This window comes from Nonomuraea sp. NPDC003727 (assembly GCF_053586935.1).
In genome coordinates, this window is record NZ_JBSFNE010000007.1 from 170,864 (window position 1) to 226,088 (window position 55,225).

Below are 55,225 nucleotides of genomic sequence, written 5' to 3' on the forward strand. Positions count from 1 at the left end.
GATGGTGTCGAACTGGTTGTCCGGTCAGCGCCAGCTCACCAAGGGCACCAGGCTGCCGGGTGTCGAGGACATGCGCGACATCGTCACCGCCCTCGAGGTGTCCGGCGATCGTGCCGAGCGGCTGCTGGCCATCGGCGAACGGATCGACGACCTTCGCGGCGCCCTGGAGAAGACCGGACGTGGATGGCGCCAGAACGCTGCCGGCCGTATCGCCTCCGCCGCAACGGGGTCTCCTGACGCGCCGCCGCCGTCCGCTGACGCGCCGCCGCCGTCCGTCGTCTCGCCGGACCCCCTGACCGCCACGGTGCGACCGGCGGTCGACGCCACGACCGCCGCGGTGGGATCGACGGTCGACGCCATGACAGCTCCGGCGGGAGCGGCGGTCTACGCCACGGCAGCCCCGGTGGGGTCGACGATCGACTTCACGACAGCCGCCATGGGATCGGCGGTCGACGCCACGGCAGCCGCGGTGGGACCCGTGGTCGGCTCCACGGCGGCCACCGTGGGCTCGATGGCCGGCTCCCCCACGTCGCCGCCCGTTGCGGGGGCGCTCTCCGCGGCGCCGCCATCCGTTGCTGCTTCGTCCGGCGGCGCCCCGGTGTCCGTGACGGCATCCATCGCCGCCGCACCGCCGCGCGCTGCCGGGACGCCGCAGCCAGACGTCAGGGATGCGCGTGCCGTACCCGTGGACACGCGAGACGTCGGGGTCCGGACCGACCCGGAGCGCAGCCACGGCGGCGGAACCGGGGGCCGGGGCAGGACCCCACGGACGGTCCCGGTGACACACGCCGCGCTGGCCGCAGTCGTCCTGGCGGGGCTGGCGTTCTACGGCGGCACCCTCGTCGGCGGCACCGACCGCCGCGCGGGCGAGGGCACCGAACGCTGCGGCGCGTGGACGCACGCCGGCCAGGGCGTGCAGCTACAGCCCTGCATCAAGGTCAGCGACGAGACCCTCATGGTACGGACGCGGCTGCGGGGCCCCGTCGGGATCAAGACCGACATGGCCGTCCAGCTGTACGACCCGATGACCGAGTTGCCGGTCTCCCAGCAGCTCAAGTGCCACCAGATGTACATCACGGTAGAGGGTCAGGTGCAGTCGTGCGGGTACTTCGCGGTCCGGACCCTCTCCGGGCGCGACTACGCCGCGAGAAGTTCCTGGAAGATCGAGAACGGCCCGGCGTTCATCGGCGAAGTCCTCAGCCCCACGCTGCGCTGGTGACGGAGGCCGGCTACGGGCACGGGCCGCCTGGTTAGAGACCCGGCCGGCGCTCACGGCCCCGGGTCAGAGCCCGTAGGCGCCGTCGGGCTCGATCATCCGCCGGTGGACGAACTGTCGGCCGCCGCTGCCATGATCACCGCGATACGCCCCCTAGGGAAGGCGCACGGATGAGCGGCGCGACAGCGGAGACGTACGAATGGCTCTACCAGGAGTTCACCGACGACGCCGACGACACGTGCCACACCACCTTCGTCCGAAACCTTTCGCCCCAAGACGCCCTGCGACGACTCGGTGTCGTCCCCGGCCCGCTGGGCGACTCCGGATTCGGCATCGCGGCCTACTTGGCGGCCGGCGGAACCGTACTGATCGAATGCGGCTGGGCGGGAATCAGCTACGACAGAGCCGACCTGCTGTCCGCAGGCACGGCCGCGGCCGCCGTGTTCGTCACCGTCGAGAGCGACGGTTTCGCCTACTGTCTCGACGGCCGGCTGGTCACCACGTTCGGCCTGTACTCCTACCCCCGCCGAACGGGCACCGACCCCGACCGGCTCCAAGCGGATGTCGAAGCCCTCGGCCTGGACGCCGACGGTGAGCTGCCTGAGTTCCCTCACGATCCCGTCCCCCGGGCCCTCGCCCTCGCCGAACGCGTCACAGGCGTCCATCTGTCGCCCGCCCGCTACGCCGGCCCCGCCTTGGTCGGGCCCACCGACCAGCTCGACCCCTATCGGTGACGCCCCTCGCTGGTCAGCACTGACCTGGGATCATCCTTGAGGGTCGCGTCCGGCTTGCAGCGGTTACTCGCGGGTGTCGACGGGATCAATGACGAGGTCCTGAACGCGGGGAAGCGGAGCCGGATCATCGTCGAGAGAGTAGACCTCAAGGCACGACAGGTAGCCGTCCTTGACGAACAGCAGTACACCGTCACCACGACCCGTCACACTGGCGGAGACCAGCACGCCGTCCCGCACCGGGGACGCGTCCGAACGGCGAGCAGTTCCTGGACCGAGGTCCCGCGTCGCGCAGCCACAGCCGCATCGACGCAGGACGACCACCTCAGGAACCTGCGCTCGCAGCTCGTCCACGCCAGGAAAGTCCTGAGCGAGAAGGGCCAGGATGACGGCTTGCTCCTCCTCGGACAGCGTGCGCTCGTGATCGGCCATATCGCCAAGGTAACCGTTCTTCAACGCCAAGGGCGTGCCGACGCGCGTCCGAGGGATGAGCATCGGGCATGCCCATGCCGTTCCAGACCGACCGGTGGCCGCGACTGGTCGCTCGTCGGCTAGTCCATCCAGTGGAACCAGGCGTCGAACAGCCTGTACGGCGGATCGCCGAGGACCGTTTCCACCCGAAGCCGAGCGTCCAGCGGTAAGGCGAGTACCTGCGAGCTCAGCAGTGCGACGCCGTGGCGGGCAAGGACCTGGCGCAGTTGCCGAGACGCCTCCTCCCATCCCGGAAGGTCGATATCCATCACCTGGGAGAGTTCGGGCAAGTCATAAGCGCTGGAACCATCGGGTCCGGAGGATCGGGTACTGGGCTTGAGCAGCACCGCCAAAGGGGCGAGCCGGCACAGCGCCAGGGACAGCCCCTCAACGTGTGTCCAACCATCCATGGATCGACACATCGAACCGTCGCGTTTGGTCACGAAGACGTCGACGTAGGAGGCATATCCAGAGCCGTAATGCCGGAACTCGGCGTGGTGGACGGTCACCTGCGGGAGCCGGTCAATATCGGCCACGAGCCACCGGAGGAATCCCTCAACAGCCGTGGCTTCACCAGCCCAAGCCCCCATTGTGCTTGCCGGCTCGTCTTTCACGGCGCGGTGAAGGGCCGCCGGATCGGTCGCCAGTTCCGTGCCCGCTGACTCGCTCCGTGGGCCGCCGGGCAGGGTCATCGACGCGTCGAGGTCGGCGTGCTTCATGCGTCGGTCACGTCCGGGAGCGTACGGGGGCTCGAGTGCCCTGTCGCCCGGTTTCTCGATCTTTGAGTGCTTTGGATCGGGTAGGGCGGACCAACAGGACGGGTGGACCGAACTTTCTGCGCACCGGCCGATCGTTTTCCCCACGCGTGCGCCCTCGCCCGAAGGAGGATGACGGCGTGGCCGAGAGCGTGATCCCGCAGCAGGGCATGTGGTTCGAACATGCCTTGGAGTACGAGATGGACCCCCAGAACGGCATCCGCCCCGCGCGTTGCGTGGTCACGTGCATCGCCGAACCGGGTGTCACAGTCCTGCCCCAGGTGCTCTGGCGGCGGCTTGACGACTCAGACGAGGACAGTCTGAGCAGCATCGACACCGACCTGTTCGACGACGTCGTGCTGCGCTGGCTGACTCCTGAGGAATGCGCTCTCGCGGTCATGGAGGCGCGATTCCACGAACATTGAGACCACCGGCGCAGCAGGCGCTTCGATCCCACTGCCGGAGCGGGTGTCAGTCGAGCAGGCGGAGAACTCGTTCGGCCTGACGTTCCAAGGTGCCTGCGGGGTTGTGGGGTGTGGCCGGCCCATCGGGGCCGAGCATGAGGAACCACCCCAGCGCGAACAGGCGGCGAAACCCGCGTACGCGTTGGGCTTCCCGCTGGGTCAGGTCGACGCAGGCCAGCAGCCGCTCCGCGTCCAGGGTGCCGTCGACGCGGGAGATGTGCTCGGCCACCTCGCCGAGTTCGAAGGCGCGATCGCTGCGTCCGGAGTCTTCCCAGTCGATGAGCCGCACCCGATGCTCATCCCACAGGTAGTTGGCGTGGTTCCCGTCAGCCAGGCCGAGGACGGGCGGCAGCGGGTTCGTGGCGAGTTCGTCCGGGACGGAGGAGGCAAGCCATGCGGCGCCCGCTCGGAACGCCTGCCGTACCGCAGGGTCCTCGCCGAGGTCGGGTTGCTTGTCGGCCCAGGCGCGGACTTTGCGCACGGCGGCGGCAGGCCCCCACGCGGCCGGCTCGACCGCCTCGACCACGCGAATGGGGATCTCCTGGTGCAACCGGTTCAGAGCAGCGGCCATCGCGCGGATCTGTTCATCGGTGGCGTGCTGACCGCGAAGGACGCGTCCGGGCAGTCTGGTCATCACGATCGCGGGAGGACAGCCGTCGAACTCGGCGCGGACGGGGCTGGGCGCGAGGCCGGGCGCGTGTTCGGCGAGGAGCGTGAGCGCCGCCCATTCCCGGTGAGGTTCTCCTCGTCCCCAGGATGTGTATCGCTTGGTCACGACGTCGTCGCCGAGTTCGAGGTCGTGCGTGCTGAATCGGTCAGCCGTCATGCGCCTGCTCCGCCCCTTCTGCCGCCGTGCGGGAGGAAGGTTCGCCGCCGCCACCGAGGCCGCGCGCGACGCTTCCACGTCCCGTGCGGCGCACTGCTCACCGCCGCTCGTTTCCACCGTCCAACAGGCACGAAACCCGAGCGGTCCCAGCGCAGGTCGGGTCGGCGCTGGGAATTCTCGCGCTCGTCTGGATCGCAGGGAGCCTACTGGTCCAGATTCTCGCGTTCACGGGGATCAGCGCGGGGCGGTGGCGGGTGTGCGGGCGGCGGCTCGGGTGACGATGCGCGTGCGGGTCCACCGGGCCATGACGCCGCGGCGTTCCAGTTCCAGGACGACGAGGAGGCCCAGGGCCGGTACGGCGCTGCCGACGACCGCACCCGCGAGGAGGGCGAGGTACGGCGCGCCGGAGCGGGCGAGGCGCCGGAGCGCCGGGGCGGGCCGTCCGGTCTGCGCGTCGCGGAACGTGACGTGTACGGACGCCCGGCCTGGTGTGGCGCCGTCCTCTCGCGCCGCCGGGATGAGGATGAAGATGACCAGCCCGGTCACCGCGTACGACAGGCCGGGCAGGAGGTCTCGCAGGAGGGCGTCGGCGGGCATCGGGCCGCCGGTGAGAAGCCGGTGGGCCTGGACGGCGAGCAGCCCGAACAGCGGGGAGGCGAAGAACCACACCACGCCGTCGAGCAGCATGGCGAGTGTCAGCCGTCCGATGGTGGGCGGCGCGAGGTCCGGGACGGGCGCCGGCCACGGATCTGGCAGCAGCCGGGCGGCCGGGACCCCCAGTGCCCAGCCGAGTCCGGCGCCGGCCGTGTTGATGATCAGATCGTCCAGGTCGAACAGCCGATACGCGCAGGGGTAGAGGCCCCACAGGCCGGTGAGCTGGGTCAGCTCGATCGCCAGCGAACCGGCGAAGGAGATCAGCAGGGTGCGCGGCAGGCCGAGCCGCTGCCGGTAGCGCAGCAGGAAGCCCAGTGGCACGAACAGGGCGACGTTGAACACGATCTGCAGCATCGACCTGCTGTACAGCGCGGCGAACAGGCCCTGTCCGGCGTTCTCCCTGATCACGTCCTGGACGCTCGACAGCGGCTGCCAGCGCGGCGTCGCGAGGCTCTGCCGGATCGCGCAGAAGTCCGGCGTCACCTCGGGCAGCGGGAACAGGGTGAAGGCCACCACGCCGCAGGCGTACAGGACGAGCAGCGCCGTGACGAACCCCGACCATCGCCCGATGCGCCCGAAACGGCCGTACTGCCGGGACACGAAGGGCAGCAGCAGCAACGCGATGGCCAGCGGGGCGAGCAGCAAGGCGATTTTCGCCTGGGTCAGGTAGATCTCCACAAGGGGCGGAGTCTAGCCAGAAAGGACATATCACCCTAAATTCCGCATAGACCGCATCCGCCCCACATGTCCTCTGCCGCCGTGCTCGCCCGTTCGTCGACGCGACCGCGCCGAAGACGCACGCCGTGCACGGGGAAGCGGGGCGCCCGAGAGCCCTCGCCGCCGCACCCGGCCGGGGCGGCGGCGAGGAGACGGGGTCAGGTCACCGGCTCCGCCTGTGAGCGGCGGAAGACGCGCGTGTCCCAGACGGCGACGCCCGCCAGCACCAGCAGCCCGGCGACGGTCAGCGCGAGCGGCGGGACGGCGGGCACCAGCAGCCCCACGACGACCATCGCGCACAGCACGCCGATCGCGACGATCCGGCCGGTCGACAGGGCGCCGAACACGGCCCGCTTGAACATCGTGTGCCCGGCCAGGTAGAGCACGGGCCCGCCGAGCGCCATCAGCACGGTCCAGGGGCTGGAGTGCCCGCCGGGGTGCGCGATCACCAGTTCGTCGCCGACCGCCGAGACGATGATGCCGGCCACCATCGGGATGTGCATGTAGGTGTAGGCGGAGCGTCCGAGGCGTCCGGGGTCGTCGGAGCTCTCGATGCGTTCCGCGGCGAGGTCGGCGGTGACGTCGAAGTACACCCACCACATGGCGATGCTGCCGAGCAGGCAGACGGCGAAGGCGACGAATGTCAGCGCGTCGGTCTTGGCGTCGGCCAGCGTGGTGCCGGTGACCAGGATCGACTCGCCGAGCGCGATGATGACGAACAGCTGGCAGCGCTCCGCCATGTGCCCGCCGTCGATCGTCCACTCGGTGGTGGTGGAACGTCCGAGCCCGGGGGTGCGGAAGCCGGTCGCCGGCGCGCCGTAGTCGATCAGCAGCGCGACCACCCAGAGGGCCGCCTGCGCGGTGCCGCCGAGGATCGCGCCCACGATCCAGAACACCGCGGAGAGGGCGAACCAGAACCCGACCCCCAGGAACACCCGTTGCAGCGCGTGTCCGCGGGTGAGCAGGGCGACCACGATGGTACGGCCGATCTGGATCGCCACGTAGGCGCACGCGAACCAGATCGCCCGGTCGCCGAACGCCTCGGGCACCGCGGCCGCCATGACCAGGCTGGCCAGCATGAGCCCGGCCAGCGTGAGTCTGATCACCGGGTGGTTGGGGTCGCAGAAGTTGGTGGTCCACGCGGTGTACATCCACGCCCACCACACGGCCAGCATCAGGAACAGCGTCTGCAGCGCGCCCCCGGCTGTCGGGTGTTCGAGCAGGAGGTGGGACAGCTGGGTGACGGCGAAGACGAAGACCAGGTCGAAGAAGAGCTCGAAGGGGGCGACCCTGGGGCCCTCCGCGTGGAGGCGCAGCACGCTCATCGGGGCGTGACGCCTTCCTGGCGGGCGCCGCGGGCCCCGGCGGCGGGCTCGGGCGCAGGCGTCTGCGATAAGGAGTCAGGCCCGGCGCTGCGCCGGACATCGATCAGGAGCGACATGCGGCACACCTTAGTGACACCGGCCCCCTGATGTTCGCGTCAGGCCTGTCCGGAAGCCCGCTGGCGCTGGTTGTAGCGGCCGACCTTGGCCCGGTTGCCGCACACGTCCATCCGGCACCAGCGACGGCTGCGGTTCTTGCTCACGTCGAGGAACCACAGCACGCACCGCGGGTTGCCGCAGGGCCGTACCCGTTCGGGGCGCTCGCCCAGCTCGCGCACCAGGTCGGCGGCCGCCGTCCACGCGGAGTGCCAGGACGGGTCGTCAAGCACCAGCTTCTCGTACGGCCCGCCGTCGCCGATCTGGGGCCGCCGGCCGCCGTGGGAGAGCACGGCGTTGAGCGGCGCGGAGCCGCGTCCTTCGAGCTGGTCGCGCATGGCGGCCCTGGCCTGTGTCAGGCGGTCTCGGACCCGATCGAGGTCGTCGCCGCCGGGCAGGTCGTGGTCGGCCAGCCAGGCCAGCACCCCTTCGGGCGTGTCGAACTGGTCGACGAGCGCCCCGTTCTCCACCCAGACGGTGTCGACCAGGTCCAGCCCCAGGGGCTCGTCGCGGAGCGGCCGGATCCTCAAAACTAACCCCTCAAGATGAGTTGACCGGTTAACGTCGGCCATGCTATCACTTAACCATCAAACCTCGTTTAGGGAGTTAATGATGACGATCGCGTACCGCACCGCGGTGATCGACGGGCTTGACGTCTTCTACCGTGAGGCCGGCGACCCCTCGGCGCCCACGCTTGTCCTGTTGCACGGCTTCCCGACCTCGTCGATCGCCTACCAGGAGCTGATCGCCGAGCTGGCCGACGAGTTCCATCTGATCGCGCCCGACTACCCCGGCTACGGGCACAGCTCGGCGCCCTCCGCGCAGGACTGGGAGTACACCTTCGACCACCTCGCCGACGTGGTCGACCGGCTGCTCGACTCGATCGGCGTGACCCGCTACGCCGTCTACGTGCACGACTACGGCGCCCCCGTGGGCTTCCGTCTCGCGGTGCGCCACCCCGAGCGGATCACCGGCATCGTCACCCAGAACGGCAACGCCTACGAGGAGGGCCTGACCCCCTTCTGGGAGCCGATCAGGGCCTACTGGGCCGAGCCGTCCAAGGAGAACGGCGACGCCCTGCGCGGCCTGCTCACCCGGGACGCCACGCACTGGCAGTACACCCACGGCGTGCCCGACACCTCGCTGGTCAACCCCGACAAGGAGGCCTTCGACCAGGCGCTCCTCGACCGGCCCGGCAACCAGGAGATCCAGCTCGCCCTGTTCCTGGACTACGGCACCAACCCGCCCCGCTACCAGGAATGGCAGGACTACCTGCGCACCCACCAGCCGCCGCTGCTGGCCGTCTGGGGACGCAACGACGAGATCTTCGGTCCTGACGGCGCGCGCGCCTTCGCCCGCGATCTCAAGCAGGCGCGCATCCACCTGCTGGACGCCGGCCACTTCCCGCTCACGACCGAACTGGAGCAGAGCGCCGCCCTGATCCGCGACTTCCTCCGCTCGCTGCGAACCTCGCTATGAACGGGGTCCAGCTGAAGAGCGTGCTGACGGCGACCTTGGCCGCCCTGGCCGGGTTACTGCTGCTGGCCGCCGTCACCAGCTTCACCGGGCTGGCGCTGTTCGCGCTGCCGTTCGCGGCCACCGCCGGGATCGTGGCGCTGGCGCCGAGCGCGCCGTTCGCGCAGCCGCGCAGCATCGTGCTCGGGCACGTCAGCGCGACGGTCGTCGCGCTCGTGCTCACCGCGCTGGCCGGCCCGTCGGTGTGGACGGCCGCGGTCGCGGCGGCGCTGTCCACGGCGCCGATGATGCTGCTGCGCGCTCCGCACCCGCCGGCCGGCGCCACCGCGGCGCTCGTCGGTCTCACCGCCCCCGCGCCGCTGTTCCTGCTGAGCCCGGTGGTCACGGCCAGCGCCGTCGTGATCGCGGGCGGCGTGGTGCTCGGCCGGATCCTGCCGGGCCACCGCTACCCGGCCTCCTGGCGGTGACGGCCGGTCACAGTCGCGGCTCGTCGGTGCCCAGCTCCGCCGTCCTCTTGAGGTCGGTGCCCAGCTCCGCCGTCCTCTTGAGGTCGGCCAGCCAGGCACGGATCGAGGCGTCGAGCGCCGCGCGCATGCCCTCGGGGTCGGCCTCGACGGGGGCGCCCGCCCAGGACTCGCGGGTGCGCACCAGCACCCCGCCGTCCACCGGCTCGAACGTCCAGACGTGGACCCCGTCGATGCCGTGGGCCGGGCCGCCCCAGACGATGCGGCGCCGCGGGACGAGTTCGGCGACGGTGGAGCTGATGCCCAGGCCGTGGGTCTCCCAGTCGAAGACCGCGCCGACCGCGAGTTCCTGTCGCAGGGCCGCGGTGTCGATGCCGGTGTTCCAGGTGGGCCAGGCGTCGATGTCGGTGTGCAGCCGCCAGACGTGGTCGAGCGGGGCGCGCACGAGGGTCTGGTGCTCGACGATGACGGGGGCGTGGAGGTCGATGTCCATGGGGGATCCTTCGCTGTCGGTGATGGCGGGGTGTCAGTTGTCGGCGATCCAGGAGCCGTGGATGCCCGCCACGACCCGGCGGGGCAGGTGCACGGTCGCCACCGGCGCCCCGCTCAGGTCGGTGGCGTCCAGCACCAGCAGTTGGGAGGCGTCGGCGTGCAGGTCGCTGACGACGGTCAGCAGGTAGCCGTCGTCCTCGCGGGCCGCGCCCTGGGCGGGCACGAAGACCGCCTCGCTGGGCAGGCGCCCGTCGCCGACCGGCAGGATCTGGCGGCCACCGGTGACCCGGTCGTACTTGACCACCCCGTAGCCGCCCACACCGCGCTCGTCAGGGAAGGAGACGGCGTAGTGGTAGCGGTGCTCGCGGCCGAGCAGGTCGTCGTTGATCGTCGGGAACTCCACCACCAGGTCGTCGACGACCTCCTCGGCGACCGCGCCGGCACGCAGGTCCACGGTCCACCGCCGGGTCAGCGACCGCGAGTTCGGCACGACGCCACGTCCGGGCAGGCCCGCCCACCACTTCCATGACTGCTCGAAACCCGCGCGGTCCATCGCCGGGCCCTCGACCACGATCCGCCCCTGGGCGTCCTCGTAGGCGTTGGCGGTGTGCAGCAGGTTGCCCGGCTCGACGTCGAACCACCGCACCTTCGCGGCTCCACCCTTGCCACGCGGCATCACGCCGATGCGCGTGGCCTGGGCGTCGCTCCACGCGTACGGGATGCCGGAAGTCTCGGTGTGGTCGAAGGTCACCGACCCCTCGACGAACACCACGAAGTGCTCGGTGATGGCGAAGTCGTGCTTGAGGGAGGCCGTCGCCCCCGGCACCTCCTCGCTGAGCACGATCTCGCCCGCCGCCGAGGCCACGTGGTAGGTCAGGTAGGGCGGGAACGGCGAGGAGCCGAAGAAGTGCAGCTCACCGGTGACCGGGTCGCTCTTGGGGTGCGCGGTCATCACCGTGGTCAGCTTGCCGGCGAAGTCGTAGGCGCCGACGGTCTCCAGCTCGGCGGTCAGCTCGAACGGGTAGTTCGCCTCGCACAGCGCCAGCAGCTTGCCCGCGTGCTCGATCACGTGCGTGCCGGCCGTGCTGGCGGTCAGGTCCGGGCCGCTCTCGGTCATGTACGGCGCGCCGTCCAGGGCGGGGGTCCGCACCCAGCGGTTGCGGTACCACTCCGCCCTGCCGTCGCGCAGCCGGATGCCGTGGACCATGCCGCTGCCCTTCCACCAGTGGGTCGGGGTCACGCCGGGCTTGGGGTTGTGGCTGTTGCGGACCAGCCGGCCGTTCAGCTCGACCGGCAGGCTGCCCTCGACCACCAGGTCACGGGCGGTGATCTCGTCGACGTGGGGGGCGTAGTGACCGGTCAGGTAGGGCGTGTTCACCAGGTGCGTCCTTTCAGCGGGCGACGGTCGCCGCCAGGAGGTGGGGGCCGCCGCCCGGCGCCGAAGGCACCATGGCGACAGCTCCTTTCGCTAGTTAGAAGTTATAACTAAAGTATGCAAGCATCACCGAAGGGCGTCAACCGGTGCCGAACACGCTTGTGCCCCGGCACAACGGGCTCGCGCGCCTCCCGACCGCTTCATCCGACGTGACCTGCGAAAACCCCCGTCGAACGCCTGCCTTCGTCCCAGCCACCCGCGACCGCGGTCGCTCCCAGCACGGCATGAAGTCGCCATCTCGATGCCTTGATGGCCGTCAGGAGACCGTGATGAGGTCATGTTCCGTCGGGTTGATCGCAGACGTCCCTTCCGATGACGGGGAGACGGAACCATGCACAGGAAACGCGTACGGGTTGCGCCCTCGGCCCCTGTCCCGGGAGCCCGCGATGGCGGTACGTGAGCGGCCGACGCGGCCGCCGGTGCCGCTCGACCAGGTGCCCGAGGTCACGGCGTTCCTCCGGAGGCTCGGTCTGGGAACGCTGCGGCAGGACGCGGTCACCGCGTTCCTCGGCCGCAACGACAGCTGGGCGGGCGTGACCGACGCCGGTGTCCCGGTCTTCGTGAAGAAGACCCTCGGCCAGGCGGACCTGGTCCGCCGGAAGGTGACGCGGTCCAGCGCGATGAGCACGCTGCTCGACGGGCATGCGGCGATCAACGCGCCCAGGCTCCTGGGCGGCGACGCCGCGTCCGGCCTGATGGCCTTCACCCTGCTGGAGGACGCCCGCAGCGGAGCCGACCTCGCCGCCGAGGACGCCTTCACCTGGGAGCTCGCCCGCGCGGCCGGCGTCCAGATCGGAACGCTCCACACCCTCCAGGCCCCGCCGGCGGTGGCCGAGGACACCTCGGAGCCGCCGCTGCCGCCGCTCGGCCGCCTGTCGGCGCTCCCGCTGAGCGTCTACGCGGCCGCGAGCGGGGCGGAGCTGGAGGCGTGGGCGATCCTGCACAACGACCCCGCGGTCGTCGACGCGATCAACGAGCTGTCCCGGTGGGAGAAGCGCGCCCCCCGCGTCCTGATGCACTGCGACATCCGGCTCGACCAGTTCCTCCACCACGACGGCACCCTTCACCTGACCGACTGGGAGGAGACCAGGCTGGCCGACGCCGCGCGCGACGTGGGCGCCTTCGCCGGCGAGTGGCTCCACCGGGGCGTGCTCGGCATGGCCGGCAGTGACGACTTCGTGAGCGACCGCGAGGTCGTCGCCAACGGCGCCCGCCGCTTCGAGGCGCTGCGGCCGTCCGTCGAGTCCTTCTGGTCGGGCTACCTCCAGGCCAGGCCGGAGGCGCGGGCCGACCACGAGCTGGCGGCCAGGGCGGCGGGCTTCGCCGGCTGGCACCTGATCGACCGCGTCATCGCCGCCGGCCACCAGCGCGGACGGCTGTCGCCGCTGGAGCGCGCCGCGGCCGGGGTCGGGCGCGGGCTCCTGCTCGACCCCGCCGGGTTCGTCACCACCCTGGGCCTGGGAGGCGGATGATGCGGGCACTCGACCGGGTGCGCGTCGGCGCGGACCTGACCTCGGCCACCGTGGACGACCGCGAGATCACCGCCGGCAGCCCCAAGGCGCTGCGCACGGCCCTGGCCGACGCGCTGTACGAGGCCTTCCACACCGGAGGCGCGCCCAGGGAGGGCCGGCCGCGCCGGCTGTCCCGCGACCCCGGCTTCGAGCACGCGCTCCGCGCGATGGTCCCGCACAGCGGCACCCGCGTCCTGGCCCCCGTGGAGCCCGGATCACCCGGGGTGGTCCGCCTGAACGGCGTGCGCGTGCTGGTCCCGGAGGCGCGGTTCGACGCCTCGGCCGACGGCGGGCTGTCGCGCTGGGTCACCCTGCCGGCCGTCATGCCGGCGCTGTCGCCCGGCTTCCTGCTGGTCAACGGATCGCTGGGGCACGGCATGGAGGAGGGCGTGTGCGTGCGGGTGTACGCCGGAGCCGACTCGCCCGACGCGGCACCCGGGCTGTGGGGCGCGATGCTCACCCGGCTGGAGGAGCTCCGGCTGCCCTACCGGGCCAAGGTTCTCTCGGCCCGCGCCCACTACCCGCGCCGCGACAGCATCGTCGTCTACCTGGGGCGGCGTTCGTGGCATGCCGTACCGGACGTCGCGCGGGCCGCGGCCACGGCCGGAGGGCTGCGCCGGGACCTGTCCGTCTACGTCGCCGAGCTCGGCCCCGGCGTCGGCTGGGCATGGGAGCCGCGCGATCCCCGGCCGGGGATGCGCGGGCTGAGCTTCGGCGAGCACCGCTCCCACGCCGTCGCCGCCGGGCTGCTGGCCCACGCCGAGCGGGCCGGCGACCGGGAGCACGCGGTGATCGAGGCGCTGCGGGACGCGGGGGTCGTGCCCGGCGCGGTCCACCGCAACCTCGGCTCGCCGGTGCTCCCCTTCGAGACCTCCGGGCCCGAACCCGGGCCCGGATCCCACGCGATCCAGGAAAGGAGGTGAACGACATGTCGATCGAGACCCTCATGAGGGGTGCCGACGCCTACACCTCGCTGTCCGAGGTCGCGAAGGCCTCGGATGGTGGCGACTACATAGACATCATCATCACCAGTTTGTGCACGCTGACCCTCGACGGTGGTTGCTGACGTGATCGCCGTGGCGGTGTCGTGGGCCCGCGACACCGCCTCGGATCGGGAGTGACATTCACCGAGGAGGTTTCATGGCTCCCGCGCTGCTGTTCCCGTTCCAGCCCGCGCATCCCGACGTGGTCGTGCCCTTCGGGGAGCTGGTGGCCGGCGGCCTGGCGAGCCGGCTCTGGATGGGACAGTCCGTGATGGCCGAGTCCCACCAGACGATCGCCTACCTGGCGGGCCGGGGGATCAAGGTGGCGTCCGGGCTGAGCGTGACGCTGATGCCGTTGCGCCACCCGATGGAGGCGGCGGCGCAGGCGCGCAGCCTCGCGGTGCTCACCGGCCGGCCGGTGGTCGCCGGGTACGGCGCCGCCACCCCCGAGCTGGTCAAGGCGCTGCGCGGCGCGCCGTACGAGAGGCCCGCGACGGCCGCGGCCGGGTACGCCGAGGCGATGCGCGGCGTCCTCGACGGCGGGGTCTCCCGGCACGCCTGCGAGGCGTGCGTGGCCGGCGGGGCGCTTCCCCCGATGAAGCACGCGCCCGTCGAGGTGGGCCTGGGCGTGCTGCGCCCCGGCATGGCGCGCAAGGCCGGCGCCGTCGCGGACGTCGCCATCACCTGGATGACGCCGCCCTGCTACGTGCGGGACACGCTGATCCCCGCCCTGTCGGAGGGCGCGGCGGGGCGCGGCTCGGTGCCCCGCGTCGCGGCCGTCGTGCACGTGGCGCTGGCCGACGCCGGCCGCGACCCGCGCAGGCTCGCGCTGGCGGGCGCGGGGCCCCACCTGCGGGCCCCCCACTACACCGACATGCTGAGGCGGGCCGGGGTGCCCGCCGACCCCGCCGACCCGGACGCCGGCGCCGCGGCCCTGGTGGAGTCTGGGGTCTACGTGTACGGCACGCCGGAGGAGGTCGCCGAGCGCCTGCGGGACTACCGCGAGGCGGGCGTCGACGAGATCGTGCTCAACCCGGCGGGCGTCATGCGGACCGAGGGGTACAAGGCCGCGCTGGCCGACGCCGAGCAGATCCTCGGCGCGATGGTGGACGCCGATGAATAGCGTGCCGCCCTTCCGCGCCGAACGCCTGCTCGTGCTCGCCACCGGGTCGCTCGGCGCCGCCTTCCTGCCGTACTGGCTGAACTGGCTGAGGCACGGCTACCAGCAGTTGGACGTCCGGGTGGTGCTGACCCGAAGCGCGGAGCGCTTCGTGACCCGGCAGGCGGTCGCCGCCATCACCGGCAAGGAGGTGCCGCTCGACGTCTGGCCGGACACCGCGGAGCCGACCTCGCCGCACGTGGAGTACGCGACCTGGCCGGACACCGTGCTGGTCCACCCGGCGACCTACCACTTCCTGAGCCGGTTCGCCAACGGCCTCGGCGACACGCCCGTGCTGCTGGCGCTCCAGTGCACCTCCGCGCTGATCGGGATCGCGCCGGCCCTGCCGCCCGGCGCCACCGGCTCGTACGCCTACCGGCAGAACCTCGCGGCGCTCGAGGCCCGGCCCAACGTCGTGGTCGCCGACCCCGTCCCGACGCTGAGCACCCACACCAGGAACCGGGACGGCCTGGGCGCCGCCCCGCTCTCCACCCTGATCGAGCAGGTGGAACGGCTACGCGAGGAGAAGGGTTCATGAGCGAGACGGTCGAGTCCTTCGGCTCGGGCTTCCTTCGCACCACGATCGTCAGGAACGGCGAGGACGGCTACGTGTGGACCCGGCGGCCAGGACCCGATCGGCGTGACGCGATGCGGATGCCCGATCCCGCCGTGCTGGCGGCCGTCCGGGGGGTGCCGCCAGGACGGGTCAGACTCACTCTCCCCGTGCGCGGCGACGGCGCCGGGATGGCCTACCGGACCGATCAGGCCACCACCCTCGCGGGTGTCTTCCGCAAGGGACACCCGGACGTGGCGCGGATCGCCGCCGACACCCTCGCGGAGACCGGCGCGACCCTCGCCCGGCTGCACGCGACACCCCTGCCACCGGCCGACCTGCGGCCCCCTGAGGGCCCGCGGCGTTTGCTGTCCTGGTTGCGGAACGGGGAAGGGCCCCGCGCCGCGCCGAAGCTGCGCCGGCACGCGGCCGAGATCCTCGGCCCGACCCGGACCGCCACGGTCGCGGGGTGGTGCGCGCCGGAACGGCCGCGCGCGCTGCTGCACGGCGCCCCCAGCCTCGGCGTTCTCCTGCCGCTGACGCCGGACCACGACGGCGCCCTGCTGACAGGGGAGAACCTGAGCGCCGGCGCGCCGGAGTCCGACGTCGGCTGGCTCGTCGGGGAACTGGTGGAGTTCCGCGAGCTGACCGACCGGTTCGGCAACGGCGCGCTGGACCACGACGCCCTCATCCGCCGCGTGCTGGACGGGTACGCCGCCCCCCTGGACCTGGCCGCCGTGGGCAGGAGCGCGACGGTGCGCTTCCTGAGCCACGCGCACGACTTCGCCGCCTACCTCCAATGGCACGACATCCTCGTGGACTACCTCAGGATGGTCGCCGACGTGATCGACGCGGCGGAGGCCGGGCGGCTGGTCCCGAGCTGACGGCCGACGTGATCGTCCTGCTGCCCGGGACGCGGCGGAGTGCCGAAGGGACGCGTTTCAGGCGAGCAGAGCGCGCGTGGCGGGGACGACCTCCCGAGCCCACCGCAGGAGCTGGGTGGCGTCGGGGTTCTCCGGCCAGTAGACGAAGGTGTCGAAACCGGTCTCGGTGGCCAGGTCGGCGAGCACCTGTGCCCATTCCTTCGCGGTGGCGCGGATCGGGGTCTCGCCCTCCAGCCGTACGGCGGCGCCCCGGGTCTCGGTGATGTCGCCGACCAGCTGCGCCATCCGCGTGATCGACGCCGGGTCGCGCCCGGCGTCGCGGGCGGCGTTGTCGATGAGGTCCTGGGAGGAGCGCCACTTCTCGTAGGGCAGGTAGTGCGGGATCGGCGCGGCCCAGCCGTCGGCCAGCCGTCCGGTCAGGGCGTGGGCGCGCGGCCCGACGCTGCCCACCCAGATGCCGACCTGGTGCGCGGGGGCGGGGCCCGCGTGCACGCCGTCGACGGTGTAGTACTCGCCCTTCACCCGCACGTTCTCGCCCGGCCGCCACATGGCGCGGATGATCTCGATGCTCTCCTCCAGGGCCCGCAACGCCTCGGGAGAGGTACGGGACGGCCCGCCCATGGCGGTGATCGCGGGCCAGAAGGCGCCCGAACCCAGCCCGAGTTCGAACCGGCCGCCGCTCAGCAGGTCGAGGGTCGCGGCGATCTTGCCGAGCATCGCGGGACCGCGCAGGGGCAGGCTGGCCACGTCAGGGAAGACCCGCAGCCGTTCGGTCTCGGCCAGGACGGTGGCCATCAGCGCGAAGGCGTCGGCGTGCGCGGCGGCGTACGGGTGGTCCTGGACGCCGAGCAGGTCGAGTCCTTCCTGGTCGGCGAGCCGGGCCAGGTCACGGATGGCGTTGATGCTCGCGGCGTCGGGCGCGAGCTGGATACCGAACCGGGGCGTCACGTCAGCCACCTTTCTGCGGCGCTCCGGGGAGCGACACCGATGATCTCGGGAATTCTAGTTTCCGGTCGGCTACAACAAAGCTCACCTCCGGTCCGAATCCCGGCACCCCGCCTGATGTTTGCCGCATTGCATGACAAATTAGGACAAAACGCCATATGGCGGTGCTGATAATGGGCGCATGCACAACCCCCCGAACGTCGACGGGCGGGACGACACCGGCGCACCGGCCTCCGAGGAGCTGCGCGCGCTCGTCCGCGACTGCCTGGACGACGTGGACGAGCTGGTCAGCCGCTACATCCCGAACGTCGCCACGCTCGACGGCTACGAGGGGACGGTCTCGGCCGAGGAACTGCGGGACACCGCCCGCGCCTGTTTCGAGCTGTTGCTGCGGCTGATCGGCGGCCTTCCGGTGAGCGACGACCTGCGCGAGGTGCCGACCCGGCTCGGCCGCCACCGCGCCCACCAGGGCGTGCCGCTCGAGCGGCTGTTGCAGGCGGTGCGCATGGACTTCCGGGTGCTGTGGACCGCTTTCCTGGAGCGCATCTCACCAGCGGACCTGCCCGAGCTGACCCGCTCGGCCGTACGGGTCTGGAACGCCGTGGAGTTCCACACCGTGAACGTGCACGCCGCCTACCTCGACGAGGTCGCCGTCCTCGCCCGCCGCCAGGAGCGCGAGCGCACCGCGCTCGTCGGCAGACTGCTGTCGTCCGACGGCCGCGATCCGCAGCTCGTGGCACAGGTGGCGACCCTGCTCCAGGTCCGCGCGACGTCGGGGTTCGCGGTCGCGGTGGCGCCGCAGGAATTCCAGCAGGACCTGCGCGGCGCCGTGGCGTCGCGGCTCACCGCCGGCGTCACCCACCTGCAGGACCACAACGGCTTCCTCGTCCTGATCGCCGAGCTGCCGCGCGCGGCTCGCGCGGTGCCGTCCCGATGGCTGCACGACGTGCCGTGCGCGCTCGCGCCGGTGGCGGCCGGGCTGTCCGGCGTGCCGGACATGGTGCGGGTGGCCGAGGCGATCGCCGCCACGATGGACGGCGGGGCGACCGGCGCCGTCGCGCTGGGCGACGCGTGGATGCCGGTCGCGGCGGCCCGGCTGGGCCCGATCGCCGGGCTGCTGGCCGACTCGGTGCTGTCCGGCCTGGACCCGCTGCCGCCGTACGAGCGTGACCGGCTGCTGGAGACGGTGACCGCGTACTGCCGGTCGGGCTCGATCGCGGCGACCACCCGCGAGCTGTACTGCCATCGCAACACGGTGCTGAACCGGCTGAACCGGTTCGCCGAGCTGACCGGCTACCAGCCGACCAGCCCGGTCGACGCGGCGACCGTGCTGTTCGCCCTGCACTGCGCGCGCCATCGCGCCCCCTGACCCCCGGTTGTGCAGATGCACACCTGCGGCGCCGCATGACGGAGCGTTTCGTCATTGTTCGTGCATGGTTCATCGCGCATTGTGTTGTGCATGCCCTAAGCCGGCCGCTCCGCCGGCCACGATTTCGGGGGACCATCCATGCATCTCACTCCACGCGAGCAGGAAAGGCTGACGCTCTTCGCGGCCGCCGAGCTCGCCCGACGGCGGCTGGCTCGCGGCGCGCTCCTCGGCGCGACCGAGTCCATCGCCCTGGTGTGCGACGAGATCCTGGAAATGGCCTGGGACGGCACGCCGCTGGAGACCATCCTCAAGCGCGTGCCGGGCATCATCCCGCCCGACCGGCTGCTGCCGGGCGTGGCCGAGGCCGTCCCGAGCCTCCAGGTGGAAGCGCTCTTCCCGCACGGCTCCAGCCTGGTGCACGTCGCCGAGCCGTTCGGCCCCGCCGACCCCACGGGGCCCGGCGCGGTGCTGGCCGCCGGGGACCACGTCGAGCTGGCTCCCGGCCGCCCGCGCGCCGCCCTGGAGATCGCCAACACCGGCGACCGGCCGATCTGGGTCTCCTCGCACTTCCCGCTGGAGGAGGCGAACGCCGCGCTCGCGTTCGACCGCGACGCCGCCCGCGGCCACCGGCTGGACATTCCCGCGGGAACCGCCGAGCGCTTCGCGCCCGGCGAGAGCCGTACCGTCACCGTCGTGGCCCGGGGAGGGACCCGATGACCCGGATGTCCCGGCGCGCGTACGCGTCCCTGTACGGCCCGACCACCGGCGACCGGATCCGGCTCGCCGACACCGGCCTGTGGGTGGAGGTCGAGGCCGACGACACCGAGCCGGGCGAGGAGCTCCTGGGCGGCTGCGGCAAGACCGCCAGGGACGGGCTGCTCGTCACCGGCCGCGCGCCCCGCGACAGCGCCCTGGACATGGTCATCCTCGGCGTCGTGGTCATGGACCCGCTGATCGGCGTCCGCAAGACCAACATCGGCATCAAGGACGGCCGGATCGTCGGCATCGGACGCGCGGGAAACCCGGAGGCCACCGACGGTGTGGAGCTGGTCGTCGACTCGCACACCGCGATGATCACCGGCGAGGGGCTCATCGCCACGCCCGGCATGGTCGACTCCCACGTGCACCTGTCCAGCCCCGAGGTCGTGCCCGCCGCGCTGTCGGCCGGCGTCACCTCCCTGGTGGGCATGGGGATCGGCGGCGTGTGGGACGTGGGCGCCAACCCCGCCTACAACCTGCACACCCTCATCGAGGCCTGGCGTGACACGCCGGTCAACGTCGCGTTCCTGGCCCGCGGCTCGTCGTCCTCGCAGGACCTGCTGGAACGGGCGGTGCTCGCCGGAGCCGGCGGATTCAAGATCCACGAGGACTGGGGGGCCACTCCCCGGATCGTCGACACCTGCCTGGGCGTCGCGGAGGCGGCGGACCTGCCCGTCGCGCTGCACACCGACACGCTCAACGAGTCGGGCAACCTCGCCGACACCCTCGACGCCACACGGGGGCGGACCGTCCACGCCTACCACGTCGAGGGCGGCGGCGGGCACCCCGATCTCCTGGAGATCGTCTCCCAGCCGCACGTCCTGACCTCCTCCACCACGCCCACGCTGCCCCTGACCGCCGCGACCGTCGCCGAGCTGCTGCCCATGACGCTCACGGTCCACCGCGGCCACCACGGCGTGGACAGCGATCTGTCCATCGCGGCCGGCCGGGTGCGCGAGCACGCCATCGCCGCCGAGAACGCCCTGCACGACCTCGGCGCGATCAGCATCGTCAACTCCGACTCGATGGGCATGGGCCGGATCGCCGAGACGGCGCGCCGTACCTGGCAGGTGGCCCACGTGCAGGCCACGCTGGCCGGACAGACCGGCCCCGGCGTCGTCAACAACGCCCGGGTGCTGCGGTACCTGGCCAAGATCACGCTCAATCCGGCCATCGCCCACGGCATGACCCCCGACGTGGGGTCGCTGCGGCCCGGGAGCATCGCCGACATCGTGCTGTGGCGGCCCGTCACGTTCGGCGCCCAGCCGGAGCTGGTGCTCAAGTCGGGCTTCGTGGCCTGGGGGCTGTCCGGCTCCGGCTCGGGCTCCACACGACTCACCCAGCCCCGCGTGATGAAGCCGTACTTCGGCGGGCTCGGCGCGGCCCCGCGCCGGCTGTCGACCGTCTTCGTCTCCGGGGCCTGCCTCGACGACCGCGCCGCCCGCGCGGCCCTGCCCTCCGGCATCCGCTACACCGCCCTGCGCGACAGCCGGGGACTCACCTGCGACGACATGGTCGCCAACAGCGCCGTGCCCGACGTGCGCGTCCCGACGACACCCGACCCCGTGCTGGTGGACGGCCGCCCGGTGGACATCCACCACGCCGCCGACCTGCCGCTGACCCGCCTGCAGAACCTGGCCTGACATGCTCGATCTCAAGCTGCGCAACGCCCGCATCCGTACCGTCGACGACCTGCGGCCACGCGCCCGTACCCTCGGGGTGTTCGCGGGACGTGTCGTCGGCCTCGACGACGCGGTGGAGGACCTTCCCGCCCGCACCACGCTCGACTGCTCGGGAGCCGTCGTCGTCCCCGGGTTCGGTGACGCCCACAACCACATGGCCTGGTTCGGCCAGTCCCTCGGCGAGCTCGACCTCGCCGGCGCGGCCACGCTCGACCAGGTGTACGACGCCGTCGCCCGCCGCGCGGCGGGACTGCCCGCCGGCGCCTGGATCGTCGGCTCCGGCTACGACGACACGGTCATGGGCGCCCACCCCCACCGCCACGGGCTGGACCGGGCGGCCGGTGGGCGGCCGGTATGGCTGAAGCACCGCTCCGGCCACATGTGTGCGGTCAGCAGCGAGGTGCTGCGGATGGCCGGCGTGCTCGACGGCACCGCGCGGGAGCCCGACGGCGGCGTGGTGGTCCGCGATCCCGGCGGCGCGCCGACGGGGCTGCTGCAGGAACGCGCCCAGAGCCTGGTGTCCGCCCTCGTCATGCCGTACCCCGTGGCCGAGCTCGCGGAGGCGATCTCCCGGGCGAGCGCCGTCTACGCCGCCGAGGGCCTCACCCACGTCGTGGAGGCGGGGATCGGCCTCGGCCTCATCGGCCGCAGCCCGGTCGAGGCCGTCGCCTACCAGATCGCCCGCGAACGCGGCGGCCTGCGCACGCGGGTGGAGCTCATGGTGGCCGCCGACAACATGCACGCGCTGCGCGCGCACGCCGACGACGCCATCACCACCGGGCTCGACCTCGGTCTGCGCACGGGCTTCGGCGACGACCGGCTGCGGCTCGGCCCGATGAAGATCTGGCTGGACGGCTCGCTCATCGGCAGGACCGCCGCCGTGTCCGAACCCTTCTGCGGCCACGACCACGCCGCAGGCGTCTACCAGGACAGCCCCGACGACATGCGCCGGCTGATCGTCGCGGCGCATCGGGCCGGCTGGCGGGTCGCCGCCCACGCGATCGGCGACAGCGCCGTCGACCTCGCTCTCGACGCGTTCGCCGAGGCCCAGCGCGCGGCGCCGCGCGCCGACGTACGGCACCGCATCGAGCACTCCGGCGTCGTCCGGCCCGACCAGCTCGACCGCTACGCCGAACTCGGCGTGGTCCCCGTCCCGCAGGCCCGCTTCCTGTACGCCGTCGGCGACACCATGGCCCAGGCGCTCGGCCCCGACCGCACCCCGTGGATGTACCGGCACCGCTCCTTCCTCGAGCGGGGCATCCGAGTCCCGGGCAGCTCCGACCGGCCGGTCGCGCCGGGAGCGCCCCTGCTCGGCATGCAGTCCATGGTCGAGCGTCTCAGCAACACCGGCGTCGTGCTCGCCCCCGACGAACGGGTGACCGCGGAGCAGGCGTTGCGCGCCTACACCCTCGACGCCGCGTGGGCCAGCCACGACGAGGCCAGGCGCGGCAGCATCAGCCCAGGCAAGTGCGCGGACTTCGTGCTGCTGTCCGACGACCCCGTCGAGGTGGGCAGCGACCGGATCGGCGCCATCGAGGTCATCGCGACCTTCGTGGACGGTGCCTGCGTCCACGGTGCCGACGCCATCGCGGCCGGCACGACAACGACACTCCCGCCCGCAAGGAGTCACCCATGAACACATCCCGCCATGCCGCCGCCGGACCTCCGCCGGGCACCTCTGTCGTCGTGACCGGCAAGGACGCGGCCCGCGTCGCCTTCGCCGCCTTCGTCGGCACGGCCCTGGAGTGGTACGACTACTTCCTCTTCGGCACCGCCGCGGCCATCGTCTTCAACCGGCTGTACTTCACCACGCTCGACCCGACGGCCGCCACCATGGCCGCGTTCGCGACCTTCGGCGTCGGCTTCGTGGCCAGGCCGTTCGGCGCCCTCATCTTCGGCTGGCTGGGCGACCGCATCGGACGGCGCCCCGCCCTGCTGATCACCGTGGTGATGATCGGCGTGGCGACCGGCTGCATCGGCCTGCTGCCCACCTTCGCGGCCGTCGGCGTCTGGGCGCCCGCGCTGCTGGTCCTGCTCCGGCTGCTCCAGGGCATCGCGGTCGGCGGTGAGTGGGGCGGCGCCGTCACCCTGGCCGTGGAGCACGCGCCGCCGGAGAAGCGCGGCCGCTACGCCGCCATGCCGCAGATCGGCTCGCCCGTCGGCACCCTGCTCTCGTCCGGCGCGTTCGCTCTGGCGCTGCTCGTGCCGGAGCAGCAGTTCGACTCCTGGGGCTGGCGCCTGCCGTTCCTCGCGGCCTTCCCGCTGCTGGCGATCGCCTTCTACATCCGCCGCAAGGTCGAGGAGTCGCCGCTGTTCGACCAGCTTCTCAAGCAGGACGAGCGGGCCAAGATCCCGGCGCTGGAGGTCCTCCGCACAGGGTGGCGGCGGCTGCTGGTGGCGATCGCCTCGGCGCTCCTGGGCATCGGCGGCTTCTACATCCTGACCACCTTCGTGATCAGCTACGGCACCAGCCAGCTGGGCATGTCCCCCGGCCTCATGGTCGACGCCACCCTGGCGGCGGCCGTCGTCGAGATCGTGGTCATCCTCGTCATGGGGCGGGTCGCCGAGCGTATCGGCCCCGGCCGGGTGACGCTGTGGGGCGGTCTGCTCGGGGCCGTGTGCGCCTTCCCGCTCTTCTGGCTGATCGACACCAGGAACCCGATGGTGATCGTGCTGGCGGTGGCGGCCGGCATCGGCGTGGTCTCCATCGCCTACGCGGTCTCCGGCGCGCTGCTCACCGAGCTGTTCCCGGCCCGCCTGCGCTACAGCGGGGTGGCCCTGGCCTACAACCTGGCGGGCGCGCTGACCGGCTTCCTGCCCTTCATCGCGACCGCGCTGCTGAAGACCAGCGGCGGCGCCTCGTGGCCGGTGGCCCTGCTGCTGGCGGGCCTGTCCCTGATCACGGCGCTCGGCGGGTTCCTGGGCGAGCGGCTGCGTGTGAAGGACAACGTGGTCACCGGCTGATCCCGCGTGCCGTATGGGCGGACTTCCCCTGATCGGGAGTCCGCCCGGCCTCGCCTAGCGGAGCGCCCAACGGGTGATCGCGGCCGCGATCGCCTCGGGCTGGTCCTCTGTGGCGTGGTGGCCGGACGGCCCGATGTGCTCGATCTCCAGGCCGGCGATGTTGTCCTTGCACCAGGCGGCCACCTCCGGGGTGATGAGAAGGGTGGGCGAGGAGTCGAAGGTGAGCAGCAGCTTGGGCACCTCGGGGCTGGCGGCCAGCCAGGCGTCGTAGGCGGTGACGCGCTCCGCCACGTCGGCGGGTTCGCCGTCGAGCGGGAGCGAGCGGGCCCACCGCAGCACCGGCCGGCGGCTCTCGCGGGTGGGGTAGGGGGCCAGGTAGGGGGCCAGCTCCTCCGGGCTCAGCGGGGTGAGGACGCCGCCGGTGTAGGCGGTCTCGATGAAGAAGTTGCGGTCGAGGACCAGGTCCTCGCCCTTGGGTGAGCGCATGGCCTCGGCGCGGTCGCGGGGGCCGTCGGCCAGTTCGCTCCAGGACATGGGGCGGACGATGGTCTCGAAGAAGGCGACGCCGCGCACGCGCTCGGGGTGGCGTGTGGCGTGGTCGAAGGCCAGTGCGCCGCCCCAGTCGTGTCCGACGAGCACGACGTCCCGCAGGTCGAGGGCGTCGAACCAGGCGTCCAGGTACCGCGCGTGGTCGTCGAAGGTGTAGGCGATGTCGGGCTTGCCGGACCGGCCCATGCCGATCAGGTCGGGGGCCAGCAGGCGGGCGGGCCCGCCGATCGCCGGCAGGACGTTGCGCCAGGAGTGGGACGAGGACGGGTTGCCGTGCAGGAAGACGATTACTGGGCCGCTGCCGGTGTCCTCGTAGTGGATGGTCGAGTCCAGGACGTCGATGGAAGGCATGATCGCACCAATCGTTAGTGTGGCAAACGTTTATGACACGAACGAATTTATATCGTTAGGGCGACTAACGCAAGGGGCTACGATCGTCGGCATGACCACCAGCGACATGCGGCATCACGGCGACGACCCGGCCACCCCCGCCCGGCTGCGGCGGACACCGAGCCGGCTGCTGTCACTCGCGGCTGCGCACGCCGACCGGCTGGTGGGCGCCGGGCTGGCCACCGCGGACGCCCGCAAGTGGCACTACGCCGTCCTGGCCGCCCTCCAGGAGTCAGGCCCGGCCAGCCAGGCCACGCTGAGCCGCCGCACCGGCATCTACCGCAGCGACCTGGTCGCCGTCATCAACGAACTCGCCGAGCGGGGCCAGGTCGACCGCGCCCCCGACGCGAACGACCGGCGCCGCAACGTCATCACCCTGACCGACAAGGGCCGCGACCAGCTGAACCACCTCGACACCCTGCTCGCCACCCTCCAGGACGACCTGCTCGCCCCCCTGGACGCCGCCGAGCGCGAGCAACTGGCCGACCTCCTCACCCGCCTGATCGCCCACCACTCCCGGACCACCGACGACACCTGATCCCAACGAAGCGACTTTCGCACACATGAGCGAATCCACTAGGCTGCCGTCTGCCAGAGAAGGCGAGGCGACAGCAGCCGGAGGATCGCTTTGGGGATCTTGTACGACTACTACCGGGCGGCCGGCAGGCAGGCCGCCGTGGCCGACCCGGACAGGGGCCGCGCCATGGCCGGGAGCCCCGCCTTCGACGCGGTCGAGGCCAAGGGGATCGAGCCGGCGACCGTCCTCGGACAGCTCGTCGCGCTCATCAGGGACGTCCCGTTCAGCGTGGATCTCGTACGGACGACCACCCTCCATCCGCCGCCGGAGGCCGGGCCCCAGAGTCTTGAGGAGTGGGAAGCGCTGCCGGAGGACTCGCCGTACATGGAGGGGCCTGGCATCGAGGAGCTTGCCGCCGACGTGCGTGACACGCTGGCCGGCGTTCCCGACGCCCGCCTGGCGGACCTCGCCGAGCGGTGGGGGCGGATCGAGGAGTTCTTCACGCCGCCCGACACCGGTTACCTGGTCACGCTGATCGGGGAGCTGCGGGAGCTCGCCCGGCGAGCGCAGGCGGACGGGCAGCTCATCTACTGCTGGTGGTGCCTCTAGAAACGGGGCTCACCGGCTGGCGGCGAAGGGGGACCACCGCGCGCACCGCCGGGCTGGCGGTGCGGGCCGGGCCAGGGCCAGGTCCAGGTCGACGCCGGTCGCGGCGCGCAGCCGGCGACGGTGCTGGGCGTCCAGGACGGCGAGCGCCGGATGCCCCGCGTGCGCGTCCAGCAGGAATCTCGCCTCCGGCATGGCGGCGGCGATCTCGCGCCAGAGCTGTAACAGAGCGGCGCGCATGTCGCGCGGCCACTCCTCCAGGACGGCGTCGAGGCGGGCGTCGAAGGCCCGGTACCAGCGGCGCTGCACCTCGCGCAGGAACTCCTCGACCTCACCGAACTCGGCGGTCACCTCCGCCGCCAGCGCGGCGGGCACGACCGGCTGCCCCGTCGCCGCGACCTCGGCCAGTACGGCATGGACCAGCTGATGACGACGGCGCACCCGATCCCATGACATGGCCTCGACCTACTCTGTGTCGGTGACATACACAGTGTATGTCGTATGCTCGGCGCATGTCATCTGTCAAGGGCCGGCGGGAGCAGTACGCGCAGGAGACCCGGTCCGCTCTTCTCGAAGCGGCCCGGCGCCGCTTCGCCGAGCAGGGCTTCGCCGGGACGGCACTTGAGGACGTCGCGGCCGACATCCAGGCCACCCGCGGCGCGGTCTATCACCACTTCGCGAACAAGACGGCGCTGTTCGAGGCGGTGCTCGACAGGCTGGAGACCGAGATGATCCACCGCGTGATCGAGTCGAGCGCGCGGGCCGACGACCCCTGGCAGGCGGCGATGGCGGCCGTTGAGGCGTTCCTCGACCACTGCTGCGACCCCGACTACGGGCGCGTGGTCTGGCAGGAGGCGCCCCGCGCGCTGGGACTGCAGCGATGGAAGGAGTACGAGGAGAAGTACGCCTACGGGCTGATCGGGCAGCTCATCCGGGGCCTCATGGACAGCGGCGAGGTCCCGCCGCTGCCGCTGGAGCCGATGACCCGCATCAGCTTCCACATTCTCGGCGCCGCGGGGATGGCCCTGGCCGAGGCCTCCGAGGCGGACAAGCCTCGCGTCAGGGACGAGTACTCGCGGGCGATCCGGCATCTGCTGAACGGCGCCCGCACCGCCAGGCCGGAGACCGGAACGGTCACCCGCCCGTCCACATCGCCGCCAGCGCCATGAGGTCGCGGGCCGACATGCTGGGGGCGGTCATCACGCTCGGGTACGGCGTGCCGCGCCGGTCCAGCCAGGCACCGCCCAGGCCGGCCCGCATGGCGCCGTCGACGTCCCAGGGATGCACCGCGACCAGGGCCGCCTGTTCGGGCCGCACCCCCGCCCGGTCGACCGCGTACTCGTAGGCGGCGCGCGCCGGCTTCCAGACCCGGGGGCCGCTCACGTCCAGCCTGGCCTCCACCAGGTCCAGCACCCCCTCGCGCGCCAGGATCCCTTCGATCGTCGCGGCGGCGCCGTTGGTCATGGTGAGCAGCCGGATGCCGCCGTCCCGCAGCATCCGCATGCCGTCGGGGACGTCCGGATGCAGCCGCAACTCGGTGAAGGCGCGAAGGATCCGCTCGATCGCCGCGTCGGCGTCGATGTCCCGGCCGGCGAGCAGGCCCCTGAGCACGTCGGCGGCGATCGCGGCGAACTCGGCGTACCCGCCGGCCGCGGTGAGCGCGAACCCGTCGCGCAGCACGCTCGCGAACCAGGTGGCCACGAGGTGCCCCGGCAGCCCGACGTCCTCGAAGCGGGCGCGCAGCGGGTCCATGTCGGTGAGCGTCTCGTTCACGTCGAAGATCACGACATGCGGTCTCGTCCGCGGTCCGTCGGTCATGGCTCCTCCTCCGGGCGAAGCGAGCGGGCCGCCGTCATCGCGGCGGCGCGCGGGCGAGCGCAGGCCCACGTCAGTCCATTCCCGGTACGGCGCGCGGCGTCACGAAGCGGCGGGCGGGGCCCCACCCGAGATAAGCAACTCGCGTTGACTAGCCCATCTTTGTCAACTAGAGTTGCTTACATGTCCGGTGCCGAGATTCCCTCATCCCAGGACCCCGCCGACGCGCTGGCGGCCGTGGCGGCGTTGCGGCGCCTGGCCGACCAGATCGAGGACGCCGCCGTCGAGCAGGCCATGCGCGCCGGCTGGAGCTGGCCGCAGGTCGCCGAGGCGCTCGGCGTCACACGCCAGGCCGTCCACAAGAAGCACGCCAAGCGGCTCATCGCCGCGGGCGTCACGCTCAGGAGACGCTGACGATGTCCACCTTCGACAAGTACCTTCAAACCATCATCGAGAACGGCGCGGCCGAAGCCCACGCCGACAGGTCGGCCACGATCGAGGCCCACCACCTCCTGCTGGCCATCGCCGGCGAGCCGGAGAGCGCCACCCGGCAGGCGCTGACCGAGGCCGGCCTCGACCGGCAGGCCATCCGCGACGCGCTCGACCGGGAGTTCGAGCACAGCCTGGGCGCGGCGGGAGTGTCCCTGGCGTCGTTCGACCTTCCCCGGCCGAGCCCCGCCGCCAAACGCCCGACGCAGCTGGGGGCCTCGGCCAAGCTCGCGCTCGAGCGGATCGCCCGCTCGCACCGCAAGAAGGACCTGCGACCGGCGCACCTGCTGCTCGCGATCCTGCGGGCCGAGGTCGGCATCGTGCCGAGGGCGCTGGCCATGGCCGGCGTCGACCGCGCCGGCCTGCAAGACCGCGTCCTGCAGACGCTCACCACCGAGACCACCTGACCGGCGGGCGCGGCTGAGGCCGAACGGCCGCTCCGGCGGGCCCTTCCGCCACACCGCCTGACGCGCCACGGGCCGGCTCGCTATCGGCGCCGACGCTCAGGTGCGGCACTGCCCCGGCTTCAGCACGCCGCTCCCCGCCGATTCCCCGGCGAGCCCTCTCTTCGAGGTCACCGGCCCTCCCCGATGCCGCCATCCTCCGGCGACCATGGGCACCTCGACACCCTCGACACCGGCCCCACACGCCCTCGGCGCCTTCGCATTCTCGGCATCCCCTCCATCCCCCGCATCCCGGCAACCGCATCTCCGCAACCGCATCCCTGGCATCCCGCCATCCCGCCATCCCGCACGCGCGTGTTACCCCGCATCCGGCATCCCGCACGCGCGCAACACCCGGCATCCCGGCGTCCCGACATCCCGCATGTGCGCATCCGCGGCGCCCGAAGCCTCGGAACCTCGGAACCTCGGACCCTCGGAACTCGGAACTCGGAGCCTCGGCATCGCCGGTGTTCTCGATCGGTGCCGGCACGCCCACCTCGCGGGCGGCCCACCCGACGCCGGGCCACCGCACTCCTCCGCGCCCATCGCCCAGCACGCGAGGCCCTACGCCGGGCCTCGCTCCCCCGCGCCCAAGCCGTACGCCGGGCCGTACCCCCGGAGTAGCGCCGCCGTGCGCGTTCCGTGGCGCGGCATCTCGAAAACACTCATCCACGAGCGGGTCCGTGCCGCCCTGGCACGGCCCGCGCGACCCCGAAGGACACCCTCATGCTCACACGCACCACCGGCCTGCTGCTCATCACCGGGGCCATGGTCGCCGCAGGTGCCATGCCCCACGCCGCGTCCGCCGAGCCCGGCCACGCCGGAGTCCAGCGCGTGCTCGACCGCGCCGTGACCGAGGGCGGCGTTCCCGGCATCCTCGCCGAGATCCGCGACGGCCGGCAGCGCTGGTACGGCACGGCGGGCGTGGCCGACACCGCGACCGGCAGGGAGCGCCGTCCGCAGGACCGCTTCCGCATCGGCAGCACCACCAAGGCGTTCGTGGCCACCGTGGTCCTTCGGCTCGCCGCCGAGGGCAGGCTCGATCTCGACGACACCGTGGAGAAGTGGCTGCCCGGCCTGGTCCGCGGCAACGGCCACGACGGCGCGGCGGTCACCCTCAGGCAGTTGCTCGGCAACACCAGCGGGATCCACGACTACCTGCAGGATCAGGCGGCGGTGAACCAGCACGAGTACCCCACCCCTGAGCAGCTCGTCCGCATCGCGATGACCCACCCGCCCGTCTTCCGGCCCGGCACGAGCTGGGGGTACTCCCAGACCAACTACGTGCTCGCCGGCATGGTCGTCGAGCGGGCGACCGGCAGGACGCTGGCCGACGAGATCGCCCAGCGGATCACCGGCCCGCTCGGACTGTCAGGGACGTACCTGCCGCGCGCCGACGACCTGACGATCCGCGGGCCGCACTCCCTGCACTACACCAGGCTCAACTCGCCCGAACCCGACGCCAAGATCTACGACGTGACCGAGTTGAACACCTCCCCGTTCTGGGCGGCCGGCGGCATGATCTCCACGGCCGGAGACCTCAACCGGTTCTTCCGCGCGCTGCTGGGCGGCCGGCTCCTGCCGCCGGCCCAGCAGCGCGAGATGTTCACCACGGTCCCGACCAAGGACTGGATCCCCGGCACCGCCTACGGCCTCGGCGTCTCCTCGATGAAACTGCCGTGCGGCACGACTGTCTGGGGCATGGGCGGCGCCATCTTCGGCTCGTGGTCGTACACGTACGGCACCCGCGACGGCAGCCGCGTGCTCGCGACCAACGTCAACGGCGACTGGGCCCGCGGCCCGTGGAAGGACCCGCTCGGCATCTTCACCGACGTGCTGGAGGCGGAGTTCTGCCCCGGCGGCGCCTCCCGGCGGTCGTAGGCACCGCGGCGGGACCGGGGACGCGACCCGGTCCCGCCGTTCTGCCCGGTGCGGCGCTGTAAGAAAGAGCGGGTTTCGACCACTTCCCTAGTGACGGCCCACCGAAGGGAAGGAACGACACATGACCGAACCTGATCCTCGGGATCGGTTCACCTCCCTGTACGACTCCTGCTACGCGAGCGTGTACGCGTACGCGGTCAGTCGTGCGGGGCGGCAGCTCGCCGAGGAGGTGGCGAGCGAGACGTTCTGCGTCGCGTGGCAGCGAATCGACGACGTGCCGGCCCAGGCGCTCCCCTGGCTGCTCGGCGTCGCCCGCAACGTCCTGCGCGAGTCGTACCGGGCGGAGGCGCGCCGCCAGTCGCTCGAGGCCGAGCTGTCGGCGTGGGTCTCGGCCGAGGAGCTGACGGCGGGCGACGTCGCGGAGTCGGTGACCGAGAGGGCAGCACACCTGCGGGGGCTGGCGGCGCTCTCCGACGACGACCGCGAAGTGCTCACCCTGGTCGCCTGGCACGGCCTGCGGGCCGCGGACGCGGCGAAGGTCGTCGGCTGCTCCACCGCCACGTTCTTCGTCCGGCTGCACCGGGCCCGGCGCCGCCTGGAGCGCGCGCTCGCCCCGAGGTCCGGCTCGACCGCCGGCACCGCCCTCCTCCTCTCCCCCGAGCCGCTCGCAGTCACGAAGGAGGCAACCCGATGAGCAGGACCGATGTGATGAAGGGGCTCTCGAAGGCCCGTCCCGCCGCTCTCACGCCGCCGGACGACCCCGCGCGTCTCGAGCGGATCATCGCCGCCGCGGCCGTACGGCCGCCCGCGAAGGTGGCCGCGCCCGGGCGGCGCCGTACCACGATGGGGTGGGGGCTGACGGCCGGGGCGCTGGCCGCGGGCCTCACGGCGGTCGTGGTCCTGACCCCTGGAACGGCCGGCGACCAGGGCGTGGATCCCGCCGTGCGGGGGATGTTGCTCACCGCGGCGGAGCAGACCATGAAGACGCCGCAGACCGCGGGACGGTACTGGCACACCCGCGGGGTGAACTCCGGTGCCCGCTTCTCTGAAAGGCGGACGCAGGGGGTCTGCCGCGACGAGACGTGGGTGGCGCGGTCGCCCGAGGACCCGAGCTGGTGGATCGTCCACTCCTGGACCCGCGTGGCGGCCGTCGACGGGGCCCCGCCGCCCCAGGACGGCGTGTGGAGCTCGGCGCAGGAGCACTTCGTCTGTGCCCGCGGCAACCGCGAGCTGTCCGACCCGACGGGCGAGACCCCCTACGCCAGCCGGCTCAACTCCTTCGCCGAGCCGGGGTCGAGCTGGCCGAACATCAACGGCAAGGCGGTGAGCGTCGCCGAGATCGAGCGCCTGCCCACCGATCCGGAGGAACTGAAGCGGGTGCTGATCCAGTGGCAGGGCGACGGGGTCAGCGAGCCGCGACGCACCCAGCTTCTCGTCGAGCAGGCGGCCGAACTGCTGCTCGAGCTGCCCGCACCCGCCGGTGTCAGGGCGGGGCTGTTCCGGATGATGGCCGATCTTCCGGGAGTGCGTTCGCTCGGCGGCGTGCGGGACCCGCTCGGCCGCGCCGCGGACGGGGTCGCCCTGCGGACCTGCGAGCCCGGCTACGGCACCGACCTGCAGCTCCTGTTCGACAAGGACGCCGGCCGCCTGCTGTCGGTGAACAGGTCGGCCGGCTCGCAGGGCTGCTCGGACCTCCGGCCCGCCGGGTGGAGCGCCGTCCTGGAGACCGGCTGGACGGACGAGTCGCCCGAGCTTCCCGCGAACCGCTCGTGACCGCTTGACTTGAACCCCGCTTCAGGTTTCAGACTTCCGGCGTGGCCGTCGCCGCTCGCGACGCCGTACTGAACCTGACTCGCGGAGGAATCGCCATGCCGGAACAGCCGACCGCCGACCTGTGGCCCGACATCGCCCGCCCCGACGCCGGCACCGTCCTGGTGACGGAGTCGCCCGCTCAGCACCGCGCCACGGTGGAGCAGGCCGTCGCCGGCCTGGAGCGCGGGCCCTGGCCGGAGGGGCTCCTCTCGTTCAGCGCCTTCGCGAGCACCGACGGGGAGAAGGTGCTCACCTACACCCAGTGGGCGGACGGCGGCGCCGACCGGGAGTTCACGGCCGGCGCCACCGGTGCCGAGCCGGTCGAGTACCGGCTCTACCGCGCCGTCCCGAAGAACGGCGTGCCCTCTCCCCCACAGGACGGCCCGCCGTCCCCCGGGATTCTCGTGGCGGCCGGTGTCGGGTTCGACGGCCCTGACCCGGAACGGCAGCGGCGCTGGGTCGACACCGTGCTGGCCGCGCTGGACGGCGAGACGGCACCCGCGCCGGGCGGGATCTCGGGCTACTTCCACGTCAGCACCGACGGCACCCGCGCGCTCGCCTACGCGGAGTGGACCGACGAGCAGGCGCACCGCGACGCCGTCGAGGGCTCCGGTCAGGGCACGGTGGGGTCGTCGCCCGGGTGGCGGCTGGTCAGGGAGTTCCCGGGGGTGACGAGTGGCGGCTTCACCCGCTATCGCCTGCTGCGCAGCCTGTCCACGCCCGCACCGGGGACCCAGGACGAGACGGGAACCCGGGACGAGGTCAGGGCGCAGGACGAGGTCGTCGACAACCCGACCGGCTGGGTCGCCGCGCACATCCAGGCCTACGTCGAGTCCGACGGCGCCCGTGGCCACCTGTACCAGGGCTGGCCGACGCTGCTGCTCACCACCCGGGGCCGCCGGTCGGGCAAGCGGCGCCGTACCGCGCTGATCTACGGCCAGGACGGCGACCGCTACCTGCTGGTGGCCTCGAACGCCGGGTCGGCCCAGCACCCCGCCTGGTATCTCAACCTGATCGCGGATCCCGAGGTCGACGTCCAGGTCGCCGCGGAGAAGTTCACCGCCCGCGCCCGTCTCGCCACCGCCGAGGAGAAGGGGCCGCTGTGGGAGCGGATGGCGGAGATCTTTCCGCTCTATGACAGCTACCAGGAGAAATCCGCTCGCGACATCCCGCTGGTGATCCTCGAGCGCCTTGACGGCAAGAAGAGCTGATCCAGAATTCGGTCCACTCATAATGCCTGCTCCAGCCGGGTAAGAACGTCGTATGAAGGTGAAGGCCGAGGACATTGGAGTGCTGCTGCTGCGCGTGCCCGCCGGACTGCTGCTCATGGGGCACGGCGCGCAGAAGCTGTTCGGCTGGTTCGACGGCGGCGGCCCCGACAAGACCGGCGAGGTGATGACCGCGCTCGGATACCCGCACGGCAAGCTCGTCGGCACGGTCGCGGGGCTCGGCGAGCTCGGCTCCGGCGCGGGGATCGCCCTGGGCGCGGCCACACCGGTGTCGGCCGCCGGACTCATCGCCACGATGACCAACGCGATCGTCGCCGCCCACCTGCCGCAGGGGCTGTGGGCGCAGCACGGCGGGTTCGAGTACCCGCTCGTGCTCGGCACGGCCGCGACGGCGCTGGCGGTGCACGGCCCTGGCAGCCTGTCGGTCGACGCGATGCTCGGCGTCGAGCGCAAGGGGCTCACCTGGGGGATGGTGGCGCTGGTTCTCGGCGTCAGCAGCGCGGCGGTCGTCCTCTCGTTGCGCCGGCAGAACCAGGCCGGCGAGGCGGAGAATCCGTAGATCGGGTGAGCCGTTCGCCGATCTCATACGTCAAACGGTCATGAGGATCTGGCGAATCGCGCTTCTCCCGGCGCTCCTGCTGTCCCTGGGACTCTCCTCCGCGCAGCCCGCCCAGGCGGCCGACGTCGAGACGAAGGTGCTCGTCGCGCTCCGCAAGCAGGGCGGTTTCGCGGGCTTCGACGACCGGGTGACCGTCTACACCAACGGGTGCGTACGGCTGAGCCGCAGGACCGGGCCGACCGTCGACAAGTGCCTGACCAAGAAGGAGGTCGCCGCACTTCGCGGCCACCTGAAGCGCCTGCGCCTGGGCCGCTCCGAGGCGCAGCCGCAGGGGGCCGACTTCATCAAGTACACGATCAGCTACAAGGGTCACCGCGCCAGCCGCTACACGCTGACCACCAGCTGGAGCCCGGTCGTGCGGAACCTGGAGCAGCTCCTCGAGAGGTACTGGGCGCCGGACTGAGGCACGACCCTCCGGCCGCCCCGCCTGCGCGCAGCTTCTCCGCTGGACGGCAGGTTCTCCTCTTGACGGCAGGTTCTCCGCTGGACGGCAGGTTCTTCGCTGGACGGCAGGTCAGGGACGTATTGGAGCTCCACCCTGACGATCCGGCCGTCCCGCCGGGTGAAGCCGTCGTGGGCGCGCCGGCCGTCCGGATCGCTGGGCGCCCAGCGGACAGACACGTCGGCGATCTCGGCGTCCTGCGCGAGCGACCTCCCGTGAAGGACCAGCCCTCCCGCGGGGAGCCGGCGAGCACCGATTGAGAGGACCGGCGACCCCCGGGAAGGACCGGCGAACTCCCGCGCAGAGCCGGCGAGCACCGGTTGAGAGGGCCGGCGACCCCGGGGAGGACCGGTGAACTACCGCGCAGATCGAGCAACCTCCTGTGGGGAGCCGGCGACCTCCCGCGGAGGACCGGCGACCCCCGCTGAAGGGCCGGCGACCCCCGGGAGGGCCGGTGGCCTCCGGTGGAGGTCGGGTGCAGGGGCCGGGCGAAGGGTGGGTGGGGCTCAGGAGGCCGTCGAGCGGTCGCAGAGGGCCCGGTCGATCAGGTCGCCCACGGCCTTCTCCTGCGCCATGGACCGCTGGTCGCCCAGCTGCGTGCTCATGGACACCACGACGCTGCGGCGGCCGTCCGCCGTGACCCCGGTCCGCGTCTTGTACCCGTAGTCGTCGCCGCCGTGGTGCCAGTAGACGCCCCCGCACGACAGCGGCCGCGAGCTGAGCCCCAGGCCGTAGCGGGCTCCGGGCCAGACCGCCTCGTGAGCGGGGGCCCTGACGGTCTTCTTCATCTCGGCGAGCTGCTCGGCGGGCACCAGCGTGCCGCCCAGCAGGGCGCGCAGGAACCGGTTGGTGTCGGCGGTGGTGGAGATGAGGCCGCCGGCGGCGTCGCCGTCGAAGTGCTTGGTGACGTCCAGCGGGGCGGCCGGCGGAATGATCAAGTAGCCCCTGGCATGCGGGTGCGGGACGTCGTTCGAGGTGCCCGACCACACGGTACGGCGCAGCCCGAGCGGCCGGCTGATCCGGTCGGCGACCTCCTGGTGCCACGCCCGCCCGGTGACCTTCTTGATGATCATGCTGATCAGCAGGTAGCCGGTGTTGGAGTAGCGCCAGGCGGTGCCGGGCGCGAAGTCCGGCTTGTGCTTCACGGCCTTGGCGACGATCTCCTCCTCGGTGAACCGGTCGTACCGGTGCTCCAGGAGCTCCTCGACCGAGGCGTAGGCGGGGTAGGCGTCGTAGATGCCGCTGGTGTGCTGGAGGAGCTGGCGGACGGTGATCTTGCTGCCGTCGTTGCCGTTGCCCTGGACGACTCCGGGCAGCAGTTCCTCCACCGTGTCGTCGAGGGAGAGCTTGCCCTCGGCCGCGAGCTGCAGGACCACGGCGGCCACGAACGTCTTGGTGGTGCTGGCGATCCTCAGGTAGCCGTTGGCGGGGACGGGGCGCCGGGTCCCGTGGACGGCGGTGCCGCTGGTGGCCACCAGGTTCGCGCCGGTCGGGGTGACCACCCGGGCCTGCACGCCGATGGTGCCGATCTTCTTGAGCGCGTCGACGTCGCGTTGGAGGTCGGCCTGGCCGTACCGTGGCGTGGCGGTGGCGCCGGCGGGGAGGGCGGTGGCGAGCACGGCCGCGGCCACGGCGGTCAGCAGCGCGGAGCGGGGTGTGTGACGCATGTGTTCTCCTGGGTGTTCGGATCTGTGGTTCACTTCCGCGAAGCCCCGGCGAGGCCCCCGGGACGACCCGAGGAAGCCCGGGACCGCCCACGGAAGCCCCGGGACGATCCACGGAAGTCCGGGGACGGCCCGAGGAGGCCCCGGGACCGTCCGCGGAAGCCGGGGACTGCCCGCGGCAGCCCCGGGATCGCGTGGAGGCCCCGGGACGGCCCCGCCGGTGCCGTGAAGGCGCTGGACGCCGGGGAGAGCCGGGGAAGGCCCTCCGTCGGGGGTTCGCGATACGACCCTAGAAAAGGGAAACGGCCAGGTGATCGGCCGTGAGCGGGGTTCCGGCGTCGGCCGGAAGGAGGATCTGCGGGCCGTACGGGCAACTTTGGATGCGTATGGCGGGAACACGCCCTCCCCCGCTCTAGGGTGGCGTGGTGATGGGGAGGATCCCGGCCGCGCGGCGGTGGTTCGCCGAGCACCCCCGCGTGGCCGACGTCATGCTCGCCGCCGCGCTGACCACGGAGGTGCTGCTGGTCAGAGTGAGCGTCGGGATTCCCGACGATCCCGGCAGGACGGCCGTGGTAGGGGCGTTGCTGCTCGCGCAGGCTGTCCCGCTGCTGTGGCGCAGGTCGCGAGCCTGGCTCGTGATGGCCGTGGTGAGTGTCGCCTACATGGCGTTCGAGATGGCCGATCCCATGATCGGGTTCCGCGACGGCCTGTCCGTGGGGTTCGCCGTCTACGCCGTCGCCCGCTACACGTCCCCACCGGCGAGCCTGGCGGCGGTCGGCGCGGGGGTGGTCGTGGTGCTCGCGCCCGATGTGGTGCTCAGACCGCTGGCGGGCATGCCGCTGCCGCCCGACCTGCGCCCCGGGTTCGTGGAGGGCCTGCTGGTCATCGGGCTGCTGTGGGGGGTGTGGCTGCTGGGCAGCTCCCAGCGCCACATCCGCGCCGACGCGGCCACGTTGCTGGAGCTGACCGCGCGGTTGCGCGCCGAGCAGGAGGTGAGCGCCGCGCGGGCGGTGACCGCCGAGCGCTCCCGCATCGCCAGGGACCTGCACGACCTGGTGGCCCACCACGTCAGCGCCATCGCCATGCAGGCGCGGGTCACGGCCGAGGTGCTGACCGACGATCCCGAGCTGGCGGGCCGCGGCATGGCGGGGATCGGGACGGCCGCCGACACGGCGCTGCTGGAGATGCGCAGAATGCTCAAGCTTCTGGCGGACGACGAGGCGGGAGCGGCGGGGCCGCTCAGCCCGGAGCCGTCGCTGCGGCACCTCCACCGGCTCGCGTCGGCGGCGCGGGCGGCCGGCGGCGAGGTCGAGGTGAGCGTCGAGATCGGTCCCGACGGGGAGGGCGGGGTGCCGCCCGCCGTCCAGGTGTCGGCCTGCCGGGTGGTGCAGGAGGCGCTGACGAACGTCCTCAAGCACGCGGGCCCCACCTCGGCCCGCGTCGAGGTGCGGCAGGTGGGAGAGGAGCTCGTCGTGATGGTCGCCAACGCCCCCGGTCCGCCGGGGCACGTGCCCATGACGGGCTCGGGGCTGGGACTGATCGGCATGCGGGAGCGCGTCGCGCTGTTCGGCGGCACGCTCGGCGCCGGTCCTCGCCCGGACGGCGGCTGGCAGATCCTGGCGACCTTCCGATGGGAGGGGGCGGCGTGACGACCGCGGGAGACGCGGCCGCGGGCGGGGTGACGACGGTCCGGGTGCTGATCGCCGACGACCAGGATCTGGTCCGGGCGGCCCTGCGCGCCATGCTGGACCGGCGGCCGGGTCTGGAGGTGGTCGGCGACGTGGCCGACGGCGAGCAGGTGGTGGCCGCCGCCGTCGAGCTGCGGCCTGACGTGGTGCTCATGGACGTGCGCATGCCCGGCATGACGGGCATCGAGGCCACGGGACGCATCGTGGGCACCTGGCCGTACCCGGGTCCGGCCCCGAGGGTCCTGGTGCTGACCACCTTCGACCTCGACGAGTACGTCCACGCCGCGCTGCGCGCCGGGGCCAGCGGTTTCCTGCTGAAGAACTCCTCGCCCGACCAGCTCGCCCACGCCATCAGGGTGGTGGCCGCCGGGGAGGCCATGCTGGCGCCCGCCGTCACCCAGCGGCTGATCGGCGCCTTCGCCGCGATCCCGCCCGCCCTGCTGGCCCGGCCGGCGCCGGCCGAGGGCGCGGGACGGCTGGACAGCCTCACCCGGCGGGAGTTGGAGGTGCTCGTGCTGGTCGCCAGGGGCCTGTCCAACGCCCGGATCGCCGAGAGCCTCAAGCTGTCGGAGGCCGGGGTGAAGAGCAGGGTCAACCGCATCCTCACCCGGCTCGGCCTGGACAACCGCGTCCAGGCGGCCATCCTGGCGCACGAGTGCGGCCTCCTCGACGGCGGCTGGGCGGACCCTCACATCCGATAGGTCACATTTCCCACATATGCCGCACTGACCTCTTGAAAAGCTGACTGACGGGGGTCACGCTTCGTGCACATGGAGGTAAAGATCGCCTAGGAGCGCCCGTGACCCAGTCCCCCCGGCACCGGCGAGCGATCCTGTTAGGGATCCTCGCGATGCTCGCCCTCCTTCTCCCCTTCGGCGTCGCGCACGCCGCACCGGAACCACAGAAGATCAGCGAAGCCGTCCGCGCCGACCTGTCCCAGGACGACAAGGCCAGGTTCTGGGTGCGGTTGAAGGGCGAGGCCGGCCTCAGCGCCGCGCACCGGGCCACCACCAAGGTCGACAAGGCCAGGCAGGTCTTCGCCGCCAAGACGCAGCACGCCAGTGCCTCCCAGGCGAACCTCCGCAAGCTGCTCGAGGCCCGCGACGCCGAGTTCACCCCCTTCTGGATCGTCAACGCGGTCGTCGTCACCGCCGACGCCAAGCTCGCCGCCGAGATCGCCGAGCTGCCCGAAGTCACGGCCATCGAGCCGGTCAGGACGCTCTCCCTGCCCAAGCCCGTCCCCGGTACGGCGGAGGCGAAGGTCAACGCCGTCGAGTGGAACGTCGACCGCGTCAACGCCCCCCGCGTCTGGAACGAGCTGGGCACCAGGGGCGAGGGCGTCGTCGTCGCGCACATCGACACCGGCGCCCAGTTCGACCACCCGGAGATCGCCGCGCAGTACCGGGGCAGGATCCCGGGCGGCGGCTACGACCACGACTACAACTGGTTCGACCCCGCGCGGGTCTGCCCCAGCCCGGCCCCGTGTGACAACAACGGCCACGGCACCCACGTGATGGGCACCATGGTGGGCGCCTCGGGCATCGGCGTCGCGCCCGGCGCCACGTGGATCGCGGCCAAGGGCTGCGAGGGCCAGACCTGCACGGACGCCTCGCTGCTGGCGGCCGGCCAGTGGGTGCTCGCGCCGACGGACCTGACCGGCGCCAACCCGCGCCCCGACCTGGCCCCGGACATCGTCAACAACTCCTGGGGCGGGCCCGGCTTCGACCCCTGGTACAAGGCGACGGTCGACGCGTGGATCGCGGCCGGGATCTTCCCGATGTTCGCCAACGGCAACGAGGGGCCCGCCTGCCGTACCAGTGGCTCGCCCGGCCAGTACGTGACCGGTTACAGCACCGGCGGCTTCGACGTGAACAACGTCGTCTACAACCGCTCCAGCCGGGGCGAGGGCGAGAACGGCGAGATCAAGCCGAACATCTCGGCGCCCGCCGTGAACGTCCGCTCGTCGGTGCCCGGCGGCGGCTACAGCAGCTTCACCGGCACCTCGATGGCCTCGCCGCACGTGGCGGCCACGGTCGCGCTGATCTGGTCGGCCTCGCCGCGCCTGCAGGGCGACATCGCGGCGACACGGCCGCTGCTGGACAGCACCGCGATCGACGTCAACGACACCACCTGCGGCGGCACCGCGGCCGACAACAACGTGTGGGGCGAGGGCCGGCTCGACGCCTTCGCCGCGGTCAGCGCCGCGCCACGCGAAGGGCTCGGCGGGCTCAAGGGCACGATCACCGCGGAGGGCGCGCCGGTCGCGGGCGCCACTGTCGCCGTCACGGGGCCGCTGAGCCGTACGGTCACCACCGGACAGGACGGCGCCTACACCCTGCCGCGCCTGGTGCCCGGCGAGTACCGGATCACGGTGACCAAGTTCGGCTACGGCGAGGCCACCGCGACCGCCACGGTCGTCGCCGAGCAGAGCACGACCACGGACGTGACGCTGACGCCGACCGCCTCGGCCGTCGTCTCCGGTACGGTCACCACCGCCGGCACGCCCGAGCCGGGCGCCACGGTCGCCGCCCGGGGCACGCCGGTCAGCGCGGTCACCGACGCGTCGGGCAGGTACCGGCTGACGCTGCCGCACGGCAGCTACGAGCTCACCGTCACCCCTGCCTCGCGCTGCTCCAGCGGCGCCACCGCCGAGGTCACCGTCGCGGGCGACGTGACCAAGGACATCGAGCTGCCGCTGCGCGGCGACAACTTCGGCTACACCTGCAGGAGCGGCTCCGACGCCTACGTGGCCGGCACCGAGAAGCTCGCGCTCACCGGCGACGACGAGGCGACGCAGGTGACGCTGCCGTTCACCGTTCCCTACTACGGCACGGGCCAGTCGCGCGCGTGGGTGACCACCAACGGCTTCGCCACCTTCGCCACCGACCGGGCCACCTCGGGCAGCAACGGCACCCTCCCGACGACCACGGCGCCCAACCTGGCGGTCTACCCGTTCTGGGACGACCTGGTGGTGGACGCCCAGGCGGGCGTCCACACCGCGACGAGCGGCACCGCTCCCCGCAGGACCTTCGTCATCGAGTGGCGGAACGTCACCTTCTACTCCGACACCACCCAGCGGATGTCGTTCTCCGTCGTGCTGGGCGAGGACGGCTCGATCGGCTACCGCTACAAGGACGTGGACAGCGAGCGGGAGCAGGGGTCGAGCGCCACCGTCGGCATCGAGAACGCGGGCGGCACCGACGCCCTGCTGTACTCCTACAACGCCGCGGCGCTCGCCAACGGGCAGAGCCTGACGGTGACGCCGAGCAGGCACGGCCTGGCGATCGGCACCGTCACCGACGCCAACGACGGCGACCCGCTCGCCGGGGCGCAGGTGAGGATCGGCGACGTGGCGACCTTCACCACCGGCGCGGACGGCACCTTCTACGGGCAGGTCCCGGCCGGCGACTACACGGTGGAGGTCTCCAGGGAGCACTACGGCACCTTCTCCAAGCAGGTCACCATCGCGCCCGGCACGCTCACCAGGATCGACACCGCGCTGGTCACCGGGCGGGTGAGCGCCTCGGTGGCCGAGGTGACCGTGGTGATGCCCGCGGGGGCGAGCAGGACCCGCACGGTGGAGCTGACCAACCTGGGCTCGCCCACCGCCTACACGGCCACGACGGCCGACGGGGCGTGGCTCTCCGTCACCCCGGCCGCGGGCGAGCTGGCCAAGGGGCAGTCGGCGGCCCTGAAGATCACCGCCTCCGGCGCCGGGCTCCAGCCGGGCAGCGTCAGGACCGGCACGCTGACCGTCCGCTCGGCCAGCGGCCGGCAGCCGGTCATCGAGATCAAGGTGACGGTCGCGGTGCCGAAGCTCCAGGTGGCCGTGGACGCGGGCGGCACCAAGGCGCTGGTGGACGGCGAGGGCGACGCCTGGACGGCCGACCGGAAGTACGCCCAGGGCGCCCACGGCTACGTCGCCACCTCCTCCTCGACGCACTCCACGACCAGGACCATCCAGGGCACGACCGAGCAGGAGCTGTTCCGCCGGGTCAGGGAGAACATGCTGGAGTACCGCTTCGACAACGTCCCGTCCGGCACGTACACCGTGGAGCTGGGCTTCGCGGAGACCAGGTCGACGGCGATGGGCAAGCGCGTCTTCGACGTGATCGTCGAGGGCCAGCTGGCCATCCCGGCGCTCGACCTGGCGCTGGAGGCCGGCACGTACACCGCGGTGACCAGGCAGCACACGGTGAAGGTGACCGACGGCCAGCTCAACGTGCGCTTCGCGGCACGCAAGGGGGCGCCGATCGTCAGCTTCGTCCGCATCTCGGAGCGGCCCGACAAGCCGTGACATGACGCCGCGGCCCCCTCCGCCCGGAGGGGGCCGCGGCCGTTTACCGGGCCGGTCGCGCGGTCCGCCATCCACCGTTCGGTGGATTCGGGGATCAGCAGGATCGGCCGGTGATCGTGGCCGCGCGGCCGATTCGCCGCCGGGCGCGGCGGATCATGCTTCTTACATGGCAGTCATCGAGGTCAACGACCTGACCAAGAAGTACGCGGACCTGACGGTCCTGGACAGGATGTCGTTCTCCGTGGAGGAGGGCGAGATCTTCGGCATCCTCGGCCCCAACGGAGCCGGCAAGACCACGACGGTGGAGTGCGTGGAGGGCCTGCGGCGGCCCGACGGCGGGTCGATCAGGGTGCTCGGGCTCGACCCGGTCAAGGACGGCCGCCGGCTGCGGGAGCGCATCGGCGTCCAGCTGCAGCACACCCAGCTGCCGGAGAACATCAAGGTGTGGGAGGCGCTCGACCTCTACGCCGCCTTCTACGCCGAGCCCCGCGACTGGCGGCGGCTGCTGGAGGAGTGGGGCCTGGCCGACAAGCGCGACACCCGCTTCGGGAAGCTGTCGGGCGGCCAGAAGCAGCGGCTGTTCATCGCGCTGGCGCTGGTGGGCAACCCCCGGGTGGCCTTCCTCGACGAGCTCACCACGGGGCTCGACCCGCAGGCCCGCCGCGCCACCTGGGAGCTGATCAAGCAGGTCAGGGCGTCGGGCGTGACCGTGGTGCTGGTCAGCCACTTCATGGACGAGGTGGAGGAGCTGTGCGACAGGGTGGCGGTCGTCGACCGCGGCTCCGTCGTCGCGCTCGACACGCCCGCCGGCCTGATCGACGCGACCGACGCCGAGCACCAGATGCGCTTCACGCTCATGGCGGGCGAGGCCACCGACCCGGCGGTCCTGCTGGGCGGCCTGCCCGGCGTCTCGGGCGTGTCCAGGAACGGCGGTCAGGTGGTCGTCAGCGGACGGGGCGACTTCGCCACGGCCGTCACCGCCACCCTGGCCCGCAACCACGTCCTGGTCGCCGACCTGCGCATCGACAAGCGCACCCTCGACGACGCGTTCGTGGCCCTGACCGGCCGTTCCTTCCACCGCTGACCACCCGTTCCCCAGGGAGACCCGCCATGACCGCGATCACCAAGCTCACCACCGTCGAGCTGAAGCTGCTCGTCCGCGAGCCCGGCTCGATGTTCACCGTCCTCATCCCCCTCTTCATCCTGGTGATCTTCGGCAGCTCGATCACGCCGGGCGACACCGTGCTGCTGCCCATGTCGCTGGCGATCGCCGTGGGGCTCGTGGCCCTGTACATGCTGCCCACCACCCTGGCCACCTACCGGGAGCGCGGCATCCTGCGCAGGCTCTCCACCACTCCGGTCCGGCCGGGGAGCATGCTGGCGGTCCAGCTGATCCTGCAGCTGGTCCTCGTGGTGGTCGCCTGCGGCCTGCTGGTCGCCGTCGCGGGGACGATCCTCGGCGCCGACCTGCCCGACCGCGTCCTGCCGCTGGCCGCCGCCTTCGCGCTGGGCACGGCCGCGATGTTCGCGATCGGCCTGCTCATCGCGGCCGTGGCCGCCAACGGCCGCGCCGCCAACGGTGTGGGTGTCCTGCTGTACTTCCCGATGGCCTACCTCGCCGGACTTATCCAGCCGACGACCCAGATGCCGGTTTTCCTGGCCCGCGTCGGCGCGTACACTCCCCTGGGCGCCTTCAGGCAGGCGCTGCAGGACGTCTGGGCGGGCGGTACGCCGAGCCTCCTGCTGCTGGGCGTCATGGCCGCGTACGCGGTGATCGTCAGCCTGGCCGCGGCCACGTTCTTCCGCTGGGAGTGATCACGATGTCGGTGGCGGGTGAGCGCCTCGACCGGTGGGAGAGGCGCCTGGACGGCTTCATGTCCGCCACGCCCTACCTCCTCCTGGCGATCTCCACGACGCTCGCCTGGCTCACCGGTGACTCCGCGTGGGACCACCGCCTGGTCACCCTCGGCCTGGCCGCCCTCGCCGCCGCCTGGATCCGGGTGATGACCGCCCGCCGCCCCTCGTGGCGGTCGAACGGCACCGCGGGAGCCGTCTACATCACCGGCCTGGTGGTCCTGATCGCGGTGCTGAGCACCCGCGGGGTGTGGTTCGCCGGCTTCTTCGCCTTCACCGGCTACCTCCACTCCTGGCACTACCTCCAGGGGAAGTGGAGGTTCGCGGGAGTGACCGCCACCGCGGCGATCTGCATCACCGCCTACACCGGCGGGCTGCCCGCGCCCACCCCGTCCGCCGTCCTGACCCATCTCTTCTTCATCGCCGCGATCGTGGCCGTCGTGAGCCTGTTCAGCTTCGTCGGCGAGGTCACGGCCGAGCGCAGCGCCGAACGGAAGCGGATGGTGGCCCAGCTCGAGGAGACGATGCGGGAGAACGCGGGGCTGCACACCCAGCTGCTGATCCAGGCGCGGGAGGCAGGCGTGCTCGACGAACGGCAGCGCATGGCGGGCGAGATCCACGACACGATCGCCCAGGGGCTGACCGGCATCATCACCCAGCTCCAGGCCGCGGCGCACGCCAAGGAGTCGGGCGAGGACCACGCCGAGTGGCGGCGCCACGTCGACAACGCCACCCGCCTGGCCCGCGAGAGCCTCGCCGAGGCGCGCCGGTCCGTCCACGCCGTCGGGCCCGGCCAGCTGGAGTCGGCGCCGCTCCCCGACGCGCTGGCCGAGGTGGCCGGCGCCTGGTCGGAGCTCAACGGCGTGCGCGCCGACGTCACCACGACCGGTACGGCCCGCCCCCTGCATCCCGAACTGGAGACGACCCTGCTGCGGACAGCCCAGGAAGCCCTCGCGAACGTGGCCAAGCACGCACGCGCCACCCGCGTCGGGATCACCCTGTCGTACATGGAGGACCTGGTCACCCTGGACGTGCGCGACGACGGCGCGGGCTTCGACCCCGAGCGCGTCGCGGACGGCGGCGGTTTCGGCCTGACGTCCATGCGCCGGCGGGTGAGCCGCCTGGCGGGCACCCTGGAGATCGAGTCAGAGCCCGGCGGCGGCACCGCGGTCTCCGCGAGTGTCCCCGCCGTCACGAGGGAGGCCCCGCATGTCTGAGACCCCCGTCAGGCTGCTGATCGCCGACGACCACCCCATCGTCCGCGACGGCATCCGCGGGATGTTCACCGCGGACCCGCGCTTCGAGGTGGTCGGCGAGGCGGGCGACGGCGCACAGGCCGTCGAGCTCGCCCGCGCACTGCGCCCCGACGTCGTCCTCATGGACCTGCGGATGCCGAGGATGGACGGCGTGACGGCCATCAAGAAGCTCGCCGAGATCGGCAGCACGGCCCGCGTCCTCGTGCTCACCACCTACGACACCGACAGCGACGTGCTGCCCGCCATCGAGGCAGGAGCCACCGGCTACCTCCTCAAGGACGCGCCGCGCGACGAGCTCATGCGGGCCGTCCACGCGGCGGCCCGCGGCGAGGCCGTCCTGTCCCCCTCGGTCGCCACCCGCCTGCTCGGCCGGGTGCGCGCGCCCGTCGACCCGCTGAGCGCCAGGGAGCTGGAGATCCTGCGGCTGATCGCCCAGGGCACCACCAACCGCGAGGCGGCCGCGCGCCTGTTCATCAGCGAGGCCACGGTCAAGACCCACGTGCTGCACATCTACACCAAGCTCGGCGTCAACGACCGCGCGGCGGCCGTCGCGGTCGCCTACCAGCGCGGGCTGCTCACCCTCGACGACGGCTGACGCTACTTCTTCAGCACCACCGTCCTGCGGGACTCACCCGGATAGACCATGACGAGGAACCGCTGGCGAGCGTCGCCGTCCTCCTCCAGCGCGGCCGCGCTGCCGCGCACGTGCACGCGGATCCGGTAGCGGCCCGGCCCCTTCACGAGCGGGTCGGGGAAGGTCTCGTCCTCCCAGGTGGACAGCTCGCCCGTGGGGCTGGTGTAGCCGATCTCGACGACCTTCTCCCAGCCGGCGCGCTCGACCGGGGGACGCCTGCCGTACCCCTCGACCGTGACGCAGACGTGCATCGCCTCGTCCGCGGTGAGGACGGAGACCTCGCCGTCGACGGCTCCCACGAGGTCGTTGCCGAACGCCTTGTCGAGCGACGCGCCGTTCCAGTCCTCGTTCTCGACGGCGGTCACCGCGCCGAAGTCCGACCACACCGGCGCCGTGCCCCGCACCGCCGGCCTGATCCGCGGCCGGTGCGGCGGGCCGGTCGCGCAGCGTTCCTTCGCGGTCGCGTTGAACGCGTCGTTCTCCGCGTCCTGCCGTTGCCGCTCGGCCTGTTCCCTGGCGTCCACCTCGGGGCAGAGCAGCGCCAGTGCCTGCGTGGTGCCGAAGCCGGCGGCGTCCACGCCGGTCCGGGCGCGGAGCCGCTCGATCTCTCCGGGGTCGGCGCGCATGCTCGCCCGGCACAGGCTCCTGCCGAAGGCGACCAGTTCGGCGTCGGGCCGTTCGGCGAACGTCCGCGGCACGACGTACTCCTCCCGCCGCGCCACGCAGACGAAGGCCCGTTCCCTGTCGGCCCGGCTGACCGGCTGATCGCCGTAGCTCAGGCGCCAGCGCCCGCAGCCCTCCGCGTCGGCCTGCGTCACCTTCCCCACGACCCCGTCGCCGTTGTGCAGGGCCAGCAGCAGCAGCAGGCCGGAGACGGCGGCGACCGCCGCACGCGCGATCCGGCCTCGCGGGCGCGTTCGGGGCACCCGCACCGCGACGAGGATCAGCACGCCGGCGAGCACGTCGCACGCGTTCCAGAGGGCGAACCCGTCCAGGGCGAAGAACGGCGCCCATGACCGCGCGCACTCCGCCTCTACCGCCAGATCGACCGCCGCGAACCCGAGCGTCATGAGGGAACCCCACGTCAGCCCGAACCCGGTCAGCCAGCCCACGGCGCGGCCCCAGCGCGGCGACCTCCTGCGCATCAGGAGCAGCCAGAGGCCGAACCCGGTCAGGACGATCACCGGTTGCGGCACCACGGCCAGCGGCAGGAGCGCCATGCCGACCTCGCCGTGGAGATCGAAGCCCGGACACGGCTGCCCCGCGATGATCGCGAGACCGGGCTCCGCGAGGAAGGCGGCCCCTTCGCGCACCACGATCAGCACCAGGGCGACCGCCCACAGGACGATTGATGATCGCCGTAACATGGGCCGCCACCCTACCGCCCGGCTCCGACAGGCCGCCGGAAACGACCTAGCTGAACGGGGTCTTCGGGCGGTCCTGCGGCTGCTCGTCGACGTAGATGTCCACCTTCTCGTTGTAGAAGGCGATCAGCCCGCCGATCCGCTGGCTCTCGGGCAGCGGCGTGCGGTACGACCAGGCCAGATCCCTGCGGCCGTTGACCGTCCAGTACTCCGCCGTCCCCTTGTACGGGCACTGGGTGGCGGTGTCGGTCGGCTCCAGCAGGTCGAAGCGGACGTCCGTCTTCGGCAGGTAGTACCGCGGCGGCAGCCCCGTCTCGAACAGGATCACCGGGCGCGTCGAGTCGGCCACGGTCACGCCGTCGACCTCGACCCTGACCCGGCGGGAGCTGGGCAGGATGTCGACGCGCGTGTAGGGGTCGCGAGGGTGGACGTAGACCTCCTCGTCCTCCTCGAACCAGGCGTCCATCGCCGACCACTCCAGCCGGACGTACTCCCGTAGCTCCTCGATCGGGGAGTCGGGGTGGGTGAGGGCCGCGTCGGCCGCCTCCTTGCCGTCCACGACGACGGTGTGGACGACGCCCTCGCCGCGGCTGGGCGAGTGGGTGGTGGCGCCGGTCGGCTTGAGCTCCGCCCGCTCGAGGTCGGCGAGGGGCAGGTAGTAGGTCGGGTAGTGGGGGCTCTCCCAGACCAGGAGCGCCCGCGTCGTGTCGACGATCTTGCGTCCGCCGAGGTAGGTGCGCACGCGCTTCGCCGTCGGCTCGACCTTCAATCGGCTCTTCATTCCTTCGCCAACCCCGCCGGCGCCCGGCCTATTCCTCAGGCGAGTGTGCGCGAGTGTATTGACGCTGCCGCAGGTAGAGGTTAACGTCATCTCAAAATTAAAAGGAAACCTTACTAATAGTTTCCTGATCAGGCCTCCCATCCCACACCCCGTTCACCCCCCAACAGGATGTCGGAGCATCGATGAGACACACCGTCCTCAGCAAGGTCCTCGCAGGCGCGGCGGCGTTACTCATGCCGCTCACCGCGGCCGCCGTCGCCCCCGCCAGCGCGTACGGCGCCGCCACCTCCACCAGCTCGGCGGCCGCCTTCGCCGCCTGGGCGCCGTGGACCGCCTACACGGCCGGCACCCGCGTCACCTACAACGGCGTCGAGTACGAGTGCCTGCAGAGCCACACCTCCCAGCCCGGCTGGGAGCCGCCCAACGTCCCCGCCCTGTGGAAGGTCGCGGGCGGCGGCGGAGGCGACACCACCGCGCCGTCCGTCCCCGGCAACGTGCGCTCCACCGGCGTCACCTCCAACAGCGTCTCGCTGGCCTGGAACGCCTCCACCGACAACGTCGGCGTCACCGGCTACGAGATCTACCGCGGCGGCACCCTCGTCAGCACCGTCACCGGCACCACCCACACCGACACCGGCCTGACCGCCAACACCGCCTACACCTACACCGTCCGCGCCCGCGACGCCGCCGGCAACCAGTCCGCCCACAGCACCGCCGTCACCGCCACAACCACGGGCGGCGGCGGAGGCGGCGGCAACAAGGTCCTCGGCTACTTCGTCCAGTGGGGCGTCTACCAGCGCGCCTACCACGTCAAGAACATCGACACCAGCGGCTCGGCGGCCAAGCTGACCCACATCAACTACGCCTTCGGCAACGTCCAGAACGGCCAGTGCACGATCGGCGGCAGCTACGCCGACTACGACCGCTTCTACCAGGCGGGCGAGAGCGTGGACGGCGTCGCCGACACGTGGGACGCCGGCGCCCTGCGCGGCAACTTCAACCAGTTGCGCAAGCTCAAGAAGAAGTACCCGAACCTCAAGGTGCTGTTCTCCTTCGGCGGCTGGACCTGGTCCGGCGGCTTCGGCCAGGCCGCGCAGAACCCCACCGCCTTCGCCGAGTCCTGCTACCGCCTGGTGGAGGACCCGCGCTGGGCCGACGTCTTCGACGGCATCGACATCGACTGGGAGTACCCGAACGCCTGCGGCCTCACCTGCGACACCAGCGGGCCCGCCGCGTTCAGGAACCTGATGTCCGCCCTGCGCACCCGCTTCGGCTCGGGCAACCTGGTCACCGCGGCCATCACCGCCGACGGCACCAGCGGCGGCAAGATCGACGCGGCCGACTACGGCGGCGCCGCGCAGTACGTCGACTGGTACAACGTCATGACCTACGACTTCTTCGGCGCGTGGGCGGCCCAGGGCCCGACCGCCCCGCACTCGCCGCTCACCAGCTACAACGGCATCCCGATCGCGGGCTTCCACTCCGACAGCGCCATCCAGAAGCTGAAGAGCAAGGGCGTCCCGGCCAGCAAGCTCCTGCTCGGCATCGGCTTCTACGGCCGCGGCTGGACCGGCGTCACCCAGGCCGCGCCCGGCGGCACGGCGACGGGCCCCGCGCCCGGCACCTACGAGCAGGGCATCGAGGACTACAAGGTCCTCAAGACCCGCTGCCCCGCCACTGGGACGGTCGCGGGCACGGCCTACGCCTACTGCGGCAACCAGTGGTGGAGCTACGACACGCCGAGCACGATCGGCGGCAAGATGAGCTACTCGAAGGACCAGGGCCTGGGCGGCGCGTTCTTCTGGGAGCTCAGCGGTGACACCACCAACGGCGAGCTGATCACCGCGATGAAGAACGGCCTGGGGTGACCTCGGGCTGACCCGTCAGGGCCGGTCTCCGCTCAGGGGACCGGCCCTCCCTCTGTCCCGCCGAACACCACGGGGCCTCGCCAGACACCAGGGAGCCTGTCTCTCCGAACACCACAGGGCCTATCTCCGGACGCCACGGGGCCTGGCTCTCCGGACGCCACGGGGTCGCCGGGACCGCCCAGGCGGGCGCAGGAGTGGAACGCGTTCAGCGGGAGGCGACGAACAGCGTGTGGGTGGCCGAGCGGCTCAGGTCGTGCCGTTCGACCTGGCCGAGCCCGGCATCGGCCAGCCAGCCGGCCACCGTGCGCGTGCTGGGCACGCCGCCGCCCTGGGTGTGCCACAGGTTGAGGCCGAAGCCGGCGGTGAAGGCGCCCTCCGCCGCTCCCGCCCGGTGCTCGGCGACCGTCTCGAGGACCAGCACCCGCCCGCCCGACCGGGTCGCGGCGGCCACAGGCCACTTCCGGAGGGACAGACACCCGGCCGGAGCGACCCCGGCAGGCCGGGATGCCCCAGGCAGGCCCGAAGCACCCCCAGGCACACCCGAAGCGGCCGAAGCGGGCAGGCAGGCCCGAAGCGCCGGGCCATCGGGGGCGGGCCGCCAGCAGGGGCGGGCCGTCAGGAGCGGGCGGTCAGGGGCGGGCCGCGACGGCGTCGATCTCGAAGAGCATGCCGGGCAGCGCGAGCGCCGCCACCCCGATCAGCGTCTGCACGGGCGGCCGGTCGCCCCAGATCTCGCCGATCGCCCCGGCGATCACGGCCAGCTTGTCGAGGTCGTGGTCCACGACGAACGTGCGGATCTGCGCCACGTCCTGGACGGACAGTCCGGCCGCCGCCAGCGCCGCGCGCAGGTTGTCGAGTGACTGCGCGACCTGCTCGGCGAAGTCGGGCGAGGTGACGTGCCCTTCGTGGTCGGAGGCGTACTGCCCGGCGATGATGACGAGCTCGCCGGTGACCTGGGCGACGTGGCTGTAGCCGAAGGAGACCGGGTCGTGCAGGGTGGCCGGGTTGACGATGGTGACGGACATGCGGGGTTCCTTTACTTGTCGCGGGTGGTGACGGCGAAGGCGGACAGCAGGACGGCGGCGGCGAGCCACAGGGCGGCGACCGTGCCGAGCCGGTCGACGGCCAGGCCGCCGAGCAGCGCGCCGAGGGCGATCGACAGGTTGAAGGTGGCGACGAGGAGCGACGAGGCCGCCTCGGTCGCCTGGGGCGCGGCCTTCAGCATCCAACTCTGCAGGCTCACCGACACGCCTCCGTAGGCCAGGCCCCAGACGACCAGCAGGGCGATGCCGGCGGCGGGCGTCCCGCCGTACGCGGCCAGCAGGGCCGTGGTGGCGGTCAACGCGAGCGTGATCACCAGGAGCGTGCCCCGGGGACGGCGGGCGGCGCGGGCGCCGGCCAGGAAGTTGCCGGCGATGCCCGCCACGCCGTAGCCGAGGAGCAGCAGGCTGATGAGGTCGGGGTCGATCCCGGAGATCTCCTGTAGGACCGGGCGGACGAAGGTGTAGGCGGCGAAGTGGCCGGTGATCAGCAGGAGTGTCAGGGCCACGCCGACCCGTACGGCACGCACGCGCAGCAGCCGGGGCAGCTCGCCGAAGGTGATCGTCCGGGTGGCGGGCAGCGCGGGCACCAGCAGGACCAGGCACGCCAGCGCGACCAGCCCCAGGATCCCCACCGCGCCGAAGGCGAGGCGCCAGCCGCCGAGCTCCCCGGCGAGCGTTCCCGCGGGGACGCCGGCGACGGAGGCGGTGGACACCCCACCGAAGATCACCGCGGTGGCGCGGGCGACGTGCCGCTCGGGTACCAGCCGGAGGGCGAGCCCGCCCGCGACGGCCCAGAACCCGCCGACGCTCACGCCGACGGCCAGCCGGGCGGCGAGCACGACGGCGAAGTCCGGTGCCACGGCGCCGGCGAGGTTGGCCAGGCCCATGAGTCCGGTGAGCGTGACCAGCATGACGCGTCGGTCGATCCGCCCGGCCGCGACGGTGAGCAGCGGCGCGGCGATCGCGGCCACCAGGCCGGGGACGGTCACCATCAGGCCCGCCGCGCCTTCGGAGACGCGCAGGTCGGCACTGATGGGGGTGAGCAGGCCGACCGGCAGCAGCTCGGAGGTCATCAGGGAGAAGATCCCCAACGCCACGGCCGCGACGGCGAGCCATCCTCTGGTCGCCGATCGGCTCAGCGCCTCATTCAAGACATCAGACATCCAGAATCACCTTCCACGACGACCCAGGAGAAGGGCGCGGATATTTCTGGATATTAGATGTCTAGAATGCTCGCCGCAACTCTGAGCGGGTAGGGCGGAGGACATGGTTCGCCACGGATCGCTGGACGAGGACACACCCGCCGCACCGCACGCCGCCGGCAGGAACCCGGTCACGGCCTGGCTGCTGGACGGCCTGAGACCGGAGGACCGCCACTCGACCGGGATGCACGAGGAACATCCCGACAAGCAATACCCGTGGTGGCAGACGATGTGCCTGACCGGCGTGGACTACTTCTCCACGCTGGGCTACCAGCCGGGCATCGCGGCCCTGGCGGCCGGGGCCCTCTCCCCCGTCGCGACCTCGTTCCTGGTGCTCCTGACGCTGTTCGGCGCGCTGCCCACTTATCGGGCGGTGGCGGCGGAGAGCCCCAGGGGCCTCGGCTCGATCGCGATGCTGGAGAACCTGCTGCCCAGCTGGTGGGGCAAGCTCCTGGTGCTGGTCCTGCTGGGCTTCGTGGCGACGGCGTTCATCTTCACGATCACACTGTCCGCCTCCGACGCGACCGCGCACGTCGTGGAGAACCCGTTCTTCCCCGCCGCCCTGCACGGCCAGGAGGTCCTCGTCACGATCCTGCTGATCCTCGCGCTGGGCGCGATCTTCCTGCGCGGCTTCAGCGAGGCGATCGGCCTCGCGGTGGTCCTCGTGGCCGTCTACCTCTCGCTCAACCTCGTGGTCGTGGGCATGGGCCTGCTCCAGGTGATCGAGCACCCGGCCCTGGTGGACGGCTGGCAGGAGGCGCTGACGACGGGCTATTCGGGCCCGCTCGCGATGATCGGCGTCTCCCTCCTCGTCCTGCCCAGGCTCGCCCTGGGCCTGTCGGGCTTCGAGACGGGCGTCGCCGTGATGCCGCAGATCCGGGGCGACCTGGAGGAGCGCATCAGAGGCGCCCGCCGGCTGCTCACCACCGCCGCGCTGATCATGAGCGGGTTCCTGATCGCCAGCAGCTTCGCCACGGCCATCCTCATCCCGCACGAGGAGTTCGAGGAGGGCGGCAAGGCGAGCGGGCGGGCGCTGGCCTTCCTCGCCCACGAGTACCTCGACGACTGGTTCGGCACGGTCTACGACCTCAGCACCATCGCCATCCTGTGGTTCGCGGGCGCCTCCGCCATGACCGGCCTGCTCAACATCGTCCCCCGCTACCTGCCCAGGTACGGCATGGCGCCGGACTGGGCCCGCGCCATCAGGCCGCTGGTGCTGGTGTTCACCGCGATCGCCGTCGTGATCACCATCGCGTTCGACGCCGAGGTCGAGTCCCAGGGCGGCGCGTACGCCACGGGCGTCCTGGCGCTGATCCTGTCGGCGGCCGTGGCCGTCACGATCTCCCGCTACCGCCAGGGCAGGCGCGCGGCCGTCTACGGGTTCGGGGTGATCGCCCTCGTCCTCGGCTACGCGACCGTGGTCAACATCGTCGAACGCCCCGACGGCCTGAAGATCGCGCTGCTGTTCGTCCTGGCCATCGTCGTCACCTCGATCATCTCCCGTGCCACCCGCTCGACCGAGCTGCGGGTCGGCCATATCGAGTTCGACCCCACCGCGCTGCGCCTGGTCCGGGAGATCGACGGCCCGCTGCGCGTGATCGCCAACGAACCCGACGAGCGCGACCCTCTGGAGTACGCCGAGAAGGAGCGGGAGGCCAGGGAGCACCACCATCTGCCGCCGGACGAGCCGGTGCTCTTCCTCGAGGTGACCGTCGGTGACGCGTCCGAGTTCTCGTCGGACCTGAAGGTGGTCGGCGAGGAGCGTCACGGCTACCGCGTTCTGCGGGTGTGCGGTTCCAACGTGCCCAACACGATCGCGGCGATCCTGCTCCGCCTGCGGGACGTCACGGGCAAGAAGCCGCACGTCTACTTCCACTGGATGGAGGGCGATCCGGTCAAGGCGATGCTGCGCTACCTGCTGTTCGGCGGCGGTGACGTGCCGCCGCTGACGCGCGAGGTGCTCCGCCAGGCCGAGCCCGACCCGGCCAAGCGACCACAGGTGCACGTCGGCTGATCAGGCCGAACCGCCGGTGCCCGCCCGGCCGACCAGCCGCAACCGGTCACGTCGAGCCGCGGATGCCCGGCCGATCAGCCGATCGGTCAGGTTCGCGGAACCGCGCGGTATTCGCGGACGCGGATGGCGAGCCCGTGCCCGAGCGACGCCCCGATGTCGCCGCGCGCCGGCCCGGCCACGGCGGCCACGCCGTACCCGGCCAACGCCACGCCGTACCCGGCGAGCGCCACGCCGCCGAACATCCCGAGCCTGAGCAGGTCCGGCGCGGTGAGGCTCAGCTCGCCCAGGCCGTTCACCAGGAAGCCGGTCGTGAAGAGCCACCCCATGAGCGCCGTGGCCGACGCCGCGAGCAGGCTCCGTGACCATGCCGCGTACGCTCCCACCACGAGCGCCATGGCGGCGACACGTGGCGTGCCCGGAGGGAGCAGTGCCGCGACGGCGGCGCACGCGGCGACGCTGACCACGAATCCTCCGCTGATCATGAACTCCAGCGGCGACCTTTCCCGACTGAATGTCATGAATTCATCACATCGCATTTCCAGCCGCGCGGGGAGTGTCCATACGCCATTCCTTCGCGTTCATGACGCGTTATTGATGCCGGTCGAGCCGCCCGGGAGGCCGACGTCAAGCGGGCGTCAGGGTTTCGGCGGTCGCCGTTCGGATCCCCTCTGGAATACGCCCGGACCGAATATCCGGCCATAGCATCATTTTCTATAAATTTCTGCGGTGCGTACCGAGGAGGAATGTGATGCACTCAGGTGGCCCGCCCTTCCTGCCCAC

General features: G+C 72.1%; 55 protein-coding genes (1 of these 55 only partly in view). 36 read left to right on the plus strand and 19 right to left on the minus strand.

Annotation, left to right across the window (positions count from 1 at the left end; genetic code table 11):
- Together ACWDLG_RS19495 and ACWDLG_RS19500 are read left to right on the plus strand one after the other, a co-directional pair.
- Nucleotides 1-1,219: the 3' portion of a hypothetical protein gene (locus ACWDLG_RS19495; protein ID WP_449921747.1), read on the plus strand. The gene continues 20 nt to the left of window position 1, outside the view; only the last 1,219 of its 1,239 coding nucleotides appear in the window; the start codon falls outside the window, past its left edge; its stop codon occupies nt 1,217-1,219.
- Nucleotides 1,220-1,386: 167 nt separating this feature from the next.
- A complete protein-coding gene (locus tag ACWDLG_RS19500; protein WP_449921748.1) occupies nt 1,387-1,950 on the plus strand; it encodes a DUF6461 domain-containing protein in 564 nt (187 codons plus the stop codon).
- A gap of 63 nt (nt 1,951-2,013) precedes the next feature.
- Here ACWDLG_RS19500 and ACWDLG_RS19505 read toward each other — a convergent pair whose 3' ends face one another.
- A complete protein-coding gene (locus ACWDLG_RS19505; protein ID WP_449921750.1) occupies nt 2,014-2,379 on the minus strand; it encodes a hypothetical protein in 366 nt (121 codons plus the stop codon).
- Nucleotides 2,380-2,498: 119 nt separating this feature from the next.
- A complete protein-coding gene (locus ACWDLG_RS19510; RefSeq protein WP_449921752.1) occupies nt 2,499-3,137 on the minus strand; it encodes a hypothetical protein in 639 nt (212 codons plus the stop codon).
- Between the two features lie 176 nt (nt 3,138-3,313).
- Between ACWDLG_RS19510 and ACWDLG_RS19515 the strand changes: the two genes are divergently transcribed.
- Nucleotides 3,314-3,598 (plus strand): hypothetical protein, encoded by a 285-nt coding sequence (locus tag ACWDLG_RS19515; protein WP_449921754.1) that lies wholly within the window; start codon nt 3,314-3,316, stop codon nt 3,596-3,598.
- A 46-nt stretch (nt 3,599-3,644) separates the two neighbouring features.
- Here ACWDLG_RS19515 and ACWDLG_RS19520 read toward each other — a convergent pair whose 3' ends face one another.
- From ACWDLG_RS19520 to ACWDLG_RS19535, 4 genes are all read right to left on the minus strand, one after another.
- Complete coding sequence (locus ACWDLG_RS19520; protein ID WP_449921755.1) at nt 3,645-4,463, minus strand: phosphotransferase family protein; 819 nt, start codon at nt 4,461-4,463, stop codon at nt 3,645-3,647.
- 234 nt (nt 4,464-4,697) lie between these two features.
- A complete protein-coding gene (locus ACWDLG_RS19525) occupies nt 4,698-5,795 on the minus strand; it encodes a VanZ family protein (RefSeq protein WP_449921757.1) in 1,098 nt (365 codons plus the stop codon).
- A gap of 197 nt (nt 5,796-5,992) precedes the next feature.
- Entirely contained in the window at nt 5,993-7,159 is a 1,167-nt protein-coding gene (locus ACWDLG_RS19530; protein ID WP_449921759.1) for a low temperature requirement protein A, read from the minus strand.
- A 155-nt stretch (nt 7,160-7,314) separates the two neighbouring features.
- Nucleotides 7,315-7,842 carry a CGNR zinc finger domain-containing protein gene (locus tag ACWDLG_RS19535; protein ID WP_449921761.1) on the minus strand — a complete coding sequence of 176 codons (528 nt, stop codon included), beginning with the start codon at nt 7,840-7,842 and terminating at the stop codon, nt 7,315-7,317.
- Nucleotides 7,843-7,921: 79 nt separating this feature from the next.
- Between ACWDLG_RS19535 and ACWDLG_RS19540 the strand changes: the two genes are divergently transcribed.
- Both ACWDLG_RS19540 and ACWDLG_RS19545 read left to right on the plus strand, forming a co-directional pair.
- A complete protein-coding gene (locus tag ACWDLG_RS19540) occupies nt 7,922-8,791 on the plus strand; it encodes an alpha/beta fold hydrolase (protein ID WP_449921763.1) in 870 nt (289 codons plus the stop codon).
- A complete protein-coding gene (locus ACWDLG_RS19545; protein ID WP_449921765.1) occupies nt 8,788-9,255 on the plus strand; it encodes an HPP family protein in 468 nt (155 codons plus the stop codon). Before ACWDLG_RS19540 ends, ACWDLG_RS19545 begins: the two co-directional genes overlap by 4 nt.
- Nucleotides 9,256-9,262: 7 nt before the next feature.
- On the opposite strand, the gene ACWDLG_RS19550 is transcribed toward ACWDLG_RS19545, so the two are convergent.
- Nucleotides 9,263-9,745, minus strand: coding sequence for an SRPBCC family protein (locus ACWDLG_RS19550; RefSeq protein ID WP_449921767.1), 483 nt, complete (start codon nt 9,743-9,745; stop codon nt 9,263-9,265).
- A gap of 33 nt (nt 9,746-9,778) precedes the next feature.
- Nucleotides 9,779-11,122, minus strand: coding sequence for a carotenoid oxygenase family protein (locus ACWDLG_RS19555; RefSeq protein ID WP_449921769.1), 1,344 nt, complete (start codon nt 11,120-11,122; stop codon nt 9,779-9,781).
- Nucleotides 11,123-11,565: 443 nt separating this feature from the next.
- Here ACWDLG_RS19555 and lxmK point away from each other — a divergent pair, with 443 nt between their 5' ends.
- The 6 genes from lxmK to ACWDLG_RS19585 all read left to right on the plus strand — a co-directional run bounded on the left by lxmK (nt 11,566) and on the right by ACWDLG_RS19585 (nt 16,269).
- Entirely contained in the window at nt 11,566-12,651 is a 1,086-nt protein-coding gene (gene lxmK / locus ACWDLG_RS19560; RefSeq protein ID WP_449921771.1) for a class V lanthionine synthetase subunit LxmK, read from the plus strand.
- Complete coding sequence (locus ACWDLG_RS19565) at nt 12,648-13,613, plus strand: T3SS effector HopA1 family protein (RefSeq protein ID WP_449921773.1); 966 nt, start codon at nt 12,648-12,650, stop codon at nt 13,611-13,613. Before lxmK ends, ACWDLG_RS19565 begins: the two co-directional genes overlap by 4 nt.
- A 5-nt stretch (nt 13,614-13,618) precedes the next feature.
- Nucleotides 13,619-13,756 (plus strand): hypothetical protein, encoded by a 138-nt coding sequence (locus tag ACWDLG_RS19570; protein WP_449921775.1) that lies wholly within the window; start codon nt 13,619-13,621, stop codon nt 13,754-13,756.
- A gap of 74 nt (nt 13,757-13,830) precedes the next feature.
- Nucleotides 13,831-14,796 carry an LLM class flavin-dependent oxidoreductase gene (locus ACWDLG_RS19575; RefSeq protein WP_449921777.1) on the plus strand — a complete coding sequence of 322 codons (966 nt, stop codon included), beginning with the start codon at nt 13,831-13,833 and terminating at the stop codon, nt 14,794-14,796.
- On the plus strand, nt 14,789-15,370 hold the full coding sequence (locus ACWDLG_RS19580) for a flavoprotein (RefSeq protein ID WP_449921779.1): 582 nt from the start codon (nt 14,789-14,791) through the stop codon (nt 15,368-15,370). Before ACWDLG_RS19575 ends, ACWDLG_RS19580 begins: the two co-directional genes overlap by 8 nt.
- The gene (locus ACWDLG_RS19585) at nt 15,367-16,269 is read left to right on the plus strand and encodes a hypothetical protein (protein WP_449921781.1); all 903 of its coding nucleotides are present in this window, start codon (nt 15,367-15,369) and stop codon (nt 16,267-16,269) included. Before ACWDLG_RS19580 ends, ACWDLG_RS19585 begins: the two co-directional genes overlap by 4 nt.
- Before the next feature lie 57 nt (nt 16,270-16,326).
- Here the strand turns inward: ACWDLG_RS19585 and ACWDLG_RS19590 are convergent, their stop codons facing one another.
- Nucleotides 16,327-17,217: an LLM class flavin-dependent oxidoreductase gene (locus ACWDLG_RS19590; RefSeq protein WP_449921783.1), complete on the minus strand. Its 891-nt coding sequence runs from the start codon at nt 17,215-17,217 to the stop codon at nt 16,327-16,329.
- 178 nt (nt 17,218-17,395) lie between these two features.
- On the opposite strand from ACWDLG_RS19590, the gene ACWDLG_RS19595 reads away from it, so the two are divergent.
- The 5 genes from ACWDLG_RS19595 (at nt 17,396) to ACWDLG_RS19615 (ending at nt 23,988) form a co-directional block, all read left to right on the plus strand.
- The gene (locus tag ACWDLG_RS19595; RefSeq protein WP_449921784.1) at nt 17,396-18,583 is read left to right on the plus strand and encodes a PucR family transcriptional regulator; all 1,188 of its coding nucleotides are present in this window, start codon (nt 17,396-17,398) and stop codon (nt 18,581-18,583) included.
- A gap of 138 nt (nt 18,584-18,721) precedes the next feature.
- Entirely contained in the window at nt 18,722-19,300 is a 579-nt protein-coding gene (locus tag ACWDLG_RS19600; RefSeq protein ID WP_449921786.1) for an urease subunit beta, read from the plus strand.
- Nucleotides 19,297-20,985 (plus strand): urease subunit alpha, encoded by a 1,689-nt coding sequence (locus ACWDLG_RS19605; RefSeq protein ID WP_449921787.1) that lies wholly within the window; start codon nt 19,297-19,299, stop codon nt 20,983-20,985. The genes ACWDLG_RS19600 and ACWDLG_RS19605 overlap by 4 nt, the downstream gene beginning before the upstream one ends.
- Before the next feature lies 1 nt (nt 20,986).
- Nucleotides 20,987-22,660, plus strand: coding sequence for an amidohydrolase (locus ACWDLG_RS19610; RefSeq protein ID WP_449921789.1), 1,674 nt, complete (start codon nt 20,987-20,989; stop codon nt 22,658-22,660).
- Entirely contained in the window at nt 22,657-23,988 is a 1,332-nt protein-coding gene (locus ACWDLG_RS19615) for an MFS transporter (RefSeq protein ID WP_449921790.1), read from the plus strand. The genes ACWDLG_RS19610 and ACWDLG_RS19615 overlap by 4 nt, the downstream gene beginning before the upstream one ends.
- Nucleotides 23,989-24,042: 54 nt before the next feature.
- On the opposite strand, the gene ACWDLG_RS19620 is transcribed toward ACWDLG_RS19615, so the two are convergent.
- Complete coding sequence (locus ACWDLG_RS19620) at nt 24,043-24,888, minus strand: haloalkane dehalogenase (protein WP_449921792.1); 846 nt, start codon at nt 24,886-24,888, stop codon at nt 24,043-24,045.
- A gap of 91 nt (nt 24,889-24,979) precedes the next feature.
- Here ACWDLG_RS19620 and ACWDLG_RS19625 point away from each other — a divergent pair, with 91 nt between their 5' ends.
- Entirely contained in the window at nt 24,980-25,465 is a 486-nt protein-coding gene (locus ACWDLG_RS19625; RefSeq protein ID WP_449921794.1) for a MarR family winged helix-turn-helix transcriptional regulator, read from the plus strand.
- A gap of 90 nt (nt 25,466-25,555) precedes the next feature.
- Nucleotides 25,556-26,053: a hypothetical protein gene (locus ACWDLG_RS19630; protein ID WP_449921796.1), complete on the plus strand. Its 498-nt coding sequence runs from the start codon at nt 25,556-25,558 to the stop codon at nt 26,051-26,053.
- Nucleotides 26,054-26,062: 9 nt separating this feature from the next.
- Here the strand turns inward: ACWDLG_RS19630 and ACWDLG_RS19635 are convergent, their stop codons facing one another.
- Entirely contained in the window at nt 26,063-26,491 is a 429-nt protein-coding gene (locus ACWDLG_RS19635) for a hypothetical protein (protein ID WP_449921798.1), read from the minus strand.
- A gap of 71 nt (nt 26,492-26,562) precedes the next feature.
- On the opposite strand from ACWDLG_RS19635, the gene ACWDLG_RS19640 reads away from it, so the two are divergent.
- Nucleotides 26,563-27,219, plus strand: a complete 657-nt coding sequence (locus ACWDLG_RS19640) for a TetR/AcrR family transcriptional regulator (RefSeq protein ID WP_449921800.1) — start codon at nt 26,563-26,565, stop codon at nt 27,217-27,219.
- On the opposite strand, the gene ACWDLG_RS19645 is transcribed toward ACWDLG_RS19640, so the two are convergent.
- The gene (locus ACWDLG_RS19645) at nt 27,185-27,868 is read right to left on the minus strand and encodes a haloacid dehalogenase type II (RefSeq protein ID WP_449921802.1); all 684 of its coding nucleotides are present in this window, start codon (nt 27,866-27,868) and stop codon (nt 27,185-27,187) included. The genes ACWDLG_RS19640 and ACWDLG_RS19645 overlap by 35 nt on opposite strands.
- A gap of 180 nt (nt 27,869-28,048) precedes the next feature.
- Here ACWDLG_RS19645 and ACWDLG_RS19650 point away from each other — a divergent pair, with 180 nt between their 5' ends.
- The 8 genes from ACWDLG_RS19650 (at nt 28,049) to ACWDLG_RS19685 (ending at nt 34,741) form a co-directional block, all read left to right on the plus strand.
- A complete protein-coding gene (locus tag ACWDLG_RS19650) occupies nt 28,049-28,279 on the plus strand; it encodes a hypothetical protein (RefSeq protein WP_354915768.1) in 231 nt (76 codons plus the stop codon).
- Nucleotides 28,280-28,281: 2 nt separating this feature from the next.
- A complete protein-coding gene (locus ACWDLG_RS19655) occupies nt 28,282-28,761 on the plus strand; it encodes a Clp protease N-terminal domain-containing protein (protein ID WP_449921805.1) in 480 nt (159 codons plus the stop codon).
- 762 nt (nt 28,762-29,523) lie between these two features.
- On the plus strand, nt 29,524-30,678 hold the full coding sequence (locus tag ACWDLG_RS19660) for a serine hydrolase domain-containing protein (RefSeq protein WP_449921807.1): 1,155 nt from the start codon (nt 29,524-29,526) through the stop codon (nt 30,676-30,678).
- A 121-nt stretch (nt 30,679-30,799) separates the two neighbouring features.
- Nucleotides 30,800-31,372, plus strand: coding sequence for an RNA polymerase sigma factor (locus tag ACWDLG_RS19665; RefSeq protein ID WP_449921809.1), 573 nt, complete (start codon nt 30,800-30,802; stop codon nt 31,370-31,372).
- Nucleotides 31,369-32,451 (plus strand): CU044_5270 family protein, encoded by a 1,083-nt coding sequence (locus ACWDLG_RS19670; RefSeq protein ID WP_449921811.1) that lies wholly within the window; start codon nt 31,369-31,371, stop codon nt 32,449-32,451. The genes ACWDLG_RS19665 and ACWDLG_RS19670 overlap by 4 nt, the downstream gene beginning before the upstream one ends.
- 95 nt (nt 32,452-32,546) lie before the next feature.
- Nucleotides 32,547-33,701 (plus strand): nitroreductase family deazaflavin-dependent oxidoreductase, encoded by a 1,155-nt coding sequence (locus ACWDLG_RS19675; RefSeq protein ID WP_449921813.1) that lies wholly within the window; start codon nt 32,547-32,549, stop codon nt 33,699-33,701.
- A gap of 52 nt (nt 33,702-33,753) precedes the next feature.
- Nucleotides 33,754-34,278, plus strand: coding sequence for a DoxX family protein (locus ACWDLG_RS19680; protein WP_354915755.1), 525 nt, complete (start codon nt 33,754-33,756; stop codon nt 34,276-34,278).
- A 40-nt stretch (nt 34,279-34,318) separates the two neighbouring features.
- Nucleotides 34,319-34,741: a hypothetical protein gene (locus ACWDLG_RS19685; protein WP_449921815.1), complete on the plus strand. Its 423-nt coding sequence runs from the start codon at nt 34,319-34,321 to the stop codon at nt 34,739-34,741.
- 545 nt (nt 34,742-35,286) lie between these two features.
- Here the strand turns inward: ACWDLG_RS19685 and ACWDLG_RS19690 are convergent.
- Nucleotides 35,287-36,447, minus strand: a complete 1,161-nt coding sequence (locus ACWDLG_RS19690) for a serine hydrolase domain-containing protein (RefSeq protein ID WP_449921817.1) — start codon at nt 36,445-36,447, stop codon at nt 35,287-35,289.
- 425 nt (nt 36,448-36,872) lie between these two features.
- On the opposite strand from ACWDLG_RS19690, the gene ACWDLG_RS19695 reads away from it, so the two are divergent.
- The 7 genes from ACWDLG_RS19695 (at nt 36,873) to ACWDLG_RS19725 (ending at nt 46,134) form a co-directional block, all read left to right on the plus strand.
- Entirely contained in the window at nt 36,873-38,093 is a 1,221-nt protein-coding gene (locus ACWDLG_RS19695) for a sensor histidine kinase (protein WP_449921819.1), read from the plus strand.
- Nucleotides 38,090-38,833, plus strand: a complete 744-nt coding sequence (locus ACWDLG_RS19700) for a response regulator (protein ID WP_449921821.1) — start codon at nt 38,090-38,092, stop codon at nt 38,831-38,833. Before ACWDLG_RS19695 ends, ACWDLG_RS19700 begins: the two co-directional genes overlap by 4 nt.
- A 98-nt stretch (nt 38,834-38,931) precedes the next feature.
- Nucleotides 38,932-42,429 (plus strand): S8 family serine peptidase, encoded by a 3,498-nt coding sequence (locus tag ACWDLG_RS19705; RefSeq protein ID WP_449921823.1) that lies wholly within the window; start codon nt 38,932-38,934, stop codon nt 42,427-42,429.
- Between the two features lie 166 nt (nt 42,430-42,595).
- On the plus strand, nt 42,596-43,513 hold the full coding sequence (locus ACWDLG_RS19710; RefSeq protein WP_449921824.1) for an ABC transporter ATP-binding protein: 918 nt from the start codon (nt 42,596-42,598) through the stop codon (nt 43,511-43,513).
- Nucleotides 43,514-43,539: 26 nt separating this feature from the next.
- Nucleotides 43,540-44,244 (plus strand): ABC transporter permease, encoded by a 705-nt coding sequence (locus ACWDLG_RS19715; protein ID WP_449921825.1) that lies wholly within the window; start codon nt 43,540-43,542, stop codon nt 44,242-44,244.
- Between the two features lie 5 nt (nt 44,245-44,249).
- Nucleotides 44,250-45,500, plus strand: a complete 1,251-nt coding sequence (locus tag ACWDLG_RS19720) for a sensor histidine kinase (protein ID WP_449921826.1) — start codon at nt 44,250-44,252, stop codon at nt 45,498-45,500.
- On the plus strand, nt 45,493-46,134 hold the full coding sequence (locus ACWDLG_RS19725) for a response regulator (RefSeq protein WP_449921828.1): 642 nt from the start codon (nt 45,493-45,495) through the stop codon (nt 46,132-46,134). Before ACWDLG_RS19720 ends, ACWDLG_RS19725 begins: the two co-directional genes overlap by 8 nt.
- A 2-nt stretch (nt 46,135-46,136) precedes the next feature.
- On the opposite strand, the gene ACWDLG_RS19730 is transcribed toward ACWDLG_RS19725, so the two are convergent.
- The gene (locus ACWDLG_RS19730) at nt 46,137-47,540 is read right to left on the minus strand and encodes a hypothetical protein (protein WP_449921830.1); all 1,404 of its coding nucleotides are present in this window, start codon (nt 47,538-47,540) and stop codon (nt 46,137-46,139) included.
- 46 nt (nt 47,541-47,586) lie between these two features.
- Nucleotides 47,587-48,318 carry a DUF427 domain-containing protein gene (locus ACWDLG_RS19735; RefSeq protein WP_449921831.1) on the minus strand — a complete coding sequence of 244 codons (732 nt, stop codon included), beginning with the start codon at nt 48,316-48,318 and terminating at the stop codon, nt 47,587-47,589.
- Nucleotides 48,319-48,500: 182 nt separating this feature from the next.
- Here ACWDLG_RS19735 and ACWDLG_RS19740 point away from each other — a divergent pair, with 182 nt between their 5' ends.
- Nucleotides 48,501-50,186 (plus strand): glycosyl hydrolase family 18 protein, encoded by a 1,686-nt coding sequence (locus ACWDLG_RS19740; protein ID WP_449921833.1) that lies wholly within the window; start codon nt 48,501-48,503, stop codon nt 50,184-50,186.
- A 205-nt stretch (nt 50,187-50,391) separates the two neighbouring features.
- On the opposite strand, the gene ACWDLG_RS19745 is transcribed toward ACWDLG_RS19740, so the two are convergent.
- The 3 genes from ACWDLG_RS19745 to ACWDLG_RS19755 all read right to left on the minus strand — a co-directional run bounded on the left by ACWDLG_RS19745 (nt 50,392) and on the right by ACWDLG_RS19755 (nt 52,392).
- Complete coding sequence (locus tag ACWDLG_RS19745) at nt 50,392-50,637, minus strand: hypothetical protein (RefSeq protein WP_449921835.1); 246 nt, start codon at nt 50,635-50,637, stop codon at nt 50,392-50,394.
- 178 nt (nt 50,638-50,815) lie between these two features.
- The gene (locus ACWDLG_RS19750) at nt 50,816-51,211 is read right to left on the minus strand and encodes a RidA family protein (RefSeq protein ID WP_449921836.1); all 396 of its coding nucleotides are present in this window, start codon (nt 51,209-51,211) and stop codon (nt 50,816-50,818) included.
- An 11-nt stretch (nt 51,212-51,222) separates the two neighbouring features.
- Nucleotides 51,223-52,392, minus strand: a complete 1,170-nt coding sequence (locus tag ACWDLG_RS19755) for an MFS transporter (RefSeq protein WP_449921838.1) — start codon at nt 52,390-52,392, stop codon at nt 51,223-51,225.
- Nucleotides 52,393-52,495: 103 nt separating this feature from the next.
- Here ACWDLG_RS19755 and ACWDLG_RS19760 point away from each other — a divergent pair, with 103 nt between their 5' ends.
- The gene (locus tag ACWDLG_RS19760; protein ID WP_449921840.1) at nt 52,496-54,445 is read left to right on the plus strand and encodes an amino acid transporter; all 1,950 of its coding nucleotides are present in this window, start codon (nt 52,496-52,498) and stop codon (nt 54,443-54,445) included.
- Between the two features lie 86 nt (nt 54,446-54,531).
- Here ACWDLG_RS19760 and ACWDLG_RS19765 read toward each other — a convergent pair whose 3' ends face one another.
- Entirely contained in the window at nt 54,532-54,963 is a 432-nt protein-coding gene (locus ACWDLG_RS19765; protein WP_449921842.1) for a hypothetical protein, read from the minus strand.
- Between the last annotated feature and the right edge of the window lie 262 nt (nt 54,964-55,225).

Bases quoted from the DNA above. Each gene is read 5' to 3' on its own strand.
- ACWDLG_RS19500 (WP_449921748.1), top strand. From the start codon at position 1,387: ATGAGCGGCGCGACAGCGGAGACGTACGAATGGCTCTACCAGGAGTTC.
- ACWDLG_RS19505 (WP_449921750.1), bottom strand. From the start codon at position 2,379: ATGGCCGATCACGAGCGCACGCTGTCCGAGGAGGAGCAAGCCGTCATC.
- ACWDLG_RS19510 (WP_449921752.1), bottom strand. From the start codon at position 3,137: ATGAAGCACGCCGACCTCGACGCGTCGATGACCCTGCCCGGCGGCCCA.
- ACWDLG_RS19520 (WP_449921755.1), bottom strand. From the start codon at position 4,463: ATGACGGCTGACCGATTCAGCACGCACGACCTCGAACTCGGCGACGAC.
- ACWDLG_RS19530 (WP_449921759.1), bottom strand. From the start codon at position 7,159: ATGAGCGTGCTGCGCCTCCACGCGGAGGGCCCCAGGGTCGCCCCCTTC.
- ACWDLG_RS19540 (WP_449921763.1), top strand. From the start codon at position 7,922: ATGATGACGATCGCGTACCGCACCGCGGTGATCGACGGGCTTGACGTC.
- ACWDLG_RS19545 (WP_449921765.1), top strand. From the start codon at position 8,788: ATGAACGGGGTCCAGCTGAAGAGCGTGCTGACGGCGACCTTGGCCGCC.
- ACWDLG_RS19550 (WP_449921767.1), bottom strand. From the start codon at position 9,745: ATGGACATCGACCTCCACGCCCCCGTCATCGTCGAGCACCAGACCCTC.
- lxmK (WP_449921771.1), top strand. From the start codon at position 11,566: ATGGCGGTACGTGAGCGGCCGACGCGGCCGCCGGTGCCGCTCGACCAG.
- ACWDLG_RS19565 (WP_449921773.1), top strand. From the start codon at position 12,648: ATGATGCGGGCACTCGACCGGGTGCGCGTCGGCGCGGACCTGACCTCG.
- ACWDLG_RS19570 (WP_449921775.1), top strand. From the start codon at position 13,619: ATGTCGATCGAGACCCTCATGAGGGGTGCCGACGCCTACACCTCGCTG.
- ACWDLG_RS19575 (WP_449921777.1), top strand. From the start codon at position 13,831: ATGGCTCCCGCGCTGCTGTTCCCGTTCCAGCCCGCGCATCCCGACGTG.
- ACWDLG_RS19580 (WP_449921779.1), top strand. From the start codon at position 14,789: ATGAATAGCGTGCCGCCCTTCCGCGCCGAACGCCTGCTCGTGCTCGCC.
- ACWDLG_RS19585 (WP_449921781.1), top strand. From the start codon at position 15,367: ATGAGCGAGACGGTCGAGTCCTTCGGCTCGGGCTTCCTTCGCACCACG.
- ACWDLG_RS19595 (WP_449921784.1), top strand. From the start codon at position 17,396: ATGCACAACCCCCCGAACGTCGACGGGCGGGACGACACCGGCGCACCG.
- ACWDLG_RS19600 (WP_449921786.1), top strand. From the start codon at position 18,722: ATGCATCTCACTCCACGCGAGCAGGAAAGGCTGACGCTCTTCGCGGCC.
- ACWDLG_RS19605 (WP_449921787.1), top strand. From the start codon at position 19,297: ATGACCCGGATGTCCCGGCGCGCGTACGCGTCCCTGTACGGCCCGACC.
- ACWDLG_RS19610 (WP_449921789.1), top strand. From the start codon at position 20,987: ATGCTCGATCTCAAGCTGCGCAACGCCCGCATCCGTACCGTCGACGAC.
- ACWDLG_RS19615 (WP_449921790.1), top strand. From the start codon at position 22,657: ATGAACACATCCCGCCATGCCGCCGCCGGACCTCCGCCGGGCACCTCT.
- ACWDLG_RS19620 (WP_449921792.1), bottom strand. From the start codon at position 24,888: ATGCCTTCCATCGACGTCCTGGACTCGACCATCCACTACGAGGACACC.
- ACWDLG_RS19625 (WP_449921794.1), top strand. From the start codon at position 24,980: ATGACCACCAGCGACATGCGGCATCACGGCGACGACCCGGCCACCCCC.
- ACWDLG_RS19640 (WP_449921800.1), top strand. From the start codon at position 26,563: ATGTCATCTGTCAAGGGCCGGCGGGAGCAGTACGCGCAGGAGACCCGG.
- ACWDLG_RS19645 (WP_449921802.1), bottom strand. From the start codon at position 27,868: ATGACCGACGGACCGCGGACGAGACCGCATGTCGTGATCTTCGACGTG.
- ACWDLG_RS19650 (WP_354915768.1), top strand. From the start codon at position 28,049: ATGTCCGGTGCCGAGATTCCCTCATCCCAGGACCCCGCCGACGCGCTG.
- ACWDLG_RS19655 (WP_449921805.1), top strand. From the start codon at position 28,282: ATGTCCACCTTCGACAAGTACCTTCAAACCATCATCGAGAACGGCGCG.
- ACWDLG_RS19660 (WP_449921807.1), top strand. From the start codon at position 29,524: ATGCTCACACGCACCACCGGCCTGCTGCTCATCACCGGGGCCATGGTC.
- ACWDLG_RS19665 (WP_449921809.1), top strand. From the start codon at position 30,800: ATGACCGAACCTGATCCTCGGGATCGGTTCACCTCCCTGTACGACTCC.
- ACWDLG_RS19670 (WP_449921811.1), top strand. From the start codon at position 31,369: ATGAGCAGGACCGATGTGATGAAGGGGCTCTCGAAGGCCCGTCCCGCC.
- ACWDLG_RS19675 (WP_449921813.1), top strand. From the start codon at position 32,547: ATGCCGGAACAGCCGACCGCCGACCTGTGGCCCGACATCGCCCGCCCC.
- ACWDLG_RS19680 (WP_354915755.1), top strand. From the start codon at position 33,754: ATGAAGGTGAAGGCCGAGGACATTGGAGTGCTGCTGCTGCGCGTGCCC.
- ACWDLG_RS19685 (WP_449921815.1), top strand. From the start codon at position 34,319: ATGAGGATCTGGCGAATCGCGCTTCTCCCGGCGCTCCTGCTGTCCCTG.
- ACWDLG_RS19690 (WP_449921817.1), bottom strand. From the start codon at position 36,447: ATGCGTCACACACCCCGCTCCGCGCTGCTGACCGCCGTGGCCGCGGCC.
- ACWDLG_RS19695 (WP_449921819.1), top strand. From the start codon at position 36,873: ATGGGGAGGATCCCGGCCGCGCGGCGGTGGTTCGCCGAGCACCCCCGC.
- ACWDLG_RS19710 (WP_449921824.1), top strand. From the start codon at position 42,596: ATGGCAGTCATCGAGGTCAACGACCTGACCAAGAAGTACGCGGACCTG.
- ACWDLG_RS19715 (WP_449921825.1), top strand. From the start codon at position 43,540: ATGACCGCGATCACCAAGCTCACCACCGTCGAGCTGAAGCTGCTCGTC.
- ACWDLG_RS19720 (WP_449921826.1), top strand. From the start codon at position 44,250: ATGTCGGTGGCGGGTGAGCGCCTCGACCGGTGGGAGAGGCGCCTGGAC.
- ACWDLG_RS19725 (WP_449921828.1), top strand. From the start codon at position 45,493: ATGTCTGAGACCCCCGTCAGGCTGCTGATCGCCGACGACCACCCCATC.
- ACWDLG_RS19730 (WP_449921830.1), bottom strand. From the start codon at position 47,540: ATGTTACGGCGATCATCAATCGTCCTGTGGGCGGTCGCCCTGGTGCTG.
- ACWDLG_RS19735 (WP_449921831.1), bottom strand. From the start codon at position 48,318: ATGAAGAGCCGATTGAAGGTCGAGCCGACGGCGAAGCGCGTGCGCACC.
- ACWDLG_RS19740 (WP_449921833.1), top strand. From the start codon at position 48,501: ATGAGACACACCGTCCTCAGCAAGGTCCTCGCAGGCGCGGCGGCGTTA.
- ACWDLG_RS19750 (WP_449921836.1), bottom strand. From the start codon at position 51,211: ATGTCCGTCACCATCGTCAACCCGGCCACCCTGCACGACCCGGTCTCC.
- ACWDLG_RS19755 (WP_449921838.1), bottom strand. From the start codon at position 52,392: ATGTCTGATGTCTTGAATGAGGCGCTGAGCCGATCGGCGACCAGAGGA.
- ACWDLG_RS19760 (WP_449921840.1), top strand. From the start codon at position 52,496: ATGGTTCGCCACGGATCGCTGGACGAGGACACACCCGCCGCACCGCAC.
- ACWDLG_RS19765 (WP_449921842.1), bottom strand. From the start codon at position 54,963: ATGACATTCAGTCGGGAAAGGTCGCCGCTGGAGTTCATGATCAGCGGA.